This window comes from Novosphingobium sp. TCA1 (genome assembly GCF_009811895.1).
GTDB classification, from domain to species: Bacteria; Pseudomonadota; Alphaproteobacteria; order Sphingomonadales; family Sphingomonadaceae; genus Novosphingobium; species Novosphingobium panipatense_A.
The window spans coordinates 54,996-105,770 of the sequence record NZ_BLJH01000003.1 but is presented as its reverse complement, the minus strand read 5'-3'; the positions used below and the strand labels follow the sequence as shown (position 1 = coordinate 105,770).

The following is a 50,775-nucleotide window of genomic DNA, read 5'->3' as shown; positions in this document are numbered from 1 at the left end:
TGATCGACTTTTTCGTCGACAACAGGCCTTGGTAGCAGCGATCGGCGACTTCGATCTGGAGGACTACCACTGATGGCGATCACGGTTCACCCTTCGATCCTCACGCATCCGGGCACTTGGCTCCGGCGCAATATCGTGGAACCGTATCACCTCACGGTCCAAAGCACGGCCACGGCGCTGGACGTGACCTGCGCGACGATGAACAACTTGCTCAATGGTAGGACCGCGCTCTCGGCCGAAATGGCGATGCGCTTCGAGAAGGCGTTTGGCGTCTCCGCCGAGACATTGATGCGCATGCAAACCGCCTACGATCTTGCCCAGTTGCGTGAGCACGCGGACTAGCTCGCCGTCACACGGCTCGCCAAATCCGCCTGATCGTCGCAAATAAGCGAACCGTGCTCAAATTCCCGCTGCTTACGCAGGGTTCGGTCGAGCGCGTCATCCTACGAGCGCCTGAATGCCGCTGGCTTACAACACCGCGATGTAAGGCCGAAGCGTGCCTGCCGTTTCATTCAGGCCTACAGCTTCGATTTTGAGCAACAAGGTCTCGGCAGTCAGAGCCGGATTCTTGAAACGCTCCCGCATCGATCTGAGCGCACCAACCGCACGGCCAGGGTCAAGTTCGATGGTGTCTGCGATGAAGGCGTCCGTGGACTTCGCCTCGATGTTGAGGCCGGTCAACACATCGGCGGGAAAATCCTTGAGATTGTCAGTCACGATCGTCGCCGCCTGTGCCTTTAAGGCAGCAGCGACGACATGGTGATCATTTCGATCGGGGATCGCTGCGCAAGCAGACTCAAGTGCCTCATAACCAGTGACGGCCGCTTCCTCGAAAGCCGTCTCCATATTCACTCGTTGGCGGTGCGCGATCGCGGCTGCACCGTCCTGCCCCTTGTCCGCATGAATCCGTTCGAGCGCCAACTCCACCTCGTCGAGAACCTTGGCGGACCATCGAATGCGAAAGAATCCCGCCTCTGCGAGCGTGAGCAGCATGTTGCGCTTAAGGACACCCACAAGCGCGCACGCATCAACGAATGCCGTATAGCGGTTAGCGAACAAGGCTACAGCAGCTCCGAGTCATTCTCTGCCAGGTTGGCCAAGGCAGCGCCGCGACGCGCGTCGCGCGCCTGCTTGTAGGCGAACAGGTCTTCAGCGCGGATGCGGCGGTGCCTCCCCACCAAGACATGGGGAATAGCCTCCTTGTCCAACAGCGAGATCAGGTGGGGACGCGACACGTTCAGGATGTCAGCCGCCTGTTGGGTCGATAGCATCTGGTGGACCGGCACCAGCGTCACGGCGTCGCCCCGTCCGATGTGACCCAGCAAATCGAGCAGCAAATGCGACAGCGCGGGGGTTAGGGTCACGTCGACGGGCTGCCGGTCGTCATCCAGCACGCGAAGTGTCGCGCCGCCATCGGCGTGAGCTGCAATGATCTGACGCAACTGGTTCGCCGCCACCTTCTCGCTCGCAGAAGGCAGGCGCGCGCCGATTTCCTCGGCGAAGGCTGGGATGGTCATGATTGGGCTCCTCTGCTGCGCGCGAGCATACGATATTCGCAATGAACGCAACAAGTGAAATATACGAAAATCATAATCGCTCCCATTCAGCGCGTCATTCAAGAGGAATTGCACGCTAGCTGACACAGAATACGCTCCAGTCTTCCATCATAACCCGGCGCTTCTCGAGGAGGTTACCTCGACGATAGGCCGCCTCGGTCTTGTTCTTCACCACGTGTGCAAGCGCCGCCTCCGCAACATCGCTGGGGTGCTGGGTTTCCTCACTGACCCAATCCCGGAACGACGAACGAAAACCGTGCGGCGTGTAGGGTTCGCGCATTTCGCGAAGCAGCTTGGAAAGGGTCATGTCTGACAAGGGGGATTTGGGCCGCGATCCTGGGAAGACCAAAGCGGCCTCTCCCAACCTCAATTCCTGACACCGCCGCAGAATTTTCAAGGCGCCGTCGCTTAGCGGCACCACGTGTTCGCGCTGGGCTTTCATACGCTCTTTGGGGATGGTCCAGAGCTTGGCACCGAAATCGATCTCACCCCATGTGGCCTCCCGCACCTCGCCTGAACGAGCAGCAGTGAAGATCGCGAACTGCAAGGCGAGCCTGCTGAACGTCTCGCGCTCGGGGAGGCGGCGCAGGAAGGCCGGGACCTTGTCATAAGGCATGGCGGCGAAATGGCCGTCCTTCTTGGGCTGACGCGGAAGGCCTTTGGTGATTGCGCGCATCGGAGCCTCGGTCTCGCGAAAGCCGGAGGCATAAGCCCAATCGAGAATTGCGCCGACCCGCTGGCGAACGCGGCGAGCGGTCTCGGGCTTGGTAAGCCATATCTCGGCAAGGAGATTTCGAATCATGGGCCCCGTGATCTCATTGATCTGACGATCGCCGATGTGGGGGAAGACATAGGCCTCCAGCGTACTGGACCACTGTGCCGCGTGCTTCTGATTACGCCAGGTCTTGTCATTGGCGGCAATCACCTTTGCCGCCGCCTCGCGAAAGGTGGGTATGCCTTGCGCCTTGCGCCGCTCGAAAATGGGATCGAGCCCCATCTCCATCCAGCTACGGATTTCCCTCGCCATCTCTCTGGCGGTCGCAAGCGAGATTTTCGAAGCGCTGCCAAGTCCGAAATCCCGCCGCAGGCCATGCTTCTGCACACGGCACATCCAGCTCTTTGAACCGCCGGGCTGGACGATGAGGTATAGGCCCTCGCCGTCACCCAATCGGCCCGGCCGAGTGGCCGCCTTAACGCTCGTTGCGGACAGTTTTCCCATGCCAAAACCTTCCCACATTTCTTCCCACGAAACGACTCGGACGCCGTGCGATGGAGTGAGATGCGGTGGGATGTGAATCAGGGCATAAACCAAGGAAATCCTTGGGTTTATGAGACTGAATCGTAATGTGGTGGGATGGTCCCTTGGCGGAGAGGGTGCCCGCCAATAGTGGCGCGATAAATGGCGGATTTCTGCGGGTGCAGCTTGTGCTGCTAAATCCGATACCCCGGATTATACCCCCAGCCGATTTTCGCTAGGAGTTCGAATTCCTGACAGGAAACCTAACCTTGCGAATCGTCCGCCGCAATGGCGTCCCGAAGTCTCTTCTCGACTCGGACGGATGTTCCTATGATGTTCCAATGGAGAACGAACAAAGCTTCCCTCGGGTCCTGACTGCGGACCAAGTCCGGTTCGAGATCACTCGCGGTTTTCAGGAGATCCCACGATCGGTGCAGCGTGACATGCTGGTGAAGGACACGGCGAAAGCGCGGAAGGCTCAAGCGGCCGCGGTGCAATTCATCCTGGCCCGCTTCGAAGAACTCCAGGTACGAGCACCGGAGCCACGTCCCAACCTCTTTCATATGGGCGCTGGTCGATGACGTGCCGGATCTGCACTGCAAACGACGAGGAAGCGCTGATTGAGCAGATGGCGGAGGCTATGTGGCTCACGCAAGAGACGCGCGACCCTGACAATGAGTGGCGGCCCTGGGCGGACGCTGGGCCCTACTGGCAACGGGTTATGCTGGATTACGCCCGGGCATCGCTAAAGGTGCTCCGGCGCGACTTTGCGAACTAGCTGTCGTCCTCGCCGAGCTTCGTATCGAGCAAGCGCTGAAACGCTTCGAGCAGCTCGGCTGGCGACGTAATCGGAAAACCGACGTATGCACCCTTGAGCGCGTCAGTAACGTCATCCTCGGTCAAGCTGCGAAGATCGTCGATGTTAGTCATGGCGGAAAACCTGCGAGATGGTCTATCTGACTATGCAACGCGCCGTCGATGCAGGGGTGCCAGCAGAGAGCCGAATTTGCCGCGCCTCACGAAAAAAGGCGGAGCCGAAGCCCCGCCTTTCCCAGTACTCTGACCGGTGGATTACCGCTTAGGATGCTTGATGCGCTCCCGTTCCGTCGTACTCGGATGACGCTTGGCGTAATCCTCGGTGACGAACTGTCCGCTCTTCGAGCTGCGATGGTGGGTCTGTACCGGAACTTTTGGAGAACCGGTCTTGCTTCCGTTGGCCATATCAACATCTCCTTGTCGGAATCCGCTGATGTACCCCTTGTCAGCCGTACTCGCATGAATCATACGCGTACGTGTGTATGCGACCTCAGGGCACATTTGCTCAGCGGTGGCTAACTTAGCCTCGTCTGATAAGAGCCGGCCAGCTCGCATCAGACGAGGCTATTCATAACCTGATTCGCCCGGGTTTGGAGCGGCTTGGGAAAACTTCCCACAGTATAAAGCGACATCCTCTGGGCTTTTGCTCCAATTCTCCGCTTCGAAACCGAGGAAGAGAATTAGCTGACGCGCTTTCCTGTCGTTTGCCCAGCACCCCAACTTCGCTCCCGTTCGCATTCCCGGCAGACGTGCGGCTGGCAGATGTCCTCGCCGCCGTCCTGGCGCGGCATGATGTGAACCCGCTCGACGACGGCATCGCCCTCGACCCGGTTGCGATAGTTCGGCTGCACCTTTGCCGGGTATGGCGAAAGGTAGCCGGTCATGGGCGTATGTCCTTTCTCGTTCCGCGCGCTCGGCACTTGGAGCACATCACGAAGTACTTGCCGGGGTTGCTCTCGTAGGCGAACCAGCTAGCCGCGACGCGCCGCCAGTCATGAACGCATTCGCGCGGCCTGCGGAGAGCGCGGATGGCGCGGTGCGATATGACGGAATCGCCAACGCACCAAGAAAACAGGATCACTGCGATGACGAGCAGTGACCATTCGCCCAGGAAGTAAATGGCTGCCGCAACCAGGCCAATTCCCACCAAGACAAGGGGCAGGCCGATAGCGATGCGTATCAAGACCTTCACGCCTTGTCCTTCCCGAGAGCGCGGCGGGCGGCAATGACGGCGGCCAATGCCGTTTCTCCCTCCCCGACAAGCGTCCATTCCCTGTCATTGCGGCCGCCGTGTACGGCATGGACCTGCCATGCATTTTCGTCATCCCAGCCCGCGAAGCTCAGTTCGAGCTGACAGTGCTGGGATAGCCAGTCCCAAGCGTCCGCATTCTCTGCCATTGCGAGGATGGCGTTCGCCGCGCTGTTCATAGCGGCAATCATCTCCCCGCTGGACATGGCGCGGCCATTGGGCATCTTCGCGCTCGAAAGCTGTTTCGCCAGCTTGTCCATGTCGATATCGGTCATGCCGCCGCCCTCCCCGAGTTCCGCATGCGCTCGTCGATCGCGTCGCGGCAAGACGGCAGGCCGTTCGGCTGGCTGTCGTTCAGGTCGACGTCGTAGTAATCGCCGAGCATGAGGCGATTGACGTTGTGGCTCTGGATCAGCTTCCAGCTGTAGGTCGTGCCGTAAGTGGCGTTCAGCGCCGCGTTGCAGCGGTCGAGGTAGTCCAGGCGCGCCTTGTCGGCCAGAAGCGCAGGCAGATCCTCGGCGGCCGAGGTGGGCGAAGAATGAAGGCGGTTCCACCAGTCCATGACGTTGTAGGCCCATCCGCCGAGACGGCGCTCGGTGATCATGCAGCCTTGGGCGGCACGGAATGCCCCGCTGTTCTCGCAGGCGATGTAGTACCCCGCGCCTACGCCCGCATCGGTGATAACCGCCTTTCCTCCGCACAGCTTGCAGGGCACGCAGCCAGCTTGGGCATCCGCCATCGCCTCGTGGTCGTTGAGCGATTGCCGGTGCGCTCTTAGCTTCTCAGTCATGGCCTTGGTCTCCGGGGAGGGAGTTATGATCGCAAGGATCGAGCCCGAGGTGGGTGAAGTCGGTGTAGCCGGTGTCGTGGCACCGGCCGCAGCTGGGCGGGGTGGGCTTCTCTGGCGCGCGGGACAGCGCGGCGCGAATGGCCGCGTGGTTTTCCATCACATGCAAGCCGACTTCCTCCGGCGTGTGGTCCCAGATCAGCGCGCCGTCCTTGGCCTCGGCGGCATCGATGATGTCCACCAGCTCGGCCACCGGATCCTGCTTGTTCTCAAGCATCTGCCCGCCCCTCACCGGCGCGCCAGCCCATCGGGTCGGCAATCCAGGCGTCAATGTCAGCCTCGTACCAGCCGACAAGGCCGGGGCTGATCTGGGTGGAGCGGGGGAACGTCCCCGCCTCCATCCGGCGGTAAATGGTGGTGCGGCCAAGGCCGGTTCGGGCCTTGACCGCGTTCATGCGGAGGAAGGAGACGGTGCCGTCGGTCATTGCCGCCGCCTCAGGCCGCGATAGCCGGCGCGCGCCAGCCCATCGGGTCGGTCAGCCACGCATCGAGGTCGGACGCGTACCAGGCGACCAGCCCGACGCTGATGCGCAGGCAGGCCGGGAAGGTCCCTGCCCGCATGCGGTTGTAGATCGTGGTGCGCGACAGGCCGGTGCGGCCCGTTACGTCTGCGAGGCGCAGCAGGCTCTCGCGGTGCCGGTTGGCCGTCATCGTTCGGTACTCCTCTGTGATTCCTGCTCTCCCCGGCTGGCCTTCCACCGCTCGAAAGCGGCGGCGTGGCTGGGGCAGAGATCCTTGTCGGGCGCGGGCGACGTGGTGCAGCGGGAACAGATCGGCTGGTCGCAGGTGCCCTCGCCCACTTTCCAGTCGCACAGCAGGCTGGCCGGTCGGCCGCAGCTGGTGCAGCGATTCCGCTTGCGGGGGCCGCAGACGATCGCGGTACCGCCGCCGGGGAGGGTGACGTGCTCGCAGGCCATTATTCCCGCTCCGCGTCGATGTTGCCGTGGTGCACGTCGAAGCTGACGGCCACGACCCAAGGGTTATCCTGCCAGCGCTGACCCTCGGTGGTGTGGAGGCTGTCCCACAGGTCTCGGTACCAATCGAGCGGCCACATTTGCCCCGGCTCTCCTGGCCATCCCTCTGCAATGGCGTCGTCCTCGCTGCACTCCTGCAAACGCTGCATGCGCACCTCGGTGACGGCGAGCCACATGCGGCTGGCCGACCTCGGCATGTGGATCGAAGGCCGCCAGCGGACGTCGACGCGGGGGCCGCGAGCGAGTTCTTCCACATGGTCAAGACGGTACCACGTGCGAGGGCCGTCGATCGCACATGCCTCACGCACGTAGAGCCGATCTCCCAGCTTGTATCCGGCGGAGAAGCAGACTTCCCCCTCTTCATCACCGAACCAGCCAGGAGCATTGTCGACCGGCACGATGTGGCCCAGCGCGGGGCTCAGCGGATTGTTCGCCCACTTACACAGCCGGCGCGTCTGCGTCTTCGTGCCCGCGAGCAACGCGCGCACCATCGGCGCGCTGAAGATGATTCCTTTGTCAGCCATCGACCTGTTCTTTCGTCTGGGGGATCGCGGGCTGCGCGGCTGGCTTCGCCATGTCCGACAGCATCTTCGACCCGTTGAGGTAGAGGCGCACCCCGTTGAAGATCTGCTTGGCGAGTTGCGAGCGCGCGACGGCGTCGTTCACGCCGATCTTGCCCGCGCGCAGCTGCTCGAGGTCGCCGACTAGGCCCTGGATGATATCGTTCATCCCGAGCGCTTCAGAGACGGGCGCGGAGACGTAATCACGCGACGGCATACTGGGTACTCCACTGGATGCGCATGGCGGCGGTGTGCAGGGCCTCGGCCAGCGCGTAGATGCGCATGGCGTTGCGGCGGTCCCGGAAAGAGCCGGCGGTGGGCTTGCCCACGCCCTCGGCATAGCTGTGCTCGCAGTACCGGCAGACGGGCGGCTGCTCCTCGGTCGGCCCGACGGAGCTCCACCGCGTGTTGACCTGGCGCTCGCAGATCACGCAGCAGAAGTCAGGATGCGCCGACATCATAGCTTGAGCGCCTTCTCTGCGAGGGCCTGCAAGATGTTGAGCGCGAGAGCATCGACCTCCCGGAAGTCGTCGTCTCCCGCGTCCCAACGAGTGAACCCAAGGGTTTGCATCAGGACCTTGATCGTGTGGCGAGAGACGCGGATGTGCATGTCGCCTTGTTCAGAGATCCTCCGTCCGAGCGCCTGAATGACGCGGCGATCGCGCTGGGGGACCGGGCTGTTGTCGGCCATCCACTCCTTGCCAGCGGCGGTAACGCTGAACACGTCATCGCCGCGGCTAAGCGGATGGTCCGCCTGGCGCTTCATCAGCCCAAGTTCGACGGCCTCCATGCAAATCGGATGATCGATCGAGCCCGCGCCGGTGACGAAGTGGTTGCGGTACTGGGTGCCGCGCCCGAACTCGTCTACGCCGAGGGTGTGCTGCAGTATGTGGAGCACGGTGCTCATGCCGCTTCGCTTTCCGGCTGGTCGGCGAACGCCGGATCGTCCCAGTGCGCATTGAGGATGCGGGCGACCTTGTCGGCGATCGCCTTCTGCTCCGACATCCAGAGCGAGACGATCAGCACCGGCGCGCGCAGGCTCACCGACTTGCGGCCGTCGCCGAGATCTTCAGGCGCCGCCTGGTAGTGGATGGCGATGCACTCTTCCCGGCGATCGTCGGCGGTCAGGTTGCGCATGTAGGCGCTGCTGCTGGCGGTGAAGCACTGGTGGGCGGTTTCGGTCATGCTGCGCTCCCAAGGAACAGGTTGCCCTGCCGCTGCGCGTCCTCGAGGCGGCGACAGGCGATGTCGAAGAACTTCGGCTCGCGCTCGATCCCGATGAATGCCCGGTCGAACTCGACCGCCGCGACGCCGGTGCTACCCGAGCCCATGAAGGGGTCGCAGATGGTCCGGCCGTTCACGTTCATGATGATCTTGCGCATGACGGGCAGCGGCTTGACGGTTGGATGTTTGATCGCGCCGTCCTGACCGTTCCCGGCGACGATGAACCGCTGCTTGTGGCGCAACTCGCCCTCCGGATGGCTGCCGGTCATCCAAGCGTGGACGTAGATCTCGGTGTCCGGCTGGTAATGGCGGTTCGCCACCGGCATCGGGTTCGTCTTGTGCCACTGGCAGATGGCATAGCGGTCGTACTCGCTGGCCAAGTGCGGCAGCAGGCTCGCCCACTGGTCATTGTGGGCGAAAACGACCGCCGACCGGAACTGCTCCGATGAAATCAGCGAATGCTCGAATCCCTGATCCAGCCCAGCAGCCTTGATCTGGTCCATATTCTCGCGGTCCTTGCGGAATAGCCCGCCCCCGCTCGTCGAGAACTCGTATGGCGGATCGGTCACCGCGGCATCGATGGGGCCAAGGGTGGGCAGGATTTCGCGGCAGTCGCCCAGGTAGAGGGTGGCGAGGCCGATCGTTTCGACGCGTGTCATGCCGCCTCCCCGCACCAGCTGCCACAGTCGGCGTCCATGTCCGGATCGAGGTCGAAGTGCCCGCCCGCGAACATGTCCGGCTGGCGGCGAACATCCCTCATCAGCTCGCGATAGCTGTATTCGGTCACGAAGCGCCCTTTGCCGGGGCCCTCCTCCATATCGCTCCACCACTGCAAGGTGCCCGGCGCCGTGCGCTCGATTTCCCAGAGTTTCGGCCGAGCCTTTAGGAAACAGCCATCACAATTCCCTTCGAAGGGCAGAAGCTGCAAGTCGAACGGCTGCGCAGCCCAGAAGGCCCGGACCATCCGGTTGTCGACCTTCGCCTCATGAAGCGGGACTGCGTTCACCCAGCACTGCCGGGTGGGCTTAAGGGACCGCTGCACGCGGTGCCCTTCGTCGTGGCGCAAGCCAATTACATTGACCCAATGCTTGTAGCCCTGGTCCTGCATGAAATACTTCAGGACGCGCACCTTCAGTTCCTGAGTGCACCAGCGCTGGACGGCGTTGGGGGTCCGACATTTCGCTTCGATGAGGCGTTGAAACGGCTCACCCTGACGCGACGCGCTGTTGAAGCCGACTTCCTCGAACCGCTCGTCGAACGGCACGACGTTTCCTTGATCGTCTTTCACGCGACGGGTGCGCCACTCGAGCCAGCGCACCCGCACGCCCCAATGGCTCGCGCAGTCGTGAACGAACCGGAGCGTCTCTTCACGCTCTTTCCCGGTGTTTGCGAACGCCACATGCACGTCGTCAGGCAGTTGGCCGTCATAGGCGTCGAGGATGTGCCAGAGCATGTAAGCCGACGTGCGGCCGCCCGAGAACGAGACGAGCGCTGGCCCGCCGATGAGATAGGGGTTCGTCATGCCGCCTCCCTGAACAGTTCCATCTGCTCGGCCTCGACGTGTCCGGGCAGGAGCGATCCCCACTGGCTGGCCATTGCGAGCGCGATGCCAGGGAATGTCTCGCTGCGAGCCCGAGCGCGATCGGCGGCAAGCTTGCCCCATCCAGAAGCGCGGTGAACGGCGCTCCATGCCTTGTGCTCTACTGTGCCGAGACGCGGCGGCGTCAGACGGTTGGTATCTCGCAGCGGCGGAAGTTCGATCAGTTCCAGGCCAGTGGCCTTGAAAAACGGATCGCCGTGGTGCCACGGCTGCACGAACTGGACTTTCCCGCGCCGGGTGAGCTGGATAGCATGTCGGTGCATGATGGGGTTTTCGACGGCACGGCGCGGGATCTGGCGTGCATCGCGCAGGGCACGATAGAAAGCGGCGGCCTGCTCGAGTTCCGCCCAGCGCGTCGGTTCCGGCCCGTTGACCTTCTTGCCGCCGATGTACAGCCACTTCACGCCAGAGTTGCACAGCACCGTGCAAGGCGGGTGCATGACAGCGAGCAGATCCCATCCGTCGTCGAGGTGATCGAGCACGTTCCCGCGAATGTGGTGGTTGCTGCCGTCGTCCGCCTTTTCGAGATCACAGGACCATGCGTCATGGCCCAGCTTCTCGAACTCGCGTCGCAGCACGCCGGACCGCTCGCAGCCGATGAGAACGCGTCCCATTACCAGGCTACCCCGCGCGGCATGCCCGATTGGGTCAACGGCGACAGGCCGCCACCCCGGCGAGCCGCGGCGCGGCGCTCACTGCTCGTTCCCGCGATGACATTTTTGTAACAAAGCACGTCCGTTAATCTAAGATAATGATCGATTAACTTTCTCGGACCTACGATCGAGACAAATAGACGCGGTCGCCAACGTACAAAATTGATCATACGGTTGGAGAAGCGATAGTAATGGGAATGGAAATTAAGAACCGGGTTGATAACCTGGAACGCGTTGCTCTCGAGTTCGAAGGCGCGCAGTTCGCCGTTCGGCATGTTCTTGCAAACTTGCTTTCCCGGCTGGACCGGCACGACGCGGAGGAGTGTCTGCGCGAGTTGCAGAGCACCGGCCGCAGGCACGGCATCGAATTGGGCGAAAGCAGGCTGACCGGCTACCTCGACGAACTCGAGGCGCTGAAGGTCGCCTCCGCCAATGTGCGGAAAGTGGGGGCGCCGCCGCTTCGAGCGGTCAGCTGATGGGCGCAAAAGCCCGGATGCGTTGAAGAGGCTCACGCCACTATCTCCTTCGAAACTGGGAGGGCGTCCCCACGCGGCCCTCGGCGCGTCCTGAAATCCGCAGGATTGCGGTTGGGGAGGGAATGCGGGGGACCTGAGAGGCTCCTTTCCGGTGTCGCATTCCCTGCGAACTGGGCTCAGCCCGTCCGGCTGGCGGCGACCTCGCGCGCCTTGCGCATGGTCACGTCCACCAGGGTGCTGAGCATATCGGGCGCTGGTACCTCGCTGAGGCCCGTCGCACCCCGCCAGACGCGGGCGAGGTAGGCGGCAACCGCCTCCTCCTGCTCCTGCGTCAGGTGAAGGTTGCCCGCGGCAGCACCGGAGGCCGCGGGCATGGGGGAGGGAATTCCCGGAACGGCGGGGGGCATGCTGTTCCGGCCGGTGCTTTGGGAGAGAGGTGGACGGGGCGCGATCATGCGTCGCGCTCCCGTCCGTTGCGACCCGACAGGCGGTCGGGATGGAAATCGTAGGCCGAAACGACGGCCAGCATCGTGACCAGGGCGACGATGATGAAGCCGATCACGGCGGGCCAGAAGGCGTCCGACAGGATGAAGGCGCGCGCGGCGGCGTTATCATTGATGAGCCGGGCGCCGTCGTCGAGTGCAAAGAGGATCACCGCGCCTACGAGCAGCGCAACACCGATGATGGCGGCGAAGGCCAGGTTTGCGCGGTTCACAGCTCACCTCGCGCGAGCATGCGCTCGACCACGTAGTCCATAAGGTCGATGAAGTTGTCGAAGGTGACCACGGGGCCGGTGGTGAGGTGGAGGCGGATCATGCCGGGGCACCCCGCTCCACGCCCCACAGCCGAAGCGTGCGGGCAGCGTTCGCCTGGGCGTACTGCATGAAGGGCGACTTGGGCCCTCCCTCCGCGTCAATCGCGTCGAGGAATTTGCAGATCAGGCCAGCCGCGGCGTCGCGATCGACGAACGTGATGCGCGAGGCGCTCGGCTGCGCGGGCGGCTGGGAATTTCCGGGAAGGGATGCGCGGTGCATCGGCGGTCTCCATGGAGCGGTGCGCCCCGATGGAGATAAAATGTACCTTCACAGGGTACGTGTCAACAGTAAAATGTACCTTGCTGGGGTACGTCAAAGTTTGGGTCGCCAGGTACCTTTCCACTCCGACCGGCGCCGGGCAACAAAAAGCCCCGCCGAAGCGGGGCTCTGTCAATCGCAGCCTAGCAACCTTAGAAGCATGGCGAATAGTTCGACCTGAGAGCACCTAACTGCGCTTCTTTGAGGTGAAGCCCCGTCCGGTAAGAGATCGTCCGCTTGTCACCGGCATTTCTGATCTCAGTTAGTGCGACAACCTGAGACCCTCCTGTGACAGGAGATGACTCTACAAGGGTCACGCCATCCTCGGCTGGGAGCGTGCGCACCATGGCCCATTTTGGCTTAGACAGCACTCCGGCGATGCACGACGACAATTCATCAACGGATTTTTGACTATCAAACACGGCCACAATCGGCTTCGACTGCACATCCTTCACGGTGGCGCACCCTGAAACGAGCATGAAGAACATAGAAACAGCGAAGCAATTCCGAACCTGCATTTTCCCGCCCCAAGCTATTTAGTGATATTGCCGCGCGTGCTTCGGTGTAATCGCTCGGATAGGCGTTGCCCATAGCAGTTCGCAGTCATCCATATCCGCTGCGTTATAGGAGCGGAGGGTGTAAACGCCGGGCCTCGAACCTTTTAGCAGCTGCTTCAGGTAGGTCTCTCCAGTTACCAGCCGACAAGCGCAAATCGCACCTAGGTCTTTCGGGTCCACACCGTCATTCCCCCGGCTGATATAGATGATGTCGCCAGGATCGAACTTAGGCAGCATTGATTCGCCGTGGACCTCCAAGCCTATGAGATCGCCGCTCGTCTCCGGCGGGCGCGGGACCATTTCGTCGATACCCATGTCTTCGTAGGCAATGGATCCGCCAGCGCCAATTCGACCTACAACAGGCACCTGCTCTCCCAAAATATCTGCAGGGGAACAATTAAGGATCAGCGACAGGCGATCAAGCCACCTATCGGTCATCGGTATTTCACCGCGCTCGAGCTTGGTCACCGTCGAACGTCCTGAGTTCAACAGCTCGCCGAGCTTTTGCTGGGAAAGCCCAGCCTTCTTTCTCACGTTCGCAAGACGGTTTGCCATGCGCGATTGATGTCCCCGCGAGAGGGACACGTCGAGAGCCTCCTCAGGGTACATTTCCTCTTGCTCAGTGTACCTTCTCAAGGTACGTTCATCCCCATCATGGCAGACACCCCTCTTCGCAAATTCCTCTCTGACCGGTCGATGACCGCAGAGGGTTTCGCAGCTGACAAAGGCTTCAGTGCCTGGAGCGTCCGTCATTGGGCGCGCGGCAACAAGATGCCTTCCCTGTCCTCGCAGATAGAAATCGAGACCGCGACCGACGGGGCTGTCGCTCCCACGGATTGGCTTGCGTGGTCGCTTGCCAACTCTCGCACGGATAAAGCCGCATGAGCGCCCGCTGCCCGCACTGCTCCGGCAGCCAGCGCCGCCCGATCCCGGTGGGTAGCCGGGGGCCAGAGCTGTTCGCCCAAGCCGCGTCCGATTTTAGGGGTCATTGGCAACCCGCTGCTGAATTACAGCCAAACTCTGCGAGAGTAGTTCCTTGCTCTCGTGGTGCTGGATCACTGCCTGATGCGCAGCGTCCAATTCCGAAAGAGCAGCTCGAACCAAGTCCGGTGGCGCCCCCACCGATGTCGCAATTTCGGCAAGAACTGAGGTCAGATTCGAAACTGCGTGCAGCGCGGCGATCGCCGTTTGTAAAGCCGCTTGTGCGGACGGTTCGCGCGATCCGTTCGGCATTTCTCTTCTTTCGTGTGCGTGTAGGAGCCTGCACGATGGCCGAAGCGGCTGGGGCGTCAAGTCCCAGCCGTGGAGGGCCGGAGGCATGACCGCCCGCTGCCCACACTGCGGTGGAAGCACCGACGAGAACGCGATCGTCCGGCGCGGCAACTGGGCGCTTGGCCCGTCGATGACGTATCACGACGGTGAGCAGGTCGCCCTGCCCCGCGCCCATTCCCGCACGCTCTACGCCATCGCCCGCGCCAACGGCGAGTTCGTCACCCACCGTGACCTGCCCGGTTGCTCCGCGAATACGCTGCTCGATCACATCCGCGCCCTCCGCCGCACCTTCGGCGACCGTCTGCCCGTTCGCGGCACCGGCAGGCTCGGCTTTTCCTGGGACGCACGGGCATGACGCGCCCGGGCCCCCAAGGCGCCGCCATCCGCGCCGAGAAGCTGCTGGCCGTGCTCAGCGATTGCGCTGCCCAGGGCCGCGCCGCGCCGACCAACGCCGAGCTGATGGATATCCTCGGTCTCGAGCGTGAGAATTCCGCCTCCCGCACCCTCAAGCGGCTGGAGGAGCGCGGCGCGGTAACCGTCCAGCGGTTCACCAATTCGCGCGTCATCACCATCACCTCGACGGGCAAGAGCACCGCCGGCGCGGCTGGTACCGCCCATTGGACGGACGAGAATGCCGCCGCTCGGGTTGATGACCAGCCGCAGCGCGATGCCGCTCCCAAAGCGCGCGCCCAGCCGGAGCCCCTCCGCCTCGATCGCGATCCCTGCACCTTCTGCGGTGTGCGCGCCGACATCGGCTGCAGCTGCTCGCGTCAGGCTGCGTCGAAATTCCTGTTTGTCCCCGTTTCTCTTCATGCCGCCGAGGTACTTCAGCCATGAACCGCACATCCACCGGCAATAAGCCCGTGTTTTCCGCGTCATCCGTCCGCGACACGATCGCTGAGACCCTGTCTGCCATCAAGGAAGAGGATGGCCTGACCTATGCGGACATGGGCCGTGTCATGGGCAAGAGCGGCGACCGCGCCGAGGCCTACTGCAATGGCGACTTCTCCGACATGTCCGGGTTTTCGCTGCTCGCCGCCTGGCGCGAATGGAACGGTCGCTTCGTCGGCCCTCTCCGCACGTTGGTGGAGGGTAGCCGCCCCGGCGGCGCGCACTGCGACCATGCTGGGCAATCGGCCATCCTGAAGGCTGCGCTCGCGATCTCGGTCGCTCTGCAAGACGGCGAGGTAGATCCCGAGGAAGTGCGCGCCAACCGCAGCACCCTCGAAAGCGCGCGAGACGCCATCGACGCCCAGCTCGCGAAGCTGGTCCGAGCCGCCTGACAAGTTTCGGGCCGGGGGATGGCGCGCACCCCGGCCTGATGACCTGAATGCGCGCCGGAGTGAACAAGATGGATCATAACCCCGAAACGGGCGAAATCATAGAGGAGCGCGCTGCCGACGGCGGTCAGCGCTACCCGGCGGCCAACACCCTCAGCGACCTGCTGATGATGCTGAAGGACGGCGCATTCAACGCCGACAGCAGCGAGCCGCTCCAGGAGTTTGCCCAGAAGCTCGAGGCGGCTGGGGTGGACAGTGACAAGAAGGTCAAGGGCTCCATCACGCTCAAGATCGACGTCGAGTTCGACCCGGACCGGGAGTTCTCGGTGCTGACCCCGTCGCTCGCCTTCAAGCTGCCCACCGCGAAGCACGGCGCCACCGTCGCCTGGTTCACCAGCGATGGCCGCCTGAGCCCCAACAAGCCGCGCCAAGGCAACCTGTTCGGCACCATCCGCGAAGTCACCGCACCCGAAGCCCGCGTCGTGCGCGGCTAATCCGAGGACATAGAGCACATGACCCAGACCACATCCGATATCGCCCTTGCCGCCGGCACCGTCGCCGACCGCACTGGCGAGCTGATGGCCACCGCCTACAACTTCGCTGAGAAGACCCTGCGCCCCGAGGTCACCGTTGTGACCGATCCGCGCACCGGCGACGAAGCGCCCGTCGTCCTGACCGCCAAGGGCGCCACGCCGCTCGATCCGCGCCTGTGGGATGAATATCGCGAAAATCCGCTGTTCCGTGAGGGCACCGCCATCCTGACGCAGTTGCCGTCCTTCATCGCGCTGACCAACCGCTTCAAGGATCCGAATAGCGCGATCTTCGCCGTCGACGATCTCGAGAAGCCGTCGCTCACCGCGATCTTCGATTACCACCCGGCCAACATCGACGAGCATGGCGTTGTCGCCACTGAGCGTGCGCGGCCCCGGCGCCACAAGGCAACTTATGCCTTCCCGCTCTCCAAGGAATGGCAGGCGTGGTTCTCGAAGGACGGCAAGGCCATGTCCATGGGCGACTTCGCGGCGTTCCTCGAGACGCACATCGTGGACGTGTCCGATGATCCCGTGACCGCCTGGTCCGATCAGGCGCAGGCCTTCGCCAAGGCCAACCGCGCGACCACTCCCAGCTCGATCGCCACGCCGACCCGGCTGGTCGATATGTCGCTGTCGTTCCGCATCTACGAGACGGCCGAATCCTGCGAGGCGGTCAACCTTACCTCGGGCGAGACGCAGCTGTCTTTCGTGTCTGAGCACAGGCAGGCCGATGGCAAGCCGGTGGACTTCCCCAAGCTGTTCTCGATCGTCATCCCGATCTTCGCTCGCTCAGCCGTCTTTTACCGGATCATCGCGCGCTTGCGGTATCGCCTGGCGAACGGCAAGCCGGTGTTCTGGTTCGAGCTGTGGCGCCCCGACCTGACTTTCGAGCAGGCCTTCAACGAGGCCCTGGAGCAGGTCGCCGTCGAGACCGAACTGCCGATCTACACCGGCACGGCCGAGGCGCCCGCCGCCGCGCACGAAATGCAGCCGTTCTAACGATGCTCGGCTGGCTCACCCGCAAGCGCAAGCCCGAGCCGGTCACCCCCGGCGCTGCCTTGGCCAAGATCGGTCATGCGCAGCGCCGGGCGCTGATCCACGCCCAGGCGGACAAGATGCGGGCAAACGCAGGCCTTCCTCCCGTAGAGTGGCCAAAGCCGTGAGCAAGATGCCGGATCGCATCAGCCTCGCTGACTTCGTTTCCTTGCCGCCTGCCAAGGCGGCTGGGAACAAGTTCGGCGCGCGCAGGACCGAATGCGGTCTGGGGCACAAGCACGCCAGCAAGAAGGAAGCCGCGCGCTGCGTCGAGCTGCACCTGCTCCAGCGCGGCGGGCAGATCAGCGGCCTCGAGGTCGAACCGACGTTCACCTTCATGGTCAGCGGCAAGCCCGTCCTGCACCCCAATGGTCGCAAGGCCATCTACAAACCCGACTTCTCCTACAACGAGCGCGGCCGGAAGGTCTGCGAGGACGTCAAGGGGAACAAGGCCACCCAAACCGAGGCGTCGGTGCTGCGCATGTCCTTTGCGCGCGCCTTCTGGCCCGAGATCGAATGGAAAGTGGTGTGAGCCTTATCGCCACCGCCGTGAAGCATCTGATGGCAGCCGGGATAACCGGTGACGCGCTGCTGACGGCTATCGCCGAAATGGAAGCCCAGGTGCGGGCAGAGCCGAAGGCCCGTAGCGCCGGAGCCGCGCGGCAGGCCCGTTACGAGGAACGGAAGCGTCAGAAGGCGTCAGAAATGACGCTTTCTGACGAAACTGACGCTTCTGACGTTTCGGCGTCAGGAACCTCCCTTCCCCGCCTCCCCAATGAAAATAATTCTAACCCCTCCACCCCTACCCACCCGGAAGAGAAATCACGCGCGAGCGATGCGGGCACGCACGAGGCGACCGGGACCGATCCGGTGGAGGCCGATGGCGACGAGGCCAGTGGAAACCAGGCTGCCAAGCCGAAACGAGCCCTCGCCGTGCCGATCGCGCTGCCCGACGGCTGGGAGCCGGTGCTGACCCCAGCCGCCCAGCAGATCGTCGATGGCTGGCCGCCCGGCATGCTCGACCGGGAGCGGATGGCCTTCGAGGCACATGCCGCCAGCAACGACCGCGTGACCAAGGATTGGCAGGCGGCATTCCGCACATGGATCGCGAAAGCCGACCGAAACAGGACCGAACGAAATGGGAATCGAAGCACGACAGCTGGGCGAGGTTTTGCCAGCAATCACCAGCCTGACCGCCGCGACGGGTTCACTCGATCGCTCGATGACACCATCGCCCGCGGGCGTGCCGGCGGTGCGCCTCTCCAATGACCAGCTGGCTGCCGCGATGGTCGTGGCTGCCGCGCCTCTGCCCGCGCTGGAGATGGCCGACGAGGTGTTCCTGGCCCAGATCCTGCGGATGATGGACGGGCTGCCACGCCGCGCCGACGACAGCGTAGGCGGGAAGCTACGGCACCGGGCTTACGAGCTGGTGATTGGCCGCTATCCCCGCCAGGCGCTCGAATTCCTCGCCACCGAAGCCCTGCACGGTTGCAAGTTCTACCCCAGCACCTCGGAATGCGTGGAAATCCTGAAGCGGTGGCGGCGTGACGACGATGCAGTTCGCTCCAAGCTGGCGGCCAGCACCGCAGTGCGTCACGAGCAGCAAGCCCGCTTCGACGACGCCATGACGCGCCTCGCTGCGGGTGAGGTCTCACAAGCGGAAATCGATGCGATGCCCGAGCGGTGGAAAAGCGTCGGCGAAACGCGCGCCTACCTGTGGCGGCACGAGGACGGCTCATACACCGCGCGCATTCGCCCGGAGGAAATGCTGTGAAGGCCCAGGTCATTCCTTGCCGCCTCGAGGGCCCATTGGAGACTGGTCCTGTCCAGATCGGGCAGGATCAGGTTGGGCTGTTCATTCGCGGCATTGAGGCGGGCGCGCTTGCTGAGGCCCTTCGAGGTGTCATGAGACACTCGAACGCTCAGAGATGGCACATGTCGCCCGTCAACGACCTTCTGCGGCAGTTGCAAGCCTGCGCCCCCCGAACTGGATACCGATCCTAATGCCTAAGTCCGATACCCTCGCCGCGATGGCAGCGCAGACGAAGCGCCGCACCAGCCGCCCCGCTTCCCCCAAACCCGTGAAGGCAGATCCCTTTGCGCCCACCCCCGAGCAGCGCGAGCACGCGGTCTATGTCGAACAGGACATTGTGGATGTGAAGACGAAAGGCCGCGTGACCATCGGCAAAGCCTTCCGCAAGCAGCCCCGCTTCGAGACGATAGAAGGCATCGGCACTGAGCAACTCAAAGCGCTGCGCTGCTACCGCGCGGCGTTCGACGCCAGTGAAATGTCTGAGACCAAGTGCGCGCTGGACGTACGGCCACGGGGTGTGGCTGGATCACATGGCGCGATCTCTGCCATCGAGGCGCGAGCATTCGGTGCAAGCACGCTGCGAGGCATCGAGTGCCAGCTGGGCGCGCTGGTGCATACTCTCCGCGACGTGGCGCTCATGGACCTGACGTTCTCCGAAGCCGCGATGAAGAGGTTCGGTAGCCGCGAGCAGGATTGGATCGACATAGGCAGAGGCAAGCGCAAGCCGCGCTCGTTCGTCAAGCTGGTGCCCAAGTCTGGCACTCACCGGCAGATCATCAAGGACGAGTTCTTCACCGGCCTGCGGCTGCTGATCGATGCGGTAGGACCGTACCTGTCCCGGACCGCAATCAGATCAGATCGTCAACTGTGACGCCCAAGTGTTCGGCCAGGCTCTTGAGGGTCTGGACCGAACCGCTTTGCCTGCCGCCCTCGATCTGCGCGATCTGCGCACGGCTCACGCCAGCCGCCTCCGACAGCGCGAGCTGGGTCAGCCCGCGATATTCACGCCAGACCCGCAGCGGGCTTTCGCCAGCGAGGATGCGGCTGACCAGCTCGGCCGGTACGTATTCGTCATCACCACGATCGACGGCAGCCTTCACGCGTTCGGAAGCGCGGATGTCGGCGAGGTCTTCGGCTGCCTCCTGAAGCGCCTTGTACTCTTCGATCGGTATCGTAACCATCTCACCCATGTGAGCCTCCATCATTCGTAGATGCTGCCGCGAGGGCCAATCTTCGTCACCGTCAGAACGACGCCATCGTTCATGATGACCCGCCAGTCACCGACACGAAGACGAATGTCGTCGCTGCCCTTGAGGGCCTTGACGTTGTTCGCCTGCGATGCCGGGTCTGCAGCGTAGGCCTCGACCTTCGACACGATCCGCGCCGACGTATTTGCGGGCATCGAGCGGAGCGTCTTGAGGGCTGAGCGGGCGTACTGGATCGGCTTCATGTGGGGAGAATGTAACTATCCGTAACATCGGTGTCAAATAGAATGTTACAGAGAGTTACATCTAAATAACGGTTGTGCTGGGCACGGAAACAGGGCAAATAGATATTGTTGGAATTCAATGCGCCCGCAGCCGGAAGGTGAGCGGGCTTTTTCTTTCAGGATTGAGCCTCGCTCAGCAGCAGAGCTTTTGCGTGGTATGCCACGGCTCTTTCGCGGTGAGCATAGACGGCAGCGATTGAGCGTCTGCGCCTGAGCGCCTCCTGCGCTTTGCGGGCTTCCTTTCTTGCCCGGCACAGCAGGCGCTCGATAGAAGGTTTCATAGCCGACTCCCGAACCTCGATGAGTGGGAGGTTATGGAGCGAGCCAGCAGTTTCAAACGTGCTTCGCCAAAGCGAATTGATCGCGCGCCTAGCTGTTAAGTCAAGAATGCCGCCGTAGCTCCAGTGGTAGAGCAGCCGCCTTGTAAGCGGACGGTCCAAGGTTCGAATCCTTGTGGCGGCACCATCTGTTTCGATATCGAAACGGTTATCGCCAGGTCGGGCGTAAACCTCGAAGCGGCCATCGTTTAACGGTAGGGCCTCAGCCTTCCAAGCTGATGCCGGTTCGATCCCGGCTGCCGCTCCATCCAACAAGGGCTCGCGCAATGGCATGGTCCCGGCAATCGCGACACGCGCGTGGCTACGGCAAAGCCTGGGGCAAGCTAAGGGTGCGCATCCTCGCCCGCGATAAGCACCTGTGCCAGCGCTGCCTGCCCAAGGGCTTAGTCACTGCGGGGAACCAGGTCGATCATATCGTCCCGAAGGCTAAGGGTGGCACGGACGAGGAAGACAACCTCCAGGTTCTGTGCAAGCCCTGCCACGACGCGAAGACTATCGAAGACGCTGGCGGAACGGCCCGGATCGAAATCGGCATCGACGGCTGGCCTGTTCAGGAATGAGCCCGAACCGCTGAATATTCAGCCTGAGGGGGGGGTATCCTGAATATTCCGGCCCTCGCCCCTCAGTACCGCTACCGAACCAAAATTTTCGCAAAACCAGATAGATTGTCTGAGAGGTCCAATATGGCGACCCGCGGCGCGAAGCCGAAACCGGCCAAGCTGCGTCTCGTCGATGGCACCCATCGCAACACCCGACACGGCGAAAGTGAAAAGGCCGTCGAGGAGACAGAGGCTGCGGCCGCCGCATTCGGCAAGCTGAAGAAGCCGGCGTCAGTGAAGGGCGCCGCCGCAGCAGCATGGAAGCGTTACATCGACCCGGCTGGCTGGCTGGACGGATCTCGGGAACCAGCCGCCATTGCCTTCTGCGAACTGTGGAAGGAATTTCAGTTTAACCCGACCGGCTTCCCGGCGTCGAAGCACGGCCAGCTGCGCGCCTACATGGCCGAGCTTGGTCTGACCGACGAGCGCAATCGTGGAGACCATGGCGGCAAAAAGGAGGAAGACGAGTTCTTCGGTTCCGACTGACCGGGGGACGAAATACGCGCTGGACGTCGTCGCTGGGAAGATTGTCGCGGGCCCGCATGTTCGGAACGCCTGCCGGCGCCACCTGGATGACTTGCAACGGGGGCACGAACGAGGCCTGACCTATGACTTGGCGAAGGTCGAGCGGGTCTTCCGGTTTTTCGAGACCAAGCTGAGGCTCAACGGCGGGCAGTTTGAAGGGCGGCCCTTCAATCTGCATCCGTCGCAGGCATTCAAGCTCGGCTCGATCTTCGGCTGGGTTCGCGCCGACGGCACCCGCCGATTCCGCCGAGCTTATATCGAGGAAGGCAAGGGCAACGGGAAGTCCCCCTTCGCGGGCGGCGTCGGGCTCTACGGCATGATGGCCGACAATGAGCCTGGCGCAGAGATTTACGCGGTCGCGGCCCATCGAGACCAGGCGAAGATCCTGTTCAATGACGCCGTCGCCATGGTCGATCAATCGCCAGACCTCGCGAAGCGGATCACACAGAGCGGCGGGCCCGGCCGAGTATTCAATATGGCCTGGCTTGCCAAAGGCTCTTTCTTCCGGCCGCTGAGCCGTAGCGCCGGCAAATCAGGTTCCGGCCTCCGCCCGCACATCGGCCTCGCCGACGAGTTGCACGAGCACCCAAATCGCGACGCGGTCGAGATGATCGAACGCGGCTTCAAGTTTCGACTGCAGCCGCTGCTGCTGATGATCACCAACAGCGGCACCGACCGCAATTCGATCTGCTACGAGGAGCACGAGCACGCTGTCAGGGTCGCGGCCGGCACGGCCACGCCCGGCGAGGACTTCGCCTATGTCGGTGAGGTCATAGACGACACCACCTTCTCTTTCGTCTGCTCGCTGGATCTTGGCGACGACCCGCTGAACGATCCGTCGTGCTGGGCAAAGGCTAACCCGCTTCTCGGGACCATTCTGTCGCATGACTACCTGGAAGGTGTCGTCGCCCAGGCAAAGGCCATCCCGGGCAAGCTCAACGGCATCTTGCGCCTGCACTTCTGCCAATGGACCGACGCCGAGGCGGCATGGATGTCTCGCGCGGTGCTGGAACCCTGCCTCGCCGATTTCGATCCTGCCATCCACTACGGCAAAAAGGTCGCGATCGGAATCGACCTTTCACAGAGCCGCGACATCACGGCGAAGGCCAATGTTGTCGAGACCGGCACCGTGGAAGTGGAACTAGCGGTAGACGGCGAGATCCAGATCGTCGCGAAGCCGACTTACGATGCCTGGATTGAGGCCTGGACGCCGGGTGATACGCTTGATGCTCGCGCGCTTCGAGACAAGACGCCCTATGACGTCTGGGTGCGGCAGGGCCACTTGGAAGCGCCGAAGGGGCAGAGCATCCGCTTCGACCACGTCGCCCAGGCGCTCGCCGACGACGATCGCAACTACGAGATCGTGGCGGCGGGGTATGACCGCTACGCGTTCCGGCAGTTCGAGAACGAGTGCAAGCAGATCGGGCTCAACGTCCAATTCGTTGAGCATCCGCAGGGCGGAACGAAGAAGGGCAAGCCGACAGAGGCGATGATCGAGGACGCCAAGTCCCGAGAGGTCGAGCCCGAAGGGCTTTGGATGCCCGGCTCAGTCCGGGAGCTGGAAAGCGCCCTCATGGAAGGACGCATACGCCTGCGCCGCAATCCGGTTCTGATCTCGGCAATGATGAGTGCGGTCACGGATGAGGATCGCTGGGGCAACTACTGGCTTGCGAAGGAGCGCGCGGTGAACAAGATCGACGCTGCCGTGGCTCTATGCATGGCGATAGGGGTTGCGGCAAAGGTGCCGACTGCCGACAACATCGACGACTGGCTTGAAAGCCTCGCCCGGTGAACTGGCTTCAAAATGTTCTCGCCTGGTGCGGCATTCCCGTAGGTGGGCAGGACGGTGACAATTTCCGTACCGGCCGCATCACGACAGAGCGCAATAGCGACAGCGCCGGGTCGTCTGAAGCCTCCGCACTCGGGCTTTCCGCCACTTGGGCGTGCGTCAACTTCTGGGCCGGAAATATCGCGGGCTTGCCGGTCACGGTTTACCGCAAAGGGCCGGATGGCATCGCCGTAGAGGCCAGAGACCACCCCCTGTTCTGGATCCTGCACGACAGCCCGAACTACGACCAGTCTGCGTACGACTTTTGGGAGTTCATGTGCGCGTGCCTGGAGCTTCACGGCAACGCCTATGCCGAGATCGAGAAGCGATCCGACGGCACCATTCAGTCGCTGACACCGATCCGGCCCGACATCGTCAACGTGCGCCGGCTAGCATCGGGGGAGCTCGAGTATCGGTGGGAGGCCGATGGGCGCCGCGCGGTACTGCTGCAGGAAGATGTCTTGCACATTCGCGGGTTCGGCGGCGGCCCCCTCGGCGGGCTTTCGCCACTGCAGGTATGCCGGCGCACATTCGGATCGGCGATCGCTACAGACCGCGCCGCGAACGCCATGTTCGCCAACGGCGCGCGCCCGTCCGGCATTTTGTCCACCGACAAGGCGCTGACCGGTGACCAGCGGCCCAAGCTGGAAGGCCTGCTGCAAGAGAAGTTCGTCGGCGCCGCCAACTCGGGGCGCCCGATGGTGCTCGACAACGGCGTGAAGTGGGAGCAGCTCTCGATCAGCCCCGCGGACGCGGAAATGCTGGAAAGCCGCCAGTTCAGCGTCGAAGACATATGCCGCATCTTCGAAGTGGATCCTCACCTCGTCGGCCATACTGCCGGCAACACCCAGCTGGGCAGCAGCATCGGCGACCAGACCCTGTCGCTGCTCAAGTTCAAGATGCGCAAGCGCTTGAAGCGGATCGAAGGTGCGCTGGAAAAGCAGTTGCTCACCGCTGCGGACCGCCGCGCTGGCGTCTCGATCGAGTTCAACGTTGAGGGGTTCCTCCGCGCCGATAGCGTCGGCCGGGCTTCCTACTACGACATCATGAAGCAGTTCATGACCAAGAATGAGATACGCGCCCTCGAAGGCCTGAAGCCGGTCGATGGGGGTGACGTCCTGTTCACGCAGATGCAGGATGTGCCGCTTGCCCAGGCTATCGCCGGGCCAACGGAGAAGATCGATGACCGAACGCAATGACGATGAGGCCGCCAAGCTGGCCGATCACATGGCCAAGCTGCAGGCGGCTGGCGCCGTGCAGATGACCCCTGAGGAGATTCTCGCAGGGCAGTCGCAGGCAGGCGTGCCGCGCCCGGCTTTTCTCAAGGACGATGAAGACGACGGCTCCGTCCACAAGGTGCCGATTGGCAGAGGTACACCATGAACGAACTCGACTTCGCCCTCGATGTGAAAGCCATCGGCGAGGATGGCGAGATCGAGGGCCTTGCTGTCGGCTATGGGAACATGGATCACGGCGGTGACATCGTCCTTCCTGGCGCGATCACCGCGTCCGTGGCCGGCCGCAAGTCGCTGCCGATGCTCCTGTTCCACGATCACAAGCGCCCTGTCGGCGTGTGGACCGAGTTCAAGGAGATCGGCGAAGGCCTGCTGGTCAAGGGGCGCTTTGACGACACCCAGGACGGCCGCGAAGCCAAGGTTCGCGCGCGCAACGGATCTCTCGGCGGCCTGTCGATGGGCTTCAAGACCATCAAGCATCGGTTCGAGGGCAAGGCCCGGCATCTGCTTGAGGTCGCGCTGCACGAAATTTCGCTGGTTACGATCCCGATGAACGATCGGACGCGGGTTCTCAGCGTCAAGGACATACTGGACAGCGGCGGCGTGCCGACTGTCCGCCAGTTTGAGAACTTCCTGCGGGATGCAGGCGGCTTCTCGAAGAGCACTGCGGCGCAATTTGCGTCTGCGTGCAAGCCGCATCTTCGGGGGGAGCCCGAGGCGAAGGCGAACGACGACCTGCGTGAATTTCTGAACGGACTGCGCGGGTAATCCTTCCTCTCTGCCTGGAAAGGGCAATCCAAATGACGACCGAAACCAAGTCGGTGGCCGAGCTGGCCGCCGAGACGAAAGCGCTGTTCGAAACGAAGCTCGACGAAGTGAAGGGCATCGCCGAGGACGCGATCGGCAAGGCGCGCGCTGGCGAAGAGCTCAGCAAGTCGAACAAGGAGATCGCCGACCAGGCGCTCACCGGCATGAACGAGCTCAAGTCTGCCTTCCAGGAACTGGAGCAGAAGGCGCTGCGCCGCGGGAACAGCGGGCCCGAGCGACAGCCGACGATCGGCGAGCAGTATGTCGAAAGCGACGAATACAAGTCCGCTTTTGCCAACGGCGCCCGCCAGGGCCAGAACGTCGGCATCGAAGTCAAGGCCATCACCAGCCTGACCACCGATGCGGACGGCTCGGCTGGTGACCTGGTCCGCTCGGACCGCGTCCAGTCGCCGATGCAGATGCTGCCCAATCGTCAGCTGACGATCCGCAACCTGATCGCACCGGGTCAGACCGCGTCCAGCTCGATCGAGTATGTCCAGGAAACCGGCTTCACCAACAACGCCGGCATGGTGGCCGAGGGCACGCTGAAGCCGGAATCGAGCCTGAAGCTCGACCTGAAGAACGCCCCGGTCCGCAAAATCGCTCACTGGTTCCTCGCATCGGCTGAGATCCTGGCCGACGCCCCGGGCCTTCGTTCGATGATCGACAACCGGTTGCGCTACGGTCTGGCGTTCGTGGAAGATGTGCAGTTGCTGAAGGGCGACGGCACCGGGCAGAACCTGACCGGCATCAAGCCCCAGGCTGCGGACTACGCGGTGCCCGCAGGGCTGACCGGCTTCGCCACTCCGTCGATGATCGACAAGCTGCGCATCGCCCAGCTGCAGGTCGCTCTGGCGCTGTATCCGGCGGACGGCCAGGTTCTGCACCCCATCGATTGGGCCATGATCGAGATGATGAAGGACGGCGAAGGCCGTTACCTCATCGGCAATCCCCAGGGCACCCTGGCGCCGACCCTGTGGGGCCTTCCTGTCGTCCCGTCCATGGCGCAGACCGTCGGCGAGTTTACGGTCGGCGCCTGGGGCATGGGCGCGCAGCTGTTCGATCGCGAGCAGTCCGGCGTGCTCGTCTCGACGGAAGATGGCGACAACTTCCGCCGCAACATGGTCACTGTGCTGGCCGAGGAGCGTCTGGCGCTGACCGTCTACCGCCCCGAGGCCTTCGTGGACGGCGCCTTCGCAAACGACTGATCCTGATGAGGGGCAGGTCTGTGCCTGCCCCTCCAACGTCGGAGCAACTCCATGGCAGACAAGAAAAGCTACACCGTTCACCGCGCCATGCACGGCGACGGGAAGGACTATGCCCGCGGCGACACCCGCGAGATGACCGAAATCGAGGCGGCGCCGCTCGTGAAAACAGGGGCCCTGTCCCTGAAGGGTGAAGAACCCGGTACGCGCGAACCCGGCGTACGTCACACTTTCGGGCAGGCCCCTAGCCAGGTGAATGAAGGTGGCTACACCACCGCGACCGGCGAAGGCGTGAAACTGAAGTCGGCGCCCGCCAGCAAGCCGGCTCGCGGAACCAAGTAAGTGGCTGTCGACCTCGCCCTTGCCAAACAGCAATGTCGTGTCCTTCACAGCCGGGAGGATGTGTTGATCACGACGCACCTTGCCGCGGCTCGGGCGTGGGTCGAACAGTACACCGGCAAAAAGCTGACGCGAGGCGAAGTTGCCCAGGAGATAGATGGCTTCTGCGGGAGCATCTTTCTTGCTTGGGGCCCAGACTGTGCTGATCCCGTCATCACGTACACGGACGACGATGGCGCCAATCAGCAGATCACCGATGCGCGTGTCGTCGGCGACCGCCTTCTGCCGCCGCCCAGCGGCTGGCCGTACGTCGGCGCCCCGCGCGCGCTGCGGCTGAGCTACACGGCAGGCTTCGCAGAAACGCCTGCTGACCTCGATGCCGCCGTTCTCCTGCTGGTCGCTGACTTTTACAACAACCGCGAGGCTGGCGCGGCCACGGGCGCCACTAGCGCAGCGGTCGAAGCGCTCTGCGATCAACACCGGCTGGTGCAGGTATGACCGCAAGCACCCGAGACACTTTCATCACGTTCGAGGCCCGTGAGACGACGAAGGATCCGAACTACGGCACCGCCGTCGAGGAGAACTGGGTCAAAGCCTCTGACGCCTGGGCCGAGGTGCAGGACGTGCTTCCGTCGCGCGCCGAGGGTCTGACGGACGATATCTCCATAACCCGGCACCCTGCCCGCGTCAGGATCGATCAGATGGACGGCGTGGGACTGACCTCGGCCATGCGCATTCGCATCCCTGCCGACGCTATGTGGCCCGAGCGGGTGCTGCGGATCATCAGCGGCCCGGCATTCGTGCGGAAGACGCGCGAGTTCGAGTTTGTGGCCGAGGAACTGAGTTCGGAAGGGCAGGAGCCGTGAGCAAACAGTTCCCCGTCGCTGGCCTCGCGAACGTGAATGCTTTCCTTTCCGCGTTCTCCAAGAACGTCCAAACGAACGCCGTCAGGTCGGCGCTGCGCCAGGCTGCGGTCCAGATCGCAAGGGAGGCGGAGCAGCGGGCACCGGGCCGTATCGCTAATTCGATCAAGGTCGGCAGCGCCCAGGCGAACGAGGACGGCACCGTATCCATCCGCATCTATGTGGACGAGCGCAAAGGCAGCATCGGCTTCGTCGGGTACTTCATGGAATATGGCGTCGCCCCGCACCTGATCGCGCGCACTGGCAAGGGCGAAGGCCGCGTTGCTGTTCGAAAGGCCAAGGAAGGCAAGGGGAAGGTCAAGAATGGTGTGATGAAGATCGGGGACCGCTTCGTCTCGGGCATCATCAGCCATCCCGGCCACGCCGCCCACCCTTTCATGCGCCCCGCCTTGGACGCGAAGGCAACGCAAGCAATCCAGGCTTTTGCCGACACGATCCAGTCGTATCTCTACGATAGGTCCGGGCTTCTGGCGCCCTATGTCGATGTAGGCGAGGCCGCCTGATGGACGGTGTTGCAGCCTTGCGCGCAGTCCTGGTCGCGAATGCCGACCTGACCGCCATCGCAGCGCCCGACAATATCAGCGCGGGCCCACGCCCTGCCGGTATGCCGCTGCCGTCGGTCATGATTTCCCGCGTGTCCGCCACTGACCGCAACATCCCTTCGCCCGGCATGACCCGCCATGTCCGCGAGCGCGTGCAGGTCACGGTACTGGCCCGCAACTACCCAGAGCAGAAGGCCCTCCTGCGTGCGGTGCGCCATGCTGCTGCTGACCGGGTGGGTCTAGACGTGCCAGGAGTCTCCAACGTCACCATACACACCGAAGCCGCTGGGCCGGATTTCATGTCCGAAGACACATCCATCTGGATCGGGGTGCAAGATTTCATAGTGACCTACACGGAGACACGCTGATGATCGACGCCATCGCCAAGCGCCGCACAACCCTGAACGGCAAGACCTACGAGAAGGGCGCGGTAGTGCCCATGCCCTTGCAGCAGTTCACCGACCTGGAGCCTACCGGGCGGTTTGAACGCGCGCCCGCGAAGTCGAAGGCCGAGCCGAAAGCGCCCGACAGGGCCGACTGACGAAATTGCCGATCCCGGCGATGTGATGCCCTGCCTTCGGCCGGGCTTTTTTATGGAGCAATGAAATGGCTGTAAGCACCAGCGCCGGGACGAAGTTCTCGGTTTCCGCCGCCGCGCCGGCTACCTACAACGAGGCGGGATATTCGGCCTTGGCCTTCACCGAAGTGGGCGAAGTCAGTGACTTGGGCGATCTGCCCGAGCGCGTCTACGAGGTCGTTTCGTGGCGCAACATCGCCAATCGCGGCGAGAGCAAGGCCAAGGGCGGCTATACCCTCGGAAGCCAGACGATCACAGTTGGCATCGACCCGGACGATGCCGGTCAGGCGCTGATCGATACCCTGACCCCCTCCGACGACCCGGGCTCGATTTCGTTCGAGCATCCCAAGCTGGGCACCATCTACGGCCGTGCGCTCGTGATGGGAGGTCCTCGCAACTACGGCGATGTCAACACCATTGCCACCCGGCAGATCACGCTGGAATGGACCATCGTGAGCCAGGACGAAGACGGCATCGTCTACGTTCCCGCCGACTAACGACACCCATAGCCCCTGAGCTTCTGCCCTGCCTCTGGCGGGGTTTTTCATGTCCGGCCTGCCGTCAGGGCGGTGGGCCGGGCACCCTTCCCTGAAAGGTTGAAGAATGCCTCTCGACATCACCACCAAGCGCGTTGCCGATGTCAGCGACTTGCCCGTCAAGAACGCGGACGGCACGCCCATGATCGACCCTGACACCGGCAACCCTATCACTGCCGTCGTATTCGGCCCTGCCACCAAGATCTGGCAGGCTGCGGATGGGCTGCGCCGCCGCAAGGGCATCAAGCGGTCGCGCGAAGCCAACGGCAAGTTCGAGGCTGCGCTCGATCACGAGGTGCCGGACACCATCGAATTTCTTTGCGCGATCACGAAGCGCTTCAACGGCATCGAGATCAGCGGCGTTCAGGGCGATGCCGACACCGTCCGCGCCGTGTACACCGATGCGAACCTCGGCTTCGTGCGTGACCACATGTTCGAAGATACCCGGAACTGGGAAAATTTTATGAAGGCCTCGCAGACGCCCTCGACCTCTGGGTTCGACAGCTCGCTTGGCTGAGCACCGCCCCTGAAACTAAGTCCACCGGCAAGGGTGCGCCGCCCGAGCCGGTGACGAGGATGGATACCTTGAAGGCGCAGGACCGCGAGCCGGTCCTGCCCTTCAATCCCGCCCCCCACATCACCGACTGGCTTTTCGAGATCGGCCCGATGACGGGTGAAGGCGCGATAGGCTGGCAGGACATGGACGCATGGTCGCGGCTAACCGGCATCGAGCTTGATCCGTGGGAAGCGCGGACCCTGCGGCGGCTGTCCCGGTCATTCGTCAACCAGCGGTGGGATGCGCGGAAAGACAATTGCCCGGAACCGCGCGTGCAGGCCGATGAGATTGCCGTGCGCAAGAAGGTGGAAGGGCAGTTCGCGGCAATGGTGGCCGCGCTGGGGCGTTAGACTCGCCAAAACTATGACTGATCAGTAGCATCCGGCTTTTTTGGGTGATTGGATGCTGAGGGTTTTTGCGGGGTTAGCTTTGGTGGCGGCACTTGCGGGGTGTCAACGCGAAAGCGAGAAGGCAAACGAGGCATACGAAATGATGGAGCGTACCGGCGCTTCAGAAGCGGAGCTGTGCAAACAGGCGGACGCCGTCACGCAGGCCTATCTCCGCGAGCAAGATCAAAGGAACTACGAATTCTGGCGATCGCGCAGAGACATAACCTGCCAAAGCGCAAAGTTCTGCGCGCAGCAAGGATTGTGTGGCTAAGGCGCTTTAGGCTTTTCTTCCCTCGGCTGCGGTTGGCTTCGAGATTGAGCAGATTCTAGCGATCCATGCGTCGCACCAGATTGGCGATGCAACACAAGGGCGGTTCCTTCCGGGAGCCGCCCTTTCTTTATGAGGTAACGGCATGGCAGGCATCCAAGCAGGCGGGGGCAGCGCCGGGCGGTTGAATATCGAGCTGGTCGCGGAGATCGCGCGCCTGCAATCCGATCTCGACAGGGCGAAGCAGCTGGTAAACGCGGCGTCTGGGGACATGGCGAAGTCTGCACGGGCGGCCAATGATAATCTGGCGGCCATTGGACGCGGCGCAGGAGGCGGGTTGCAGCAGTTTTCGCGCGAAATCGCCGCGGTAAAAGCGCAGCTGGATCCAATGTACGCCGCGCAGCAGCGGTTCAACCAGCAAATGGATATTCTGGATGATGCACTCCGCGTAGGCGCGATCCGCCAGCATGAGTACGCAGCCGCCACGGCCCAGGCTCGCACGGCGCTTCAGGAGCACGCACAGGCCGTCATGCGAAACGAGGCGGTGCTGGAAGATGTCGGCGACGGCTTCAAGAAGTCATCCGGCAATGCCCGAAACTTCTCGCTCCAGATGAGCCAGGTCGGCCAACAGGTCATGGCGGGCACCGGCGTGATCCAGGCGCTGGCGATCCAGCTCCCGGACATGACTGCCGGCATGCACGGAGCGCAGGAGGGCGCAGGGCGCTTCGCTGCTTTCATGGGTGGCCCGTGGGGCATCGCCTTGACCACCGCGATCGGTCTCGCAGCGACGTTTGCAATGACGCTGATTGAGGAAGGCGAATCTCTGGACGCCAATCTGGAGAAGCTGCGCAAGGATGCCGCGCAAACAGCAGCAACGGCGACCGCGAAGGCCGAGTTCGAGAAGACACTGGATGGCGTTATCGCCGCAATTCGCGAGCAAAGTGAGGCGCTTGATAAGTCGATCATAACTTCCCAGCAGGCGGAAATTCAGACCTACAACGAGGCCGTACAACGGCGTAACACCACGGTTCGAATACGAGAACAGACTGTCGCCCTTCTTGAACAGCAGAAGGTGCTTGCCGAAAACGCCAAATCTACGAACATTTTTGCGGGCGGACCGGGCGGCGCGCAGTCCATCGTCGCCAACCAATATGCTGCGGAAGTAGAACGGGTCCAACGTGAGCTGGACAAGGCAAAGGCCGCCGTAGCCGATGCCGAGAAGAATGTCCGCAAGGCAGAAATCCCGCGCAATCAAAGAGCAGTCGCAGAGGCCATGGATGCGGCTGCGGCAGCTACCGGCCGCTATGAGCGCAACCTTGAGAAGTTGAACGCCCAGCGCATCAGTGGGGAGATCAGCCAGAAGCAGTATATCTCGTTGGAAAGGGCCGCCCAGGAGACGCGCAACAAGGCGATCAAAGCCGCTCAGGACGCGGAGAAAAAGCATAGGCCCACCTCTGACGAACGCCGGGCGGAGCGGCTTGGCCGAGAGGCCGATGCCACCGAGGCCCTGATCGCCGGTCTCTACAAGTCCGCCGATGCCTATGCCGTCAGCACCGCGGCTGGCATCCGCGCACGCGTCGAAGCCGAGGCGACCGCAAAGGGCATCCAGAAGCAGGCGGACGTCCAATCCTATGCCGACGCCGAGCTGCGCAACTACGTGGCTGATCAGGTCACCGGGTCGGCCGAGGCGGTCGCGGCGATGAACGACCAGACCCGCGCGCAGGAATTCGTCAACATGGCGATCCGTAATGGCACGCTGGACGCCAGCAAGGCCTCCGAGGCCCTGGCGGACATGGCCGAGCAGCAGAAGCTCGTGACTGCCATGGGCGTCGCGTCGATGAACAATGACAAGGAGGGTTACGACGCGGCGAAAAAGGCGCTGAAGGACCTGACGGAAGCCCAGCTCGCCAACAAGAAGGCGCGCAAGGAAACCGAGGACGCGATCCAGTCGGCGCAGATCGGCCGCGCGATCGAGGATATCCGTACGGAAACGAAGCTGACGACGGATCTCGGGATCGCTCGCATCAACGCACTTCGCGGCCTCTCGGGCGCGGCGCTGGAAGACGAGCTGGCCCGCATCGCGCTGGAGCAGGAGAAGATCGCGATCCAGGTGCGCGCCGAGACCGAGGCCCGCCGCCTGCGCGACGCTGGCCTGACGAAATCGGCGGAGTTGAAGCTGCAGGAGGCGGAGGCCGCCAAGCAGCAGGCCGATGCGCGCTTCGAGATCGAGAAGCAGACCGTCGCGATCGAGCGGTACAACGACAGCCTGCGCGACACGATCGACCTGCTGGGCGATCTCGGCAAGGTGGGTCAGGGCCTCGGCGCGCTGCTCGGCATCTTCACCGGCAACACGCGGGGCGTGCGCGGCCCGCTGGGCGACCTGCTTAACACCTCCATGACCGGCAAGAACGACCGGGGCGAGGATATTGCTTCGTCGATCGGCGAGGAGATGTCGAAGATCTTCAAGAAGGACGGCGTGTTCGTGAAGGCGGTCGTGCCCGTGCTGCAGAGCGCCGCGACGGGCATGGCAGCGAGCACAGCGCTATTCGGCAAGCAGTCCGCGTCCGAACAGGCCGGTTCCGCCATCGGCGGGGCGCTCGGCGGCAGCAAGGTCGTGGAGAAGGCGCTGTCGAAGGGCCTGGAGAGCCTGTCGAAGGGGCTCGGCCAGTTCGCCGGGCCGCTCGGTTCCATGCTCGGCGGTGTGCTGGGCAGCGCTCTCGGCAGCGCGTTCACGAAGGTGAAGTGGGGCCGGGTCGATCTGTCAGCAGCAGGCGTGTCCGGCACGTCGGGCAACAGCGGCTCATCGCAGAAGGCCGCGCTTGCGGCTGGCAACAGCATCTATGGCGGCCTGGCTGATCTCGCCGCGCAGTTCGGCGGCAGCATCGGCAACTTCGGGAACATCAGCGTCGGCGTTCGCCACGGTGACTACCGCGTCAACGCCGGGGGCACCTCGCTCAAGGTCAAGAAGGGCGCGGTCGACTTCAACGACGATGCCGAAGCAGCGGTGGCCTACGCCATGAAGCTCGCCATCGAGCGTGGCGCGATCAACGGCATCCGCGCCTCCACGAACAACCTGCTGAAGGCCGGGGACGATCTTTCGGCGCAGATCGACAAGGCGCTCAGCTTTGAGAACGTGTTCGCCGAGTTGAAGACGTACCTGGATCCGGTCGGCGCCGAGCTCGACAGCATTGATCGCGAGTTCGCCAACCTGCGCACCATCTTCGCCGAGGCCGGGGCCACGGCAGCGGAATACGCCCAGCTCGAACAGCTTCTGTCGATCAAGCGACAGGAGGCGATGGACAAGGAAACGGATGCCCTCAATGACATCCGTTCGCGCATCGCCGAGGCTTCTGGCGACGAGACCACCGCAACCGCCATCGCCCGCGCCAAGGAGCTGAAGGACGCGACCAGCGACGCGCAGCGCGCGCTGCTCCAGCAGCTCTACGCGATCGAGGACGCCAACGCCGCGCAGGACAAGCTGACCGAGGCGCAGGAAGCGGCGGCCACAGCGGCCGAGCAGCTCCGACAGGCGTGGGAATCGGTGGGCGATAGCATCTTGGACGAGGTGAACCGCATTCGCGGCCTTACCGGCGGCGACGATGCCGCCAGCTTCGCCACCTTGCAGGGCCGGTTCAACGAAGCCGTCCTCGCGGCGCGCGGCGGCGATCAGGAGGCTGCGGCGAAGCTCGCCGAACTCAGCCAGTCGCTGCTCGATGTCGCGGGCAACGTCGCCACGAGCCGCCAGGAGCTGGAGCGCATCAAGGCCGAGACGGCGGCGAGCCTCGAAGGCGTCATCGATGCGACCAAGGGCTACGCGGGCGGCAGCTCGTCCGCTTCGTCCGTGTCTGCCACGGCTTCGTCGGCCATCGATGCGGCCAGCGCGGCCACGGCCAGCACCTCCACCTCGGGCGCCAGCACCGACCTTGCCGCAGAGGTGCGCAGCCTGCGGGCCGAGTTGGCCGGGCTGCGGAACGACAACAACGCGGGCCACGCCCAGACGGCCAGCAACACGAAGGCCATCCAGCGCAAGCTCGAAGACGTGACCGAGGATGGTCAGGGCCGGGCGATCACCGTGACGAGTGCAGCAGCATGAGGGTAGTTCTCGACAGCGGCGAAGTTCTGGATCTCGGTGAGACCAAGGCCACGCCGACGATCGGCATCGTCGACTATAGCCGTCGGGTAACCGACGACTATGGCGTGACCACCGTCGTCGAGCGCGGCTTCGCGCGGCGCATGTCCGTGAATCTGGTCGTGCCGTTCGACCAGACGGACGCGCTCCAGCGCAACCTTGCCGCCATTCGCGCCAAGCCCGCGCGCTGGATCGCCGACGAGGGCGTGGATTGGCTCGACTTCCGGGGGTTCTACAAGGATGTCGAGGTCAACCTGCCGGTGCCGCCGAAGGCCTATTGCACCCTGACGGTGGAGGCCCTGACCGCGACCGAGGCGTTCGCCGATCCCGGCGGCGATCCCGCGCCGCTCGGTTCGGCTTCCACCTTGCAGCTGCTCCAGCCCGCAACGATCGAGGGCGGCGCGCTGGTGGCGAGCACGGTGCAGGAGAACGACTATCCCGAATGGGCGGCGGACACGACGTACCCGCTCGGGGCGCGCGTCATCAAGGCGGCCACGCACCGGATTTACGAGAGCGGCTCGATCGACAACGTCGGCAACGACCCGACGGGCATGTCCGGCAAGTGGCGCGACATCGGCCCGACGAACCGCTGGGCGATGTTCGACCAGGCGCTTGGCTCGATCACAGAGGCGCCGGGCCAGATCGCTGTGTCGCTCGCGCCGGGCGCAGCGAATGCGGTTGCCCTGCTGGACGTGAAGGCGGCTACGGTGCGCGTCGTGGCCACCGGATATGACCGGACGCTTGTGCCCAATGCGAGCGGGACGGTGACGTTCCTCGACATGCCGCAGACGGCCGGGCAGGTGACGGTGACGATCACCGGCCCCGGCACCGTCGAGGTCGGCACCCTGCTGGTGGGCAGGCTGGTGGGTCTCGGTTCGACGACGGATGACGCCAAGGCCGGGATCACTGATTTCAGCCGCAAGGAGGCGGACGAGTTCGGCGATACTCAGATCGTGGAGCGCGCCTGGGCGAAGCGCATGACGCTGCCCGCCAAAATCCGGCGCGATGCCATCGATCTCGTCGCCGGGCGCATCGCCGCGGTGCGGGCCAAGCCGTCTCTATGGATCGGCAAGGAGGGAATGGAGACCCTCACCGTCTATGGGTTCTTCAAGGACTTCTCGATTGCGGTCGATACGACGATCTGCACCCTGTCCCTGTCGATCGAGGGCCTGAGCACGGCGGGCAAGGTCGAGCCGCTGACCGCGAGCGTGGCTTGGCCCGACATCACGGACCCGAATGGCACGAAGCCTGCCGACAACGCGACCCGCAACGTCAACCGCGGCGAATGGGCTGCAGGCGCTACCTATCAGGTCGGCGACTTCGTCCAGTACGCCGGATCATCGTACACGGTTATCACCGCGCACGTCTCGACCGCAGGCCTGCCGCCGCCGAACCAGTTCGTCTCCCTGCTGGCCTCCGCAGGCGAACCGGGCGAGCCGGGGGAACCTGGAGAACCGGGGCAGCCCGGCAGTCCCGGCGCTCCCGGTTCCCCCGGCGAGGCGGCGATCACGCCTGCGCTCACCGCATCCGCGCGGCAGGTCTGGGCTTATGCCAATGGTGTCGTGAAGAGCTACGATGGTGTCACCACCACCTTCGTTCTGAAGCAAGGCAGCGTCGACGTTTCGGCCAACTTCAACGTCGTGATCGCCTCGAACCCGAACGGCCTGCAGGTGTCGCTATCGGGCCGCACCGCCACCGTAGTCGGCGCAAATGGTAATCCGGGTGAGTTCGGCAACGCCGCTGTGCTCAGCGCGACGCTGACCTTGCGTGCCACAGGCACCGGTGCTTTCACTGGTCGCAACTTCGATCTGGCGTTTTCGCTCAGCAAGCTGACGGGCGGCTACGAGATCGTTGCGACGCTCCCGACGACGAACAACTTCGAGGGCCGCCAAGTATACCAAACGGCCGACAGCAAGATGTACACGTTCATCGGTGGCGGATGGGTGGCGACGATCACGTCCGCGACGCAGATCGCGGACAGCCAGATCAGCGGCATGAGCGCCACGAAGCTGGTCGGCACCGTCGAATCGTCGAAGCTGGGCATCGGCGTCGGCGGCAACATGCTCGCGGGCGCAGTGCCTGGCACTCGACCTGACCTCTACATGGTGCGAACGCAGAGCAATATCCCGGGCGCGGTCTATTCGACCAATCAGTGGGGCGAAATATTGTCTCCGCTCACTGGCGCTTCGAACTGGCCGGGCGGCTCGGGGCCTGCTGCGCAGTGGACACCCCCAGACCTGAGCGGGTTTGCGGTTTATCAAGCGAACTCCGCGCAAAGCAATCCCGAGCCTGACTGGTTCGGCTTTCGCAAAATGACCGACAAGGACGGCAACTGGACGCTGAATTTTCCGGTCGATCCCGGCAAACGATACGAATTCTCGCTCTATACCGGCGCGCATCGCTGCAGTGTGCAGATCGGGATAGCCTTCGTGAACACAGCAGGCACATGGCTCGGACAGGCGGGCTTTGGAGGCATTCCCTCACAGGATACTAACGCGGCCGAGCGTGGCGGCGGCTCGTACCTAACGGACTTCAAGCGCATCTATTGCCGAGGCACCGCCCCTGCAGGCACCGTCGGGGTGCAGGTGTACATGCGAAAGTTCGGCACTATCGCGGGCAACACCGACAGTTGGGCATTCATGTGCTACCCAATGCTCGGGGAGACGGGAGCAAACGCGACGGAGCTGCTGCCCTACTCGCAGCCGGCTATGGGCCTTATCGTCGCCCAGAACATCATGACGAACTCGCTGACGGCAAATGAGATCGCCGCCAACGCCATCGGCACGGATGAGCTGGCCGCGCGTTCCGTCACGGCGAAGAACATGACCCTGATGGACTTCGAGAACCTCATGATCGATGGGGACCTCGCCTCAGGCGGGCTGTCCGGGTTCACCCGCAATCAGAACGGCGTGGGAGGCATGGAGGTCTATGCCGCTGACGGCGGGGCGGGCACTAGCTGGCCGTCACGCTACGGCCTCCATATGCGGCGCAACGGCAACACCGCCAACGAGCTGTCCATCGTCAACGGCCTGGACGGCTGGGACGGGAATTCGGGCCTCTACGGCATCGCCGTCAAGCCGGGCGATGAGTTCGGCTTCGAGTGCATTTCCTGGGCGAGCGAAGGCAGGGTGTCGTTCGACATGATCATGAAGAACACCGGAGGCAGCCTGGAGTGGCTGGGGGCCGTCCCCCTCGACAACATGGCGGTGGAGGGGACTACGCTCTACGCCTTCCCCGGACAGGTGTACCGCATCCTCAAGGGCATATTCAAATACACAGGGGGCAGCCAGGGCAAGGCTTGGCTCCGAATTTGGGGTCCTGCAGCAGCGACGCCTAACGCCTACTGTTACTTCTGGAACATGAAGATGCGCCGCCGTAACAACGCCCAGTTCATCGTCGATGGATCAATCACGACGAACCAGCTTGCCGCCAGCTCGGTCATGGCGAACAACATCGGCGCGGGTCAGGTGACGGCAGCCAAGATCGCTGTAACCGAGCTTTCCGCGATCACCGGCAATATCGGCCTGCTCCGCACCGCCACCGCCGGACAGCGCACCGAAATCGATAACAACGGGGTCCGCAGCTATCACCCGAACGGCGCACTCGCTGGCCGCTTCGGGAATTGGTAACATGCCCGCAGGCGCTGAATTCAGGCACCCAGACGGCCGGGTGAAATTCGCATTCACCGATTACACGGGCGGCTTCTTCGGTTCGTTTAACACGGGCGGCGCTTCTTCCGGCACTTGGCAGGATGCCCGCCTCGTGGGCAAGCTGCTGGTGACGTTTCCGTCCTCGACCCTCGGCAACTACGGCGGCCCCAATGTGACACTCGATTCGAGCACGGGGGTCATCTCCTGGTCGTTCGGGGTGACGGCTACGGGCGGCGCCAACGCTGGCTCGCCGCCTGACATCACCATCTACTTCGGGGGTTACTGATGACGGCCGGGATGGAGACGATCACGCCCGATGGTCGCGGTCAGCTCACCACGGACATGGTGTTCTTCCGGCTCGAGCAGACGGTGCAGCTACCTGCCGGAAGCGGGTGGAGCCAGTACGGCAACAACTCCGGCCAGCGTGACGTGTTCATTGCCGGTCTGACCATCGCCGACGCGCCCATGCCTGCACTCACGTCGGCCGGGGGCTCGTGGGCCGAGATCGTTTCCACGTCCGGGGGCGGTATCACGTACCGCGTCTACAGCGTCGGGCCGAGCGACGTGACGCTGCTCGTGTTCTCGCAGAGGCGCCCGCCCGTCAGCGCTCACATGGCAGGCTGCGAACTGTACAAGCCCGATGGCTCGATCGTGTTCTCTTCGGATTATCCGATTGCGCGTCCGCTGGGGATCCTCTCGAACACGGGATACAGCGGCGTATCGCTGGCGGGGCGGAGCGTCGCCCATGTCCCGCAGAAGCAAGAAGCCAACTCGGCCGTGAACTATACCTATACCGGCCAGGGTTCCTGCCAGATCGGACCCTATCAGGGGTACCAGGTCTACCAGCGCAATCAGTGGTCCCGGACAAGCGTGGTGGCCTCCGGCAGCACCGCAGCGGCCGGTGGCAATTTCTACTCCGACAGCGGCACGATCCAATACATGTGCGCGTCGTCGCCCTCCGGTGTGCCGCTCAGCCAGCAGATCGGCAGCCTGGGTGGCTGGCGCAGCCTCATCCTCGATATCACCAACCTCTAAGGATCCCGATCCATGTACATCATCCAGGACATTCCTGGGGCGACCCCGCTGTTTCACAAGATCGGCGCGGTCACCATCAACGGGCCCGCAATCATGGTGTCGATCGACACCGTCTCCGCCGAGCCGCAGCCGGTCCCCGGCGGCGTCTCCACCGCGTTTTATGGCGGTCGGAGCTATACCCTCCCGGAGGGAACTATCCCGGAGGAAAACGTCTCGCAGCGAGCCGTCAGCGAGTGGATGATTTCGCCCGCCGGTCCGTTCCCCGGCTCGCAGCTCTCCAGCGATTCCGACTTCCTCTACGTCTCGAAGCGGGCTCTGCTCGCGGCAAAGGTCCGCAATACGCGTGATCAAGTGCGCGACGGCGGATGCCTGGTCGAGATCCAAGGCGTCGCGCGGCGGGTGGAGACCGATGCCACGAGCCGCGTGAATATCTCCGGCTCCGTGGTCATGGCGATGCTTGCACTTCAGAGCGGCGACGAGTTCACCACCGATTGGCGCATGGCTGACAACTCCATCATCGCCCTCGACGCGGCCGACATGATCCAGCTCGGCAAGACCGTCGCCAACTTCGTCGAGGCGGGCCAGCGCCGCAAGAATGAGCTGGACGCGCTGATCGGCACGATCGCCCAGGGCACGACGGAGCAAGAGCTTGCCGAGATCGAGGCGCAGATCCTCGGCGGCTGGCCCGAGTAAGTCCATGGCTCCGCTCGCGGCGCCCGACTACTGGGCCGACGTCATGCGCTGGTGGGCCTTCGTCGGCGCGCCGCTGGGCGCGGTGCCCCTCGCCCGCAAGCTGCGCGAGCTGGCCACCCTGTGGCACCTCGGCATCCGGGACCCGGTGACGGTTTCGCTCAAGGTGATCCTGCTGGCGGGCGGCGCGCTGCTTTGCTTCCTCTGCTTCAGCTTCATCGCCGGTCTCGTGATCCCGTTCACCAACCGCGTCCCCGGCTTCGACATGCAGAGCATCAGCTTCCGGGCGGTCATGGCTGCCGCCTGGACCATGGCGGGCATCGCCTCCTGGCTCTCCGCAGTCGCCTTCGCCCGCGGGCGATGGTTCATGGCCGGCGCGGCGGCCACCTGGTTCGTGGCGGTCAGCTTCGTCACTGTTGCAACGGCGGGGTGAGCATGCGGGCAGATGCAATTGCGAAGTACGCCCCCGCCCTCGTCATGGCCCCCCTCGGGGCGCTCGACCCCATAATCGGCAGTATCGCGTTCGGCATGGTGACCGGCTGGCTCGCCATTGCGGGCGTCATGCACGAGCAGGGCCGCCCGTTCCGCGAGATCCGCCGGGCCATGGTGACCTCGCTCCTTATCGGCGGCGGGGGCGCGCTGTTCGCCATGTTCGCCGTCAGCAAGCTGCGCCTGGACCCGCTCGGCGCGGCCATCGCCTCCTTCACGATCGCGTTCGGCGGGGTGAAGGCCATCAAGTCGCTTTCCGGTGCGGCCCTCAAGGTCGTGCAGTGGGTCTTCGTCAACTTGGCCGACGATGCCGAGAAGATCGGCCGCGAGCGCGCCAAGGCCCAGCGCATGCTTTCCGAAAACACAAAGGCAGATCGGGCCCGGCTGGGCCTCAAGGAGGATTGAAATGGACCCCCGCTCTCTTCAGCGCACTCTCGGCGTCACCGACGATGGCATCTTCGGCCCGATCAGCCGGGAAGCGCTCCGTTCTCGATTCACGAACATGCACGCCCCAGCCGTGACGGCCGGGGAGATCGCCGCCTTCGCCGCGCGGCTGGGATGCAGCGTCAAGCAGATCAACGCTGTCGCCAAGGTCGAAAGCTCCGGCGGCGGGTACGACAGAAACGGTCGCCCCAAGATCCTGTTCGAGCGGCACCTGTTCCACCGGCAGACCAAGGGCAAGTGGTCCGTGAGCTCGTTCAGCAACCCCAGCGCGGGCGGCTACCGCGAGGATAGCTGGGACAAGCTCGGGCTCGCCTGCGGCAAGGACCCGGACGCGGCCTTCGCCTCGTGCTCGTGGGGCAAGTTCCAGGTGCTCGGCAAATGGTGGGACGAGTTCGGCTTCGCCAATCCCTACGAGCTGGCGTTCTCGACCGTGGGCAGCGAGGCCGCCCACTACGAGCTGCTAGCCCGATACATCGAAGTCTTCGGCCTGGTGGACGAGCTGCGCGCCCTGAGCACCGACCCGAATGCCTGCCGCGCATTCGCCAAGGGTTACAACGGCCCCGCCTACGCGAAGGACGGCTACCACACCAAGCTCGCGGCGGCGATGGCATGACGACGAAGTGCGACCGCGACGGGGACCGGCTCGTCCTCATGCTGATCGGCGGGGGGATCATAGCGATCATCCTCGCCATCATCGCCTCGCTGGCCTTCGCTCGGCACATGCCGGACTGGGCCGAAAGCGTGCAGTCCGCGATCGTCGGCGGCGCGCTGGTGAAGCTGGCCGATGTGCTGTCGGCCCTCGTCACGCTGTCCGGCGGGCGGGAGCGGGAGAAGCTGACGGACCAGCTGTGCCAGTCCACCCCGATTGCCGAGCCCCAACCGGTTCAGGTGGTCAACGGTCCTGATGCGCCGGTGCCGGTGGAGGGCCAGCCATGATCCCGCTCGCGAAAACGGCGTGGAAGTGGCTCGGCGGCCTGCCGGGCGAAGCGTGGATCCTGATCGGCGGCGGCGCGGCGCTGGTCGGCTTCCTCGTCTGGAACCATTTCGACAACGCGGCGGCGATCGAGCAGCACGACCAGGCGCGCGCGGCTGCCGGTGCGGCTGGGCGCGAGAAGTCGGCAGAAGAGAATGTGGCCGACGCCTTCGAGAACCAGCGGCTCCGCGACCAGCGCGACGCGGCGATCGCGCAGGCCGCCGCGACGGAAGCCGCCAAGCCACCCGAAGCGCGCGCCACGACCGCGCCGCAGGCCCTCGCCCTCAACTGCGCCATTGCCCGCGAAGACTACACGGCGGCCGAGCTGGCGAAGATGTCCGAATATCAGGAGCATTGCCGATGATCCGCCTCGCCGCCCTCTCGCTCGCCCTGCTCCTCGCCGGGTGCAAGACGTGTCCCGCTCTCGACTTTCCGCGCGCGGCGGACGTCGCGGCAATCACCGCGCCGCGCCCGAAGATCCCGCCCGCCGCGCTCGACCCGGAAAACCCGACTGCCGCCGCGAACTACCAGTCGGCGGATCGCGCATGGAGCAAGGCGGTCAGCGATTCTGGCGGGCGCATCTGTCGTTATCTGGCGCGCTTGGGAATGCCGGGCATCGTATGCCCTCCCGCTCTACCAGATGACGCCGCAGCGCGGGGTGGTGCTACGGCGTCTGAGAGGTAGCTGCGGACCGGGCTCGACACCGGCTGTCAGGCTATCTCGTTTCACCTGACCCGACCGCCGAAGCGGTGACTTGAGCGGGCGCGTCCATCCGCGCTGCCGCAGCCTCAGGAAAGGTATCATTTCCCAGGGAGGGAACAACCGCCCTTGTCACATGTTAATCCATCACCTCGGCGGATTAACCCCCGGTTGCACCGAGTGTGAGGCCGTCCCTTTTGCGGGGGACGGCCTCTTCGCTTCATAGGGCCACGACGCCCACCAGGATCACACAGCAGCCAAGCGCAGCCAATATTCGGCGGATGCCAGGACCAAGGCTTCCGTCCGCGAGTATGGCTATAGCGGCCAACGAAACTCCGAACACGACGGCGGCAAACAGTAGATAGAGGTGCTCGACATGCATCAGGGAAACTCCTGACCGATTCTCATGTGTCACCGAATTACCACTTCCAAAAAGGCGCCGAATTAAAAATCGATAAGGCATTGGAACCTTTTGTGACTTGCGACATTTTGTCGCCGGTCCTCAGGAAGTAACTCTGTTACCTGCCAAGGCCACCCTTTTGCGCGAAAGTGCAAGGCGACCCAAACTTGAAAGCCCGGGGCAATCAGAGGCCTCGGGCCTTTTCAGTTATCGTCTCAGCTTGTGAAGCCGCGGAAAGGGATCGTCATGCCGTCTCCCCAGGGCGACCGGACCCGGAAGCCCTCCCAGCAGACCATCTCATGGTCTCCATCATGGCCCTTGGGCCTCAGGCAAAGCGACAGCCGGTCCTCGCTGGGCTCCCGGCATTGCCCCGAATTGAGCAGGAAGCCTTCGCGCGGGTAGGCGTGGACAACGGCGCTCACAGGGATAGCCAATCGAGTTCGGCGTCGTCCAGCGCCTCCCAGTCGTCTCCGCTGGCCATGCGCCGCTGGAGCCATTTCCGGGCATCTTCGATGTCCCCGGCGCACGGAAACGTCGGGTCCCCAGCCGCCGCCTCGGCTAGGCCGCCGATGAAGCCGACCCGGCCCTGCTGAGCGACCAGCCATGTGCCGAAAGGTATCACGTCGGCAGCGCTGACTTCCCGAACACCCATACCAAACCGTCCCGAATCGTCCCAAAGCGTTTCGCGTTGTTCCATATTTGTTCATATTTGGAAAGGGACCGCGGTGCCGGATCGACGTGCGGTGTCGCCGTCAGCCATTTCGTCGCTTCAAACAAGCTTGTTCAATTTCCCTACTCTCTCCAACTCGCTCCGTCTCGAAGGACTTAGCTATTTCAACTTAGCAAGTTGACTCTGAAGTACTTTTCCGGCTCCAATCTCCGAATGTCTTTGAGCGATAAAGAATACGGTTACGTCGCGTACATCGATGAAGCTGGTGATCCCGGTCTAAAGCGCGTTCGTCCAATCGATCAGAACGGCGCGAGTGAGTGGCTGGTCTTGAGCGCAGTTGTCATGCAGGCAAAACGCGAACCTCACGTTCTCAATTGGACCCAAGATATTATTTCCAACCTTGGTGTGAGGCAGCGCAATGACCTGCATTACCGCACCCTGTCACCGACCAGAAAAATCTCGGCTGGCGAACAAATCGCAAGACTCCCAGTCCGAGCATTCGCCATATGTTCTAACAAAAAGAATATGCGCGGCTATCACAATGCCAGGGCGGCTAAAATGCCATCTCAACAATGGTATTATAACTTTTGCATTCGTCTTCTACTTGAACGCGTTACAGCCTTTTGCGCGGCTCGAACGATGAAAGATCATGGCGAAAGCAAGCTGATAAAAATCGAATTCTCAGAGCGCGGCGGCATTAGATACAGCCAAACGGCGGCCTACCAATATTATCTGGGTCAACAGCAGCAGGGGGGGCAGGTCTATCTGAAAAAGCGCGAGCCAGTGATGGCCATGCTAGACTGGGATCTGATGGCCGCTTTTCCTCATCAGGAGCGCGCGGGCCTGCAACTTGCCGATTATGTGGCGAGCGCCTTCTATCAGGCTATCGATTGCGGGGGACCAGGAGTTTGGGACGTGGAGCCCGCCAAAACCTTGGCTCCAATCCTTCCGAAGGAAGCAGGATCGCATCGCGATTTTGGGGTGGCACTCTTTCCAACCCCAGCGTGGAGAGCCGATCTGACCACCGATCAGAAGAGAATTTTCGAATTCTACGGGTATGATTTTACAAGGTGGTAGGCCCCCGGCACCCGAACCTTGCGTGCTGTTAGGATGCCATCCTAAGGGCAACCGTCACTCAAGGGGCAGCTTGTTCTTTCCTCAAGCCACTAGGCTTATCCAGCGTTGCCTACCGTAGCCGCATATAGAACAAGCAACGAACAATGTCAAGATTCATCCAAAGATTCCATGAGGTTAAGGTTAAACCACTGTAAAGGAATCCCTTTCCTTCGACTTCGTCGCTAAATCGTCAGCAGCTGAAGCAGCTGCGAGCGGTCGAAACTTAATTCATATCAGCTCCTCTTGTCTTTCGGTTAGAAAGGATATCGGTCAGTTACGGCGGGGTCCGGCCAAAATGTCATCGGCTGGGCACATGCCCTTCATGAGCATGTCGGCCCACTCCTGAGACAGCTCGCGGCGGCGTTCCATGTGCCCGGCGCGGTCATAGGCCGCCTTCACCTTGTTCTCCGGCACGTGCGCGAGCATCAGCTCGATGACGTCCGAATCGTCCAGCCGCCGCCGCTTCTTGGCCAGATCGTTCATGGTGGTGGAGAAGGTCGCGCGCCAGCCGTGCGGGACGTGCCGCCCGTGATAGCCCACGCGGTTGTAGAGGTAGCTCATCGCGTTGCCGCTGAGCGGGCGCCCGCTGCTTCGATGCCCAGGAAATACCAGCCGCCCCCGGCCGGTGAGCCGCCGCACGGCGCGCAGCACGTCGACAGCCTGCCAGGACAGCGGCACCAGGTGCTCGAAGACCTCTTCGTCCTTCTGATCGACCTTCAGCTTCATCCTGTGCGCCGGGACCCGCCATAGCGGCTGGAACGGCCCGAACTGGCGGTCGCTCCAGTCGATGCCCTCGAACTCGCTCCATTCGGCGGCGCAGACCATTCCCGGCCGGGCCTGAGTGAGCGCAAGGAGCCGCGAAGCGAGCTTGGTGATAGGCGACGCCGCGCTCGCCTCCGCCTCCTTCAGCAGCTTGCGACCTTCCGTCGGGTTGGCCAGCGCCGGCTGCCGCCCCGCCTTGGGCATGGGCTTCAGCGCCTTGAGCACGACCGCCGCGGGGTCGACCGTCGCGATGCCCTCACCGATCGCATAGACGAACACGGCCGACACGCGCTGGCGCAGCCTCCGCGCCGTTTCGATCGCTCCGCGGTCCTCGACCACCCGCAGGACCCGCAGGATGGTGGGAGAATCGATCTCCGCCAGCGGAAGGGTGCCGAAGAAGGGGAAGATGTCGCGTTCGAGCGACAGCAGGACATCGGCCTGATGAACCGGTGTCCAGCGATCTTTGTACTGTTCGTGCCAGGTGCGGGCGATCGTCTCGAAGCTCAGCGCCTGTGCTGCCTCGAAGCGCGCCCTCCTGGTCTCCTCCTGCTTGCGCTTCCGCGCTCCGGACGGATCTTCCCCGTTGCGGATGCGCTGCCGGGCCTCATCGCGTTTCGCGCGCGCCTCGCTCAGCTTGACCTCGGGATAGGGCCCGAAGGTGAGAAGCTTCTCCTGCCCATGGAGGCGGAACTTGAAGCGCCAGGACTTCAAGCCCGTCTTCGCGACATAGAGATAGAGACCATTCGCGTCCGACAACTTATAAGGCTTGTCGCGCGGCTCGGCGTTTTTCACTTCCTTGTCTGTCAGCATGCGCCTCGGGGTATCGTACCCCCTCCTTTCCGCAATACCCCGCCTTGTACCCCACGATACCCCTTGCAGGGAAGGAACAAAACGGGACCGATTGGGACAAGGTATAGCCGACAGAACGCACGAAATCAGCCCCTTGCGGGACTGTTTGGGGCTGATCTGGATGGGTAAGTGGCGGAGAGGGTGGGATTCGAACCCACGGTACGGTTGCCCGTACACTGCATTTCGAGTGCAGCGCATTCGACCACTCTGCCACCTCTCCGCTAGAGATGCGATAGCGATGGAAGGTCTCCATCGGGTCGGGAAGCGCGCCGATAGCCCGGTCGATCGGACTTGCCAAGCCCCTGTTTTCAAAAAATGGGGATTGTCCACAAGCGTTGCTTGTGAGCAAGCCGCAGGAAACCTATATTTCCCTTATGAACAAGGCGTCTTTTTTTTCCCATACGGCGGGTCGCATCATCAATGCGCCGCGTGAAACGCGCGCTCGATTCGCGATCGGGGATGTCGTTCGCCACAGGAATCACGACTTTCGCGGTGTCATCTTCGATATCGATCCGGTCTTCGCCAATAGCGAAGAGTGGTACGAATCCATCCCGCTCAACGTGCGGCCCCGGCGCGACCAGCCTTATTACCATCTGCTCGCCGAGAACGAGGAATCGAGCTACGTCGCCTATGTCAGTCAGCAGAACCTGATGGGGGATTCCGAAGGCGGCCCTGTCGACCACCCTTCGCTCTCGCAGATCTTCGACGACTTCGAAGACGGGCGATACCATCTGCGGCGCGGCCTCACACACTGAGGCCGCTACAGGCACTGGAATACAAGAAGGCCCCGGTCGCCAGCGACCGGGGCCTTCTTGTATTCCACACATCCTGACGGAGTTTCAGCCCTTGAGCTTCCAGCCCGAACGCAGGACCAGGTAGACCACTGCGGCGAGCGCCGCGTCCAGCAGTCCCATGCCGAGCGCGCTGTGGAGGACGGCCATATTGGTGTCCCCGATGTCGCTGACGCCCAGGAAACCGAAGCGGAAGCCGGAAATCACATAGAAGAACGGGTTCAGGCGGCTGATCGCCTGGAAAGAGGGGGCGAGGTTGTCGATCACGTAGAAGGTGCCGGAAAGCAGCGAGAGCGGGGCGATCACGAAGTTGGTAACCGCCGCGTTGTGATCGAACTTCTCCGCCCAGATCGACGAGAGGAAGCCCAGCAGCGAGAGGAAGATCGATCCGGTCAGGCCGAACCAGACCACCGCCCAGGGGTGCGCGACCGACAGATCGACGCCCGGCCAAAGCAGCATGGCGCCGGTCAGGGCAAGGCCGACCAGCACGGCGCGGGTCACGGCTGCCCCGGTCATCGCCAGCATGAGTTCGCCTTCGCTCAGCGGCGGCATCAGATAGTCGATGATCGTGCCCTGGATCTTGCCCGCCAGGAACGAGAAGCTGGCATTGGCGAAGGCGTTCTGCATCATGCCCATGACGATCAGGCCCGGCGCCACGAAAGTGGCGAAGTTCACGCCCAGCACTTCGCGCCCGCCCCGGCCCATCGCCACGGTGAAGATCACCAGGAATAGCAAGGTCGTGATCGCCGGTGCCCAGATCGTCTGGGTCTGGACCTTGAAGAAGCGCCTGACCTCCTTCATATAAAGGGTCTTGAGCCCCTCCCAGTTCACCTGATGGATCAGGGGTTCTCCCTTCGCCGGGAACTGGCGGGCCGAAACGGTCCGGGGCGCGATGCTTTCGGGCATGGTCCCGTCGGACGTCGGCAGTTCGGTCGAATTCGTTTGATCGGGCATGGACCGGCGAGTATCGGCTGCGGCTTTCCAAGGCAAGCCGCGCCACGGAATTTTGGGGCGATTCTCACGTCGCCCGGTCAAGAGATGGAACACGAATGAGCTGGACGGACGAGCGGATCGAGAAGCTGACCAAGATGTGGGAGGGCGGAGCTACCGCCAGCCAGATCGCGGACGAGCTTGGCGGCGTCAGCCGCAACGCAGTGATCGGCAAGGCCCACCGCCTCGGCCTCAAGGCCCGCCCTTCCCCGGTAAAGGCCAACGAGAAGCCCGCGCGCCCTGCGCCCGCGCCCAAGAAGCCCAAGCCGGTCGAAGCCGCGCCCGCAGTGCCGGAACCCAAGGCGGAGGCGCCTGTCGTGCGCGCCGCGCCGCCGCCTGCCGCCCCGGCGCCCCGTGCTCCCGAACCGGCGGCGCCCGCAGCTGCGGCCGGCCCCGGTGCTCTGGATGCCGCTCCGGCAGCGCCCAAGGGACCGCGCGTGGTTTCGGTCGGCCCCGGCGGCTTCCTGCGGCAGGGCCCCGGCGATCAGCAGCAGCCGATCCCGCCCGCGCCGCCCCGCCGTCTCGTTCCCGCCAAGCCCAGCGCGGACATCGCCGACAAGACCAGCCTGCTGGATCTGAGCGACCGCGTCTGCCGCTGGCCGATGGGCCACCCCGGCGAGCCGGACTTCCACTTCTGCGGCGAAAAGGTGAACCCCGGCTTCCCTTATTGCGTCGAACATTGCGGCCGCGCCTATCAGGCCCAGCTGCCGCGCGGCGCGCGCCGTCCTCCTCCGCCGCTGCCGTTCGGCGGCCCGCGGGTACGCTGATCCCATGACGAAGGCGCGGCAAGCCAGGTTGCCGGTTCTGTTCGCAGGCCGACTGGCCGCCGCGCCTTTTCTGTTTGCCGCCGGTCTGCTTCTGGGCCCGGCCGCATCTGCTCTGGCCCAAGAAGCCCAGACTCCGGCCCAGGCGCCTGCTCCGGCCACTGCCCCGGTGCCAGCCACTGCCCCGGTGCCGGCCGAGCATGTCTACGTCGCCCTCACCACCAGCGCGGGCGTGATCGTGCTGGACCTCGACAAGACCCATGCACCGCTGACCGTCGCCAACTTCCTCAAATATGTGGACGCCAAAAGGTTCGACGGTGCAAACTTCTACCGGGCCATGCACCTGGACTGGGGCGATCAGCCCAACGGACTGTTGCAGGGCGGCCTTCAGGGCGTGAACGTCTTCCCCCCGGTCGCCCATGAGCCAACCAGCGCGACCGGCCTCAGTCACAAGGCAGGGACGATCTCCATGGCACGCTTCGCCCCGGGCAGCGCCACGGCCGACTTCACCATCATGCTGGGCGACATTCCTTCGCTGGATGCAAAGCCCGAGGCTGCCGATCCCGACAGCCGCGCCGGATTTGCCGCCTTCGGCCATGTCGTCGCCGGGATGGACGTGGTTCGCAAGATCTGGGACGAGCCGCGCTCGTCGACCAAGGGCGAAGGCGTGATGAAGGGGCAGATGCTGGACCCCATGGTCAAGATTGTCAGCGCACGCCGCGTCTCCGGCCCGCCGCCAGCCCCCTGAGAGTTCCCGGGAGCCTGATGGTTCCCCCCTTACCAAGAATTCACCGGCTGACGGAGCGTTAGCTGCCGCGAGCAATCCGCCTTTCGCGGGCTTTAGCGGTCTTTCGATTATCTTGTAATTTCAACGTCGCATAGGCGCCCTATCCCCGGCTCCATCGTCTCACCTGGCGGTGGTAAGAGATAGTTTACTGTGTTTCTGACCGAATACGGGAAATCCCTTAGTTGGTTGTACTGGGTCCTCCAGCCATTGCTCCGGCAGGGGTTGTGGAATTCCCTCTCAGGTCCGGGGGCACGGACTGCATCTATTCGGTCTGATGTACTGTTGAGAGTGCGATGATAGAAAATTTACCTTTCAATTGCGCCGGCGAGGCCGGTCCAAATGTCGTTTCGCACGAAGAGTTCTGGTTCTCGCTGAAGGTGAGAGTTGATTCAACGTCTCAGCTTTGGCAGGCGGCCGCGCTTCGCTGCATGAGCCAGTCGGACATGTCCTACGAGGACGTGGACGAACTGATCGGTCCTATCGACGATCCGTCGATCGCGGACTGCCTGATGATCCTGGCTTTGCCCGACCGGGTGCCGGGATGCACCAGGCTGGACGTGGCGCTCCAGGCGTCGGAGAGCCCGCCCATGGCGGCGCCGCTCGGCAGCAGCGACTGTCGCAGTACG

The 50,775-nt window shown here is 63.5% G+C and carries 78 protein-coding genes and 2 tRNA genes (2 of these 80 running past the window's edge); 47 read left to right on the top strand and 33 right to left on the bottom strand.

What is annotated here, in order from left to right; genetic code table 11:
• Both NTCA1_RS05770 and NTCA1_RS05765 read left to right on the top strand, forming a co-directional pair.
• Window positions 1–35, top strand: partial view of a hypothetical protein gene (locus NTCA1_RS05770; protein WP_159829201.1) — the 3' end only. It extends 727 nt beyond the left edge of the window; 35 of the gene's 762 nt are visible here — the last part of the coding sequence; the start codon falls outside the window, past its left edge; it ends in the stop codon at window positions 33–35.
• Window positions 36–72: 37 nt separating this feature from the next.
• Window positions 73–342: a HigA family addiction module antitoxin gene (locus tag NTCA1_RS05765; protein WP_159829199.1), complete on the top strand. Its 270-nt coding sequence runs from the start codon at window positions 73–75 to the stop codon at window positions 340–342.
• A 126-nt stretch (window positions 343–468) separates the two neighbouring features.
• Here NTCA1_RS05765 and NTCA1_RS05760 read toward each other — a convergent pair whose 3' ends face one another.
• From NTCA1_RS05760 to NTCA1_RS05750, 3 genes are all read right to left on the bottom strand, one after another.
• On the bottom strand, window positions 469–1,059 hold the full coding sequence (locus tag NTCA1_RS05760) for a PIN domain-containing protein (RefSeq protein ID WP_159829197.1): 591 nt from the start codon (window positions 1,057–1,059) through the stop codon (window positions 469–471).
• 2 nt (window positions 1,060–1,061) lie between these two features.
• Entirely contained in the window at window positions 1,062–1,517 is a 456-nt protein-coding gene (locus NTCA1_RS05755) for a helix-turn-helix domain-containing protein (RefSeq protein WP_159829195.1), read from the bottom strand.
• A gap of 115 nt (window positions 1,518–1,632) precedes the next feature.
• The gene (locus NTCA1_RS05750) at window positions 1,633–2,775 is read right to left on the bottom strand and encodes an integrase arm-type DNA-binding domain-containing protein (protein WP_159829193.1); all 1,143 of its coding nucleotides are present in this window, start codon (window positions 2,773–2,775) and stop codon (window positions 1,633–1,635) included.
• A gap of 359 nt (window positions 2,776–3,134) precedes the next feature.
• On the opposite strand from NTCA1_RS05750, the gene NTCA1_RS05745 reads away from it, so the two are divergent.
• Window positions 3,135–3,374, top strand: coding sequence for a hypothetical protein (locus NTCA1_RS05745; RefSeq protein WP_159829191.1), 240 nt, complete (start codon window positions 3,135–3,137; stop codon window positions 3,372–3,374).
• Between the two features lie 193 nt (window positions 3,375–3,567).
• Here NTCA1_RS05745 and NTCA1_RS05740 read toward each other — a convergent pair whose 3' ends face one another.
• From NTCA1_RS05740 to NTCA1_RS05660, 17 genes are all read right to left on the bottom strand, one after another.
• Window positions 3,568–3,723 (bottom strand): hypothetical protein, encoded by a 156-nt coding sequence (locus NTCA1_RS05740; RefSeq protein WP_159829189.1) that lies wholly within the window; start codon window positions 3,721–3,723, stop codon window positions 3,568–3,570.
• Between the two features lie 566 nt (window positions 3,724–4,289).
• Window positions 4,290–4,493, bottom strand: coding sequence for a hypothetical protein (locus NTCA1_RS05735; protein WP_159829187.1), 204 nt, complete (start codon window positions 4,491–4,493; stop codon window positions 4,290–4,292).
• Window positions 4,490–4,801, bottom strand: a complete 312-nt coding sequence (locus NTCA1_RS05730) for a hypothetical protein (RefSeq protein WP_159829185.1) — start codon at window positions 4,799–4,801, stop codon at window positions 4,490–4,492. The genes NTCA1_RS05735 and NTCA1_RS05730 overlap by 4 nt, the downstream gene beginning before the upstream one ends.
• A complete protein-coding gene (locus tag NTCA1_RS05725; protein ID WP_159829183.1) occupies window positions 4,798–5,133 on the bottom strand; it encodes a hypothetical protein in 336 nt (111 codons plus the stop codon). Before NTCA1_RS05725 ends, NTCA1_RS05730 begins: the two co-directional genes overlap by 4 nt.
• Entirely contained in the window at window positions 5,130–5,648 is a 519-nt protein-coding gene (locus tag NTCA1_RS05720) for a hypothetical protein (protein ID WP_159829181.1), read from the bottom strand. Before NTCA1_RS05720 ends, NTCA1_RS05725 begins: the two co-directional genes overlap by 4 nt.
• A complete protein-coding gene (locus NTCA1_RS05715) occupies window positions 5,641–5,922 on the bottom strand; it encodes a hypothetical protein (RefSeq protein WP_159829179.1) in 282 nt (93 codons plus the stop codon). The genes NTCA1_RS05720 and NTCA1_RS05715 overlap by 8 nt, the downstream gene beginning before the upstream one ends.
• Window positions 5,915–6,130, bottom strand: a complete 216-nt coding sequence (locus NTCA1_RS05710; RefSeq protein WP_159829177.1) for an AlpA family transcriptional regulator — start codon at window positions 6,128–6,130, stop codon at window positions 5,915–5,917. The genes NTCA1_RS05715 and NTCA1_RS05710 overlap by 8 nt, the downstream gene beginning before the upstream one ends.
• 10 nt (window positions 6,131–6,140) lie before the next feature.
• Window positions 6,141–6,356 (bottom strand): AlpA family transcriptional regulator, encoded by a 216-nt coding sequence (locus NTCA1_RS05705; protein ID WP_159829175.1) that lies wholly within the window; start codon window positions 6,354–6,356, stop codon window positions 6,141–6,143.
• Entirely contained in the window at window positions 6,353–6,622 is a 270-nt protein-coding gene (locus NTCA1_RS05700; RefSeq protein ID WP_159829173.1) for a hypothetical protein, read from the bottom strand. Before NTCA1_RS05700 ends, NTCA1_RS05705 begins: the two co-directional genes overlap by 4 nt.
• Window positions 6,622–7,203 carry a hypothetical protein gene (locus tag NTCA1_RS05695; RefSeq protein WP_159829171.1) on the bottom strand — a complete coding sequence of 194 codons (582 nt, stop codon included), beginning with the start codon at window positions 7,201–7,203 and terminating at the stop codon, window positions 6,622–6,624. The genes NTCA1_RS05700 and NTCA1_RS05695 overlap by 1 nt, the downstream gene beginning before the upstream one ends.
• Window positions 7,196–7,456: a hypothetical protein gene (locus NTCA1_RS05690; protein WP_159829169.1), complete on the bottom strand. Its 261-nt coding sequence runs from the start codon at window positions 7,454–7,456 to the stop codon at window positions 7,196–7,198. The genes NTCA1_RS05695 and NTCA1_RS05690 overlap by 8 nt, the downstream gene beginning before the upstream one ends.
• Window positions 7,443–7,700, bottom strand: a complete 258-nt coding sequence (locus NTCA1_RS05685; RefSeq protein ID WP_159829167.1) for a hypothetical protein — start codon at window positions 7,698–7,700, stop codon at window positions 7,443–7,445. The genes NTCA1_RS05690 and NTCA1_RS05685 overlap by 14 nt, the downstream gene beginning before the upstream one ends.
• Complete coding sequence (locus NTCA1_RS05680; protein WP_159829165.1) at window positions 7,697–8,146, bottom strand: hypothetical protein; 450 nt, start codon at window positions 8,144–8,146, stop codon at window positions 7,697–7,699. The genes NTCA1_RS05685 and NTCA1_RS05680 overlap by 4 nt, the downstream gene beginning before the upstream one ends.
• The gene (locus NTCA1_RS05675; protein WP_159829163.1) at window positions 8,143–8,424 is read right to left on the bottom strand and encodes a hypothetical protein; all 282 of its coding nucleotides are present in this window, start codon (window positions 8,422–8,424) and stop codon (window positions 8,143–8,145) included. Before NTCA1_RS05675 ends, NTCA1_RS05680 begins: the two co-directional genes overlap by 4 nt.
• Entirely contained in the window at window positions 8,421–9,122 is a 702-nt protein-coding gene (locus tag NTCA1_RS05670; protein WP_159829161.1) for a DNA methyltransferase, read from the bottom strand. Before NTCA1_RS05670 ends, NTCA1_RS05675 begins: the two co-directional genes overlap by 4 nt.
• A complete protein-coding gene (locus tag NTCA1_RS05665; RefSeq protein ID WP_201282421.1) occupies window positions 9,119–9,985 on the bottom strand; it encodes a Nin-like protein in 867 nt (288 codons plus the stop codon). Before NTCA1_RS05665 ends, NTCA1_RS05670 begins: the two co-directional genes overlap by 4 nt.
• On the bottom strand, window positions 9,982–10,677 hold the full coding sequence (locus NTCA1_RS05660; protein WP_159829159.1) for a hypothetical protein: 696 nt from the start codon (window positions 10,675–10,677) through the stop codon (window positions 9,982–9,984). The genes NTCA1_RS05665 and NTCA1_RS05660 overlap by 4 nt, the downstream gene beginning before the upstream one ends.
• A gap of 236 nt (window positions 10,678–10,913) precedes the next feature.
• Between NTCA1_RS05660 and NTCA1_RS05655 the strand changes: the two genes are divergently transcribed.
• Window positions 10,914–11,192 (top strand): hypothetical protein, encoded by a 279-nt coding sequence (locus NTCA1_RS05655; RefSeq protein ID WP_159829157.1) that lies wholly within the window; start codon window positions 10,914–10,916, stop codon window positions 11,190–11,192.
• Between the two features lie 176 nt (window positions 11,193–11,368).
• Here NTCA1_RS05655 and NTCA1_RS05650 read toward each other — a convergent pair whose 3' ends face one another.
• From NTCA1_RS05650 to NTCA1_RS05625, 6 genes are all read right to left on the bottom strand, one after another.
• Complete coding sequence (locus tag NTCA1_RS05650) at window positions 11,369–11,599, bottom strand: hypothetical protein (RefSeq protein ID WP_236549114.1); 231 nt, start codon at window positions 11,597–11,599, stop codon at window positions 11,369–11,371.
• Between the two features lie 44 nt (window positions 11,600–11,643).
• Window positions 11,644–11,907, bottom strand: coding sequence for a hypothetical protein (locus tag NTCA1_RS05645; protein WP_159829155.1), 264 nt, complete (start codon window positions 11,905–11,907; stop codon window positions 11,644–11,646).
• 97 nt (window positions 11,908–12,004) lie between these two features.
• The gene (locus tag NTCA1_RS05640) at window positions 12,005–12,226 is read right to left on the bottom strand and encodes a hypothetical protein (RefSeq protein ID WP_159829153.1); all 222 of its coding nucleotides are present in this window, start codon (window positions 12,224–12,226) and stop codon (window positions 12,005–12,007) included.
• Window positions 12,227–12,417: 191 nt separating this feature from the next.
• A complete protein-coding gene (locus NTCA1_RS05635) occupies window positions 12,418–12,783 on the bottom strand; it encodes a hypothetical protein (protein ID WP_159829151.1) in 366 nt (121 codons plus the stop codon).
• Between the two features lie 18 nt (window positions 12,784–12,801).
• Window positions 12,802–13,377 (bottom strand): XRE family transcriptional regulator, encoded by a 576-nt coding sequence (locus NTCA1_RS05630; RefSeq protein WP_159829149.1) that lies wholly within the window; start codon window positions 13,375–13,377, stop codon window positions 12,802–12,804.
• 423 nt (window positions 13,378–13,800) lie between these two features.
• Window positions 13,801–14,055, bottom strand: coding sequence for a hypothetical protein (locus NTCA1_RS05625; protein ID WP_159829147.1), 255 nt, complete (start codon window positions 14,053–14,055; stop codon window positions 13,801–13,803).
• An 85-nt stretch (window positions 14,056–14,140) separates the two neighbouring features.
• On the opposite strand from NTCA1_RS05625, the gene NTCA1_RS05620 reads away from it, so the two are divergent.
• The 10 genes from NTCA1_RS05620 (at window position 14,141) to NTCA1_RS05575 (ending at window position 19,626) form a co-directional block, all read left to right on the top strand.
• Entirely contained in the window at window positions 14,141–14,449 is a 309-nt protein-coding gene (locus tag NTCA1_RS05620; RefSeq protein ID WP_159829145.1) for a helix-turn-helix domain-containing protein, read from the top strand.
• Window positions 14,446–14,931, top strand: coding sequence for a hypothetical protein (locus NTCA1_RS05615; protein ID WP_159829143.1), 486 nt, complete (start codon window positions 14,446–14,448; stop codon window positions 14,929–14,931). Before NTCA1_RS05620 ends, NTCA1_RS05615 begins: the two co-directional genes overlap by 4 nt.
• On the top strand, window positions 14,928–15,377 hold the full coding sequence (locus NTCA1_RS05610; RefSeq protein WP_159829141.1) for a hypothetical protein: 450 nt from the start codon (window positions 14,928–14,930) through the stop codon (window positions 15,375–15,377). The genes NTCA1_RS05615 and NTCA1_RS05610 overlap by 4 nt, the downstream gene beginning before the upstream one ends.
• A gap of 68 nt (window positions 15,378–15,445) precedes the next feature.
• On the top strand, window positions 15,446–15,868 hold the full coding sequence (locus NTCA1_RS05605) for a hypothetical protein (protein WP_159829140.1): 423 nt from the start codon (window positions 15,446–15,448) through the stop codon (window positions 15,866–15,868).
• 18 nt (window positions 15,869–15,886) lie between these two features.
• A complete protein-coding gene (locus NTCA1_RS05600) occupies window positions 15,887–16,906 on the top strand; it encodes a DUF2303 family protein (RefSeq protein WP_159829139.1) in 1,020 nt (339 codons plus the stop codon).
• 2 nt (window positions 16,907–16,908) lie between these two features.
• A complete protein-coding gene (locus NTCA1_RS05595) occupies window positions 16,909–17,070 on the top strand; it encodes a hypothetical protein (protein ID WP_159829138.1) in 162 nt (53 codons plus the stop codon).
• A gap of 5 nt (window positions 17,071–17,075) precedes the next feature.
• On the top strand, window positions 17,076–17,474 hold the full coding sequence (locus NTCA1_RS05590; protein ID WP_159829464.1) for a DUF1064 domain-containing protein: 399 nt from the start codon (window positions 17,076–17,078) through the stop codon (window positions 17,472–17,474).
• Window positions 17,471–18,211, top strand: coding sequence for a hypothetical protein (locus tag NTCA1_RS05585; protein WP_159829137.1), 741 nt, complete (start codon window positions 17,471–17,473; stop codon window positions 18,209–18,211). The genes NTCA1_RS05590 and NTCA1_RS05585 overlap by 4 nt, the downstream gene beginning before the upstream one ends.
• Entirely contained in the window at window positions 18,165–18,716 is a 552-nt protein-coding gene (locus NTCA1_RS05580; RefSeq protein WP_159829136.1) for a hypothetical protein, read from the top strand. Before NTCA1_RS05585 ends, NTCA1_RS05580 begins: the two co-directional genes overlap by 47 nt.
• A 229-nt stretch (window positions 18,717–18,945) precedes the next feature.
• Window positions 18,946–19,626, top strand: coding sequence for a hypothetical protein (locus NTCA1_RS05575; RefSeq protein WP_159829135.1), 681 nt, complete (start codon window positions 18,946–18,948; stop codon window positions 19,624–19,626).
• On the opposite strand, the gene NTCA1_RS05570 is transcribed toward NTCA1_RS05575, so the two are convergent.
• Both NTCA1_RS05570 and NTCA1_RS05565 read right to left on the bottom strand, forming a co-directional pair.
• The gene (locus NTCA1_RS05570; protein WP_159829134.1) at window positions 19,604–19,945 is read right to left on the bottom strand and encodes a helix-turn-helix transcriptional regulator; all 342 of its coding nucleotides are present in this window, start codon (window positions 19,943–19,945) and stop codon (window positions 19,604–19,606) included. The two genes, NTCA1_RS05575 and NTCA1_RS05570, sit on opposite strands and share 23 nt — an antisense overlap.
• A gap of 11 nt (window positions 19,946–19,956) precedes the next feature.
• Complete coding sequence (locus NTCA1_RS05565; RefSeq protein ID WP_159829133.1) at window positions 19,957–20,205, bottom strand: type II toxin-antitoxin system RelE/ParE family toxin; 249 nt, start codon at window positions 20,203–20,205, stop codon at window positions 19,957–19,959.
• Window positions 20,206–20,633: 428 nt separating this feature from the next.
• On the opposite strand from NTCA1_RS05565, the gene NTCA1_RS05560 reads away from it, so the two are divergent.
• The 28 genes from NTCA1_RS05560 (at window position 20,634) to NTCA1_RS05425 (ending at window position 43,005) form a co-directional block, all read left to right on the top strand.
• A tRNA-Thr gene (locus NTCA1_RS05560) sits at window positions 20,634–20,709 on the top strand.
• Between the two features lie 202 nt (window positions 20,710–20,911).
• Complete coding sequence (locus NTCA1_RS05555; RefSeq protein WP_236549113.1) at window positions 20,912–21,142, top strand: HNH endonuclease; 231 nt, start codon at window positions 20,912–20,914, stop codon at window positions 21,140–21,142.
• Window positions 21,143–21,265: 123 nt separating this feature from the next.
• Window positions 21,266–21,667: a hypothetical protein gene (locus tag NTCA1_RS05550; RefSeq protein ID WP_159829129.1), complete on the top strand. Its 402-nt coding sequence runs from the start codon at window positions 21,266–21,268 to the stop codon at window positions 21,665–21,667.
• Window positions 21,624–23,498 (top strand): terminase large subunit, encoded by a 1,875-nt coding sequence (locus tag NTCA1_RS05545; protein WP_159829462.1) that lies wholly within the window; start codon window positions 21,624–21,626, stop codon window positions 23,496–23,498. Before NTCA1_RS05550 ends, NTCA1_RS05545 begins: the two co-directional genes overlap by 44 nt.
• Window positions 23,495–24,733 carry a phage portal protein gene (locus NTCA1_RS05540; protein ID WP_159829127.1) on the top strand — a complete coding sequence of 413 codons (1,239 nt, stop codon included), beginning with the start codon at window positions 23,495–23,497 and terminating at the stop codon, window positions 24,731–24,733. Before NTCA1_RS05545 ends, NTCA1_RS05540 begins: the two co-directional genes overlap by 4 nt.
• Window positions 24,717–24,917, top strand: coding sequence for a hypothetical protein (locus tag NTCA1_RS05535; protein WP_159829125.1), 201 nt, complete (start codon window positions 24,717–24,719; stop codon window positions 24,915–24,917). Before NTCA1_RS05540 ends, NTCA1_RS05535 begins: the two co-directional genes overlap by 17 nt.
• On the top strand, window positions 24,914–25,537 hold the full coding sequence (locus NTCA1_RS05530) for an HK97 family phage prohead protease (protein ID WP_159829123.1): 624 nt from the start codon (window positions 24,914–24,916) through the stop codon (window positions 25,535–25,537). The genes NTCA1_RS05535 and NTCA1_RS05530 overlap by 4 nt, the downstream gene beginning before the upstream one ends.
• 32 nt (window positions 25,538–25,569) lie before the next feature.
• The gene (locus NTCA1_RS05525; RefSeq protein WP_159829120.1) at window positions 25,570–26,784 is read left to right on the top strand and encodes a phage major capsid protein; all 1,215 of its coding nucleotides are present in this window, start codon (window positions 25,570–25,572) and stop codon (window positions 26,782–26,784) included.
• A gap of 51 nt (window positions 26,785–26,835) precedes the next feature.
• Complete coding sequence (locus NTCA1_RS05520) at window positions 26,836–27,123, top strand: hypothetical protein (protein WP_159829118.1); 288 nt, start codon at window positions 26,836–26,838, stop codon at window positions 27,121–27,123.
• On the top strand, window positions 27,124–27,618 hold the full coding sequence (locus tag NTCA1_RS05515; RefSeq protein ID WP_159829116.1) for a head-tail connector protein: 495 nt from the start codon (window positions 27,124–27,126) through the stop codon (window positions 27,616–27,618).
• Entirely contained in the window at window positions 27,615–27,986 is a 372-nt protein-coding gene (locus tag NTCA1_RS05510) for a head-tail adaptor protein (RefSeq protein ID WP_159829114.1), read from the top strand. The genes NTCA1_RS05515 and NTCA1_RS05510 overlap by 4 nt, the downstream gene beginning before the upstream one ends.
• Entirely contained in the window at window positions 27,983–28,546 is a 564-nt protein-coding gene (locus tag NTCA1_RS05505) for an HK97 gp10 family phage protein (protein WP_159829112.1), read from the top strand. The genes NTCA1_RS05510 and NTCA1_RS05505 overlap by 4 nt, the downstream gene beginning before the upstream one ends.
• A complete protein-coding gene (locus tag NTCA1_RS05500) occupies window positions 28,546–28,953 on the top strand; it encodes a DUF3168 domain-containing protein (RefSeq protein WP_159829110.1) in 408 nt (135 codons plus the stop codon). Before NTCA1_RS05505 ends, NTCA1_RS05500 begins: the two co-directional genes overlap by 1 nt.
• The gene (locus NTCA1_RS05495; RefSeq protein WP_159829108.1) at window positions 28,953–29,126 is read left to right on the top strand and encodes a hypothetical protein; all 174 of its coding nucleotides are present in this window, start codon (window positions 28,953–28,955) and stop codon (window positions 29,124–29,126) included. Before NTCA1_RS05500 ends, NTCA1_RS05495 begins: the two co-directional genes overlap by 1 nt.
• Before the next feature lie 65 nt (window positions 29,127–29,191).
• A complete protein-coding gene (locus tag NTCA1_RS05490; protein ID WP_159829106.1) occupies window positions 29,192–29,659 on the top strand; it encodes a hypothetical protein in 468 nt (155 codons plus the stop codon).
• A gap of 106 nt (window positions 29,660–29,765) precedes the next feature.
• Window positions 29,766–30,215 (top strand): hypothetical protein, encoded by a 450-nt coding sequence (locus tag NTCA1_RS05485; RefSeq protein WP_159829104.1) that lies wholly within the window; start codon window positions 29,766–29,768, stop codon window positions 30,213–30,215.
• A 59-nt stretch (window positions 30,216–30,274) separates the two neighbouring features.
• Entirely contained in the window at window positions 30,275–30,604 is a 330-nt protein-coding gene (locus NTCA1_RS05480; RefSeq protein WP_159829102.1) for a hypothetical protein, read from the top strand.
• Between the two features lie 452 nt (window positions 30,605–31,056).
• Entirely contained in the window at window positions 31,057–35,004 is a 3,948-nt protein-coding gene (locus tag NTCA1_RS05475) for a hypothetical protein (protein ID WP_159829100.1), read from the top strand.
• Complete coding sequence (locus NTCA1_RS05470; RefSeq protein WP_159829098.1) at window positions 35,001–38,669, top strand: carbohydrate-binding protein; 3,669 nt, start codon at window positions 35,001–35,003, stop codon at window positions 38,667–38,669. The genes NTCA1_RS05475 and NTCA1_RS05470 overlap by 4 nt, the downstream gene beginning before the upstream one ends.
• A gap of 40 nt (window positions 38,670–38,709) precedes the next feature.
• Window positions 38,710–38,976, top strand: a complete 267-nt coding sequence (locus NTCA1_RS05465; protein WP_159829096.1) for a hypothetical protein — start codon at window positions 38,710–38,712, stop codon at window positions 38,974–38,976.
• Between the two features lie 11 nt (window positions 38,977–38,987).
• Window positions 38,988–39,725 (top strand): hypothetical protein, encoded by a 738-nt coding sequence (locus NTCA1_RS05460; RefSeq protein ID WP_159829094.1) that lies wholly within the window; start codon window positions 38,988–38,990, stop codon window positions 39,723–39,725.
• A gap of 12 nt (window positions 39,726–39,737) precedes the next feature.
• Window positions 39,738–40,418, top strand: a complete 681-nt coding sequence (locus tag NTCA1_RS05455; RefSeq protein WP_159829092.1) for a DUF4376 domain-containing protein — start codon at window positions 39,738–39,740, stop codon at window positions 40,416–40,418.
• Window positions 40,419–40,422: 4 nt separating this feature from the next.
• Window positions 40,423–40,848: a hypothetical protein gene (locus NTCA1_RS05450; protein ID WP_159829090.1), complete on the top strand. Its 426-nt coding sequence runs from the start codon at window positions 40,423–40,425 to the stop codon at window positions 40,846–40,848.
• Window positions 40,849–40,850: 2 nt separating this feature from the next.
• Window positions 40,851–41,309: a hypothetical protein gene (locus tag NTCA1_RS05445; RefSeq protein WP_159829088.1), complete on the top strand. Its 459-nt coding sequence runs from the start codon at window positions 40,851–40,853 to the stop codon at window positions 41,307–41,309.
• Window position 41,310: 1 nt separating this feature from the next.
• Entirely contained in the window at window positions 41,311–41,961 is a 651-nt protein-coding gene (locus NTCA1_RS05440) for an N-acetylmuramidase domain-containing protein (RefSeq protein ID WP_159829086.1), read from the top strand.
• The gene (locus NTCA1_RS05435; RefSeq protein ID WP_159829084.1) at window positions 41,958–42,284 is read left to right on the top strand and encodes a hypothetical protein; all 327 of its coding nucleotides are present in this window, start codon (window positions 41,958–41,960) and stop codon (window positions 42,282–42,284) included. The genes NTCA1_RS05440 and NTCA1_RS05435 overlap by 4 nt, the downstream gene beginning before the upstream one ends.
• A complete protein-coding gene (locus NTCA1_RS05430; RefSeq protein ID WP_159829082.1) occupies window positions 42,281–42,685 on the top strand; it encodes a hypothetical protein in 405 nt (134 codons plus the stop codon). Before NTCA1_RS05435 ends, NTCA1_RS05430 begins: the two co-directional genes overlap by 4 nt.
• Window positions 42,682–43,005: a hypothetical protein gene (locus NTCA1_RS05425; protein ID WP_159829081.1), complete on the top strand. Its 324-nt coding sequence runs from the start codon at window positions 42,682–42,684 to the stop codon at window positions 43,003–43,005. The genes NTCA1_RS05430 and NTCA1_RS05425 overlap by 4 nt, the downstream gene beginning before the upstream one ends.
• Before the next feature lie 630 nt (window positions 43,006–43,635).
• On the opposite strand, the gene NTCA1_RS05420 is transcribed toward NTCA1_RS05425, so the two are convergent.
• Together NTCA1_RS05420 and NTCA1_RS05415 are read right to left on the bottom strand one after the other, a co-directional pair.
• A complete protein-coding gene (locus tag NTCA1_RS05420) occupies window positions 43,636–43,842 on the bottom strand; it encodes a hypothetical protein (protein WP_159829080.1) in 207 nt (68 codons plus the stop codon).
• The gene (locus NTCA1_RS05415) at window positions 43,839–44,117 is read right to left on the bottom strand and encodes a hypothetical protein (RefSeq protein WP_236549112.1); all 279 of its coding nucleotides are present in this window, start codon (window positions 44,115–44,117) and stop codon (window positions 43,839–43,841) included. The genes NTCA1_RS05420 and NTCA1_RS05415 overlap by 4 nt, the downstream gene beginning before the upstream one ends.
• A gap of 192 nt (window positions 44,118–44,309) precedes the next feature.
• On the opposite strand from NTCA1_RS05415, the gene NTCA1_RS05410 reads away from it, so the two are divergent.
• Window positions 44,310–45,167: a DUF3800 domain-containing protein gene (locus NTCA1_RS05410; protein ID WP_159829079.1), complete on the top strand. Its 858-nt coding sequence runs from the start codon at window positions 44,310–44,312 to the stop codon at window positions 45,165–45,167.
• Between the two features lie 309 nt (window positions 45,168–45,476).
• Here the strand turns inward: NTCA1_RS05410 and NTCA1_RS05405 are convergent, their stop codons facing one another.
• Together NTCA1_RS05405 and NTCA1_RS05400 are read right to left on the bottom strand one after the other, a co-directional pair.
• Window positions 45,477–46,778 (bottom strand): integrase arm-type DNA-binding domain-containing protein, encoded by a 1,302-nt coding sequence (locus tag NTCA1_RS05405; RefSeq protein ID WP_159829078.1) that lies wholly within the window; start codon window positions 46,776–46,778, stop codon window positions 45,477–45,479.
• 169 nt (window positions 46,779–46,947) lie between these two features.
• A tRNA-Ser gene (locus tag NTCA1_RS05400) sits at window positions 46,948–47,037 on the bottom strand.
• 154 nt (window positions 47,038–47,191) lie between these two features.
• Between NTCA1_RS05400 and hspQ the strand changes: the two genes are divergently transcribed.
• Window positions 47,192–47,572 carry a heat shock protein HspQ gene (gene hspQ / locus NTCA1_RS05395; protein ID WP_159829458.1) on the top strand — a complete coding sequence of 127 codons (381 nt, stop codon included), beginning with the start codon at window positions 47,192–47,194 and terminating at the stop codon, window positions 47,570–47,572.
• A gap of 84 nt (window positions 47,573–47,656) precedes the next feature.
• On the opposite strand, the gene NTCA1_RS05390 is transcribed toward hspQ, so the two are convergent.
• Window positions 47,657–48,562, bottom strand: a complete 906-nt coding sequence (locus tag NTCA1_RS05390; RefSeq protein WP_374705162.1) for an ABC transporter permease — start codon at window positions 48,560–48,562, stop codon at window positions 47,657–47,659.
• Window positions 48,563–48,657: 95 nt separating this feature from the next.
• Here NTCA1_RS05390 and NTCA1_RS05385 point away from each other — a divergent pair, with 95 nt between their 5' ends.
• The 3 genes from NTCA1_RS05385 to NTCA1_RS05375 form a co-directional block, all read left to right on the top strand.
• Window positions 48,658–49,365 carry a GcrA family cell cycle regulator gene (locus tag NTCA1_RS05385; protein WP_159829077.1) on the top strand — a complete coding sequence of 236 codons (708 nt, stop codon included), beginning with the start codon at window positions 48,658–48,660 and terminating at the stop codon, window positions 49,363–49,365.
• A 28-nt stretch (window positions 49,366–49,393) separates the two neighbouring features.
• Window positions 49,394–50,110 (top strand): peptidylprolyl isomerase, encoded by a 717-nt coding sequence (locus NTCA1_RS05380; RefSeq protein WP_374705161.1) that lies wholly within the window; start codon window positions 49,394–49,396, stop codon window positions 50,108–50,110.
• 467 nt (window positions 50,111–50,577) lie between these two features.
• A protein-coding gene (locus tag NTCA1_RS05375; protein WP_143840416.1) for a hypothetical protein crosses the window boundary here: on the top strand, window positions 50,578–50,775 show its 5' portion. The gene runs 15 nt beyond the window's last position; only the first 198 of its 213 coding nucleotides appear in the window; it begins with the start codon at window positions 50,578–50,580; its stop codon lies off the right edge, out of view.

Bases quoted from the DNA above. Each gene is read 5' to 3' on its own strand.
- NTCA1_RS05765 (WP_159829199.1), top strand. From the start codon at position 73: ATGGCGATCACGGTTCACCCTTCGATCCTCACGCATCCGGGCACTTGG.
- NTCA1_RS05755 (WP_159829195.1), bottom strand. From the start codon at position 1,517: ATGACCATCCCAGCCTTCGCCGAGGAAATCGGCGCGCGCCTGCCTTCT.
- NTCA1_RS05750 (WP_159829193.1), bottom strand. From the start codon at position 2,775: ATGGGAAAACTGTCCGCAACGAGCGTTAAGGCGGCCACTCGGCCGGGC.
- NTCA1_RS05745 (WP_159829191.1), top strand. From the start codon at position 3,135: ATGGAGAACGAACAAAGCTTCCCTCGGGTCCTGACTGCGGACCAAGTC.
- NTCA1_RS05740 (WP_159829189.1), bottom strand. From the start codon at position 3,723: ATGACTAACATCGACGATCTTCGCAGCTTGACCGAGGATGACGTTACT.
- NTCA1_RS05735 (WP_159829187.1), bottom strand. From the start codon at position 4,493: ATGACCGGCTACCTTTCGCCATACCCGGCAAAGGTGCAGCCGAACTAT.
- NTCA1_RS05725 (WP_159829183.1), bottom strand. From the start codon at position 5,133: ATGACCGATATCGACATGGACAAGCTGGCGAAACAGCTTTCGAGCGCG.
- NTCA1_RS05720 (WP_159829181.1), bottom strand. From the start codon at position 5,648: ATGACTGAGAAGCTAAGAGCGCACCGGCAATCGCTCAACGACCACGAG.
- NTCA1_RS05715 (WP_159829179.1), bottom strand. From the start codon at position 5,922: ATGCTTGAGAACAAGCAGGATCCGGTGGCCGAGCTGGTGGACATCATC.
- NTCA1_RS05710 (WP_159829177.1), bottom strand. From the start codon at position 6,130: ATGACCGACGGCACCGTCTCCTTCCTCCGCATGAACGCGGTCAAGGCC.
- NTCA1_RS05705 (WP_159829175.1), bottom strand. From the start codon at position 6,356: ATGACGGCCAACCGGCACCGCGAGAGCCTGCTGCGCCTCGCAGACGTA.
- NTCA1_RS05700 (WP_159829173.1), bottom strand. From the start codon at position 6,622: ATGGCCTGCGAGCACGTCACCCTCCCCGGCGGCGGTACCGCGATCGTC.
- NTCA1_RS05695 (WP_159829171.1), bottom strand. From the start codon at position 7,203: ATGGCTGACAAAGGAATCATCTTCAGCGCGCCGATGGTGCGCGCGTTG.
- NTCA1_RS05690 (WP_159829169.1), bottom strand. From the start codon at position 7,456: ATGCCGTCGCGTGATTACGTCTCCGCGCCCGTCTCTGAAGCGCTCGGG.
- NTCA1_RS05685 (WP_159829167.1), bottom strand. From the start codon at position 7,700: ATGATGTCGGCGCATCCTGACTTCTGCTGCGTGATCTGCGAGCGCCAG.
- NTCA1_RS05680 (WP_159829165.1), bottom strand. From the start codon at position 8,146: ATGAGCACCGTGCTCCACATACTGCAGCACACCCTCGGCGTAGACGAG.
- NTCA1_RS05675 (WP_159829163.1), bottom strand. From the start codon at position 8,424: ATGACCGAAACCGCCCACCAGTGCTTCACCGCCAGCAGCAGCGCCTAC.
- NTCA1_RS05670 (WP_159829161.1), bottom strand. From the start codon at position 9,122: ATGACACGCGTCGAAACGATCGGCCTCGCCACCCTCTACCTGGGCGAC.
- NTCA1_RS05665 (WP_201282421.1), bottom strand. From the start codon at position 9,985: ATGACGAACCCCTATCTCATCGGCGGGCCAGCGCTCGTCTCGTTCTCG.
- NTCA1_RS05660 (WP_159829159.1), bottom strand. From the start codon at position 10,677: ATGGGACGCGTTCTCATCGGCTGCGAGCGGTCCGGCGTGCTGCGACGC.
- NTCA1_RS05655 (WP_159829157.1), top strand. From the start codon at position 10,914: ATGGAAATTAAGAACCGGGTTGATAACCTGGAACGCGTTGCTCTCGAG.
- NTCA1_RS05650 (WP_236549114.1), bottom strand. From the start codon at position 11,599: ATGCCCCCCGCCGTTCCGGGAATTCCCTCCCCCATGCCCGCGGCCTCC.
- NTCA1_RS05640 (WP_159829153.1), bottom strand. From the start codon at position 12,226: ATGCACCGCGCATCCCTTCCCGGAAATTCCCAGCCGCCCGCGCAGCCG.
- NTCA1_RS05635 (WP_159829151.1), bottom strand. From the start codon at position 12,783: ATGCAGGTTCGGAATTGCTTCGCTGTTTCTATGTTCTTCATGCTCGTT.
- NTCA1_RS05630 (WP_159829149.1), bottom strand. From the start codon at position 13,377: ATGGCAAACCGTCTTGCGAACGTGAGAAAGAAGGCTGGGCTTTCCCAG.
- NTCA1_RS05625 (WP_159829147.1), bottom strand. From the start codon at position 14,055: ATGCCGAACGGATCGCGCGAACCGTCCGCACAAGCGGCTTTACAAACG.
- NTCA1_RS05620 (WP_159829145.1), top strand. From the start codon at position 14,141: ATGACCGCCCGCTGCCCACACTGCGGTGGAAGCACCGACGAGAACGCG.
- NTCA1_RS05615 (WP_159829143.1), top strand. From the start codon at position 14,446: ATGACGCGCCCGGGCCCCCAAGGCGCCGCCATCCGCGCCGAGAAGCTG.
- NTCA1_RS05610 (WP_159829141.1), top strand. From the start codon at position 14,928: ATGAACCGCACATCCACCGGCAATAAGCCCGTGTTTTCCGCGTCATCC.
- NTCA1_RS05605 (WP_159829140.1), top strand. From the start codon at position 15,446: ATGGATCATAACCCCGAAACGGGCGAAATCATAGAGGAGCGCGCTGCC.
- NTCA1_RS05600 (WP_159829139.1), top strand. From the start codon at position 15,887: ATGACCCAGACCACATCCGATATCGCCCTTGCCGCCGGCACCGTCGCC.
- NTCA1_RS05595 (WP_159829138.1), top strand. From the start codon at position 16,909: ATGCTCGGCTGGCTCACCCGCAAGCGCAAGCCCGAGCCGGTCACCCCC.
- NTCA1_RS05590 (WP_159829464.1), top strand. From the start codon at position 17,076: ATGCCGGATCGCATCAGCCTCGCTGACTTCGTTTCCTTGCCGCCTGCC.
- NTCA1_RS05580 (WP_159829136.1), top strand. From the start codon at position 18,165: ATGACACCATCGCCCGCGGGCGTGCCGGCGGTGCGCCTCTCCAATGAC.
- NTCA1_RS05575 (WP_159829135.1), top strand. From the start codon at position 18,946: ATGCCTAAGTCCGATACCCTCGCCGCGATGGCAGCGCAGACGAAGCGC.
- NTCA1_RS05570 (WP_159829134.1), bottom strand. From the start codon at position 19,945: ATGGGTGAGATGGTTACGATACCGATCGAAGAGTACAAGGCGCTTCAG.
- NTCA1_RS05565 (WP_159829133.1), bottom strand. From the start codon at position 20,205: ATGAAGCCGATCCAGTACGCCCGCTCAGCCCTCAAGACGCTCCGCTCG.
- NTCA1_RS05550 (WP_159829129.1), top strand. From the start codon at position 21,266: ATGGCGACCCGCGGCGCGAAGCCGAAACCGGCCAAGCTGCGTCTCGTC.
- NTCA1_RS05545 (WP_159829462.1), top strand. From the start codon at position 21,624: ATGGCGGCAAAAAGGAGGAAGACGAGTTCTTCGGTTCCGACTGACCGG.
- NTCA1_RS05535 (WP_159829125.1), top strand. From the start codon at position 24,717: ATGACCGAACGCAATGACGATGAGGCCGCCAAGCTGGCCGATCACATG.
- NTCA1_RS05530 (WP_159829123.1), top strand. From the start codon at position 24,914: ATGAACGAACTCGACTTCGCCCTCGATGTGAAAGCCATCGGCGAGGAT.
- NTCA1_RS05525 (WP_159829120.1), top strand. From the start codon at position 25,570: ATGACGACCGAAACCAAGTCGGTGGCCGAGCTGGCCGCCGAGACGAAA.
- NTCA1_RS05520 (WP_159829118.1), top strand. From the start codon at position 26,836: ATGGCAGACAAGAAAAGCTACACCGTTCACCGCGCCATGCACGGCGAC.
- NTCA1_RS05510 (WP_159829114.1), top strand. From the start codon at position 27,615: ATGACCGCAAGCACCCGAGACACTTTCATCACGTTCGAGGCCCGTGAG.
- NTCA1_RS05500 (WP_159829110.1), top strand. From the start codon at position 28,546: ATGGACGGTGTTGCAGCCTTGCGCGCAGTCCTGGTCGCGAATGCCGAC.
- NTCA1_RS05495 (WP_159829108.1), top strand. From the start codon at position 28,953: ATGATCGACGCCATCGCCAAGCGCCGCACAACCCTGAACGGCAAGACC.
- NTCA1_RS05490 (WP_159829106.1), top strand. From the start codon at position 29,192: ATGGCTGTAAGCACCAGCGCCGGGACGAAGTTCTCGGTTTCCGCCGCC.
- NTCA1_RS05485 (WP_159829104.1), top strand. From the start codon at position 29,766: ATGCCTCTCGACATCACCACCAAGCGCGTTGCCGATGTCAGCGACTTG.
- NTCA1_RS05480 (WP_159829102.1), top strand. From the start codon at position 30,275: ATGGATACCTTGAAGGCGCAGGACCGCGAGCCGGTCCTGCCCTTCAAT.
- NTCA1_RS05475 (WP_159829100.1), top strand. From the start codon at position 31,057: ATGGCAGGCATCCAAGCAGGCGGGGGCAGCGCCGGGCGGTTGAATATC.
- NTCA1_RS05470 (WP_159829098.1), top strand. From the start codon at position 35,001: ATGAGGGTAGTTCTCGACAGCGGCGAAGTTCTGGATCTCGGTGAGACC.
- NTCA1_RS05460 (WP_159829094.1), top strand. From the start codon at position 38,988: ATGGAGACGATCACGCCCGATGGTCGCGGTCAGCTCACCACGGACATG.
- NTCA1_RS05455 (WP_159829092.1), top strand. From the start codon at position 39,738: ATGTACATCATCCAGGACATTCCTGGGGCGACCCCGCTGTTTCACAAG.
- NTCA1_RS05450 (WP_159829090.1), top strand. From the start codon at position 40,423: ATGGCTCCGCTCGCGGCGCCCGACTACTGGGCCGACGTCATGCGCTGG.
- NTCA1_RS05445 (WP_159829088.1), top strand. From the start codon at position 40,851: ATGCGGGCAGATGCAATTGCGAAGTACGCCCCCGCCCTCGTCATGGCC.
- NTCA1_RS05440 (WP_159829086.1), top strand. From the start codon at position 41,311: ATGGACCCCCGCTCTCTTCAGCGCACTCTCGGCGTCACCGACGATGGC.
- NTCA1_RS05435 (WP_159829084.1), top strand. From the start codon at position 41,958: ATGACGACGAAGTGCGACCGCGACGGGGACCGGCTCGTCCTCATGCTG.
- NTCA1_RS05430 (WP_159829082.1), top strand. From the start codon at position 42,281: ATGATCCCGCTCGCGAAAACGGCGTGGAAGTGGCTCGGCGGCCTGCCG.
- NTCA1_RS05425 (WP_159829081.1), top strand. From the start codon at position 42,682: ATGATCCGCCTCGCCGCCCTCTCGCTCGCCCTGCTCCTCGCCGGGTGC.
- NTCA1_RS05415 (WP_236549112.1), bottom strand. From the start codon at position 44,117: ATGGAACAACGCGAAACGCTTTGGGACGATTCGGGACGGTTTGGTATG.
- NTCA1_RS05405 (WP_159829078.1), bottom strand. From the start codon at position 46,778: ATGCTGACAGACAAGGAAGTGAAAAACGCCGAGCCGCGCGACAAGCCT.
- hspQ (WP_159829458.1), top strand. From the start codon at position 47,192: ATGAACAAGGCGTCTTTTTTTTCCCATACGGCGGGTCGCATCATCAAT.
- NTCA1_RS05390 (WP_374705162.1), bottom strand. From the start codon at position 48,562: ATGCCCGATCAAACGAATTCGACCGAACTGCCGACGTCCGACGGGACC.
- NTCA1_RS05385 (WP_159829077.1), top strand. From the start codon at position 48,658: ATGAGCTGGACGGACGAGCGGATCGAGAAGCTGACCAAGATGTGGGAG.